Origin of the sequence: Planococcus kocurii, assembly GCF_001465835.2 — a bacterium.
Taxonomy (GTDB): domain Bacteria; phylum Bacillota; class Bacilli; order Bacillales_A; family Planococcaceae; genus Planococcus; species Planococcus kocurii.
In genome coordinates this window covers 230,686-288,356 of sequence record NZ_CP013661.2, presented here as the reverse complement: position 1 = coordinate 288,356, position 57,671 = coordinate 230,686, and the positions used below count along the sequence as shown (strand labels likewise).

Here is a 57,671-nt window from a genome sequence, read left to right as displayed (position 1 = left end):
CGCCAGCTGACTATCACCGTATCCACAGTCCGGCTGATGGCACAGTGAAGAGACAATATGTGCTTGGCAAAAAATCATATCCGGTTAACGCAGCTGGATTGCAATACGGCAAAGCGCCGATCAGTGGCAACTACCGGATGATTACGGAGTTAGAAACTGAGTTTGGCAAGATGTTGGTCGTCAAAGTCGGTGCCATGTTTGTAAATTCTATTAAACTCACAGAGACCGGTAGTGACTGGGAAAAAGGCAGCGAAGTGGGCTATTTCAGCTTTGGTTCAACGGTTGTGTTGTTTTTTGAGAACAATTCCGTTAGATTTGTCGAAGATATGTCTTCTGGACAACGGATCAAGGTGGGAGAAGCACTAGGAAATATGGTATAATCAATAGAATTAAGTTCGGAAAACAGGAGTGAGTTAGAGTGTATCAAAATTTTGTACCTAGTGAGTATGTAAAAGACGTTTTTGACATTAAGCCAGAAATATTAATTGAAAAGAATATTAAAGGGATAATTACGGATTTAGATAATACACTTGTAGAATGGGATCGTCCAGATGCTACCCCGAAATTGATTGAATGGCTGAAATCGATGAAAGATGCCGGTATTCAAGTAGTAATCGTTTCCAATAATAAGGAATTGCGCGTCAAGTCGTTTGCGGATCCTTTAGGAATTCCATTTATTTATCAAGCTCGTAAGCCGATGGGCCGCGCTTTTAGAAAAGCACTGCGCATTATGGAAGCAAAACGCGATCAAGTCGTGGTTATTGGAGATCAAATGTTAACGGATATCTTCGGAGGCAATTTGAACAAGATGCATACCATACTAGTATTGCCAGTAGCGCAGTCAGATGGCTTTTTTACTCGTTTTAACCGAAGAGTCGAGCGTAAAATCATGAAGAAGTTGAAAGAAAAAGGACAATTGATGTGGGAGGAAGAAAAGTGAGCGAAATGCCAACTTGCATCGGATGCGGTGTGCAGATTCAAACTGAACATAAAGAAGAGGTAGGCTATGCACCACCGTCTTCGTTAGAAAAAGAAGAAATTATTTGTCAACGCTGTTTTCGCCTGAAAAATTACAATGAACTTCAGCCTGTTTCATTAACGGATGATGACTTTCTGAAGATTTTAAACGGCTTGGGCGAACGCGATGGGTTGATCGTCAAAATCGTCGATATTTTTGATTTTAATGGCAGCTGGCTTCCTGGTCTTCACCGTTTTGTTGGGAATAATGATATTTTACTGATTGCCAATAAAGCGGATTTGTTACCGAAGTCAGTGAAACAGCCTAAATTAATCAACTGGATGAAACAAGAAGCTAAAAAATTAGGATTGAAACCGATTGACGTATTAACGGTAAGTGCTCACAGAGGAACCGGAGTTCCAGAAGCGATGGAAGCAATCGAAAAATACCGTAAAGGCAAAGACGTCTATGTGGTAGGGTGTACGAATGTTGGGAAATCGACATTCATCAACCGCGTGATTAAGCAAGCGACAGGGCAAGCAGATGTCATTACGACTTCACATTTCCCTGGAACGACATTGGATATGATTGAAATTCCTTTGGATGATAAACGTTCATTATTTGATACACCAGGAATTATCAATCATCATCAATTGGCTCATCATTTAAAAACAGCAGATCTCAAACAAATTATGCCAAAAAAAGAAATTAAGCCTCGTGTGTTCCAATTGAATGCAGGGCAAACATTATTTGTTGGCGGATTGGCACGATTTGACTTTATTCAAGGTGAGCGTTCATCATTCACTGTCCACATTGCTAATGACTTAGGGATTCACCGAACTAAACTAGAGAACGCGGATGCTTTGTACGCGCAACATCTAGGCGATATGCTAGCACCACCGTCAGCTGAGTACAAAGACGATTTTCCGGAGTTGGTGCGCCACGAATTTAGTGTCAAAGATGCAAAAATGGATATTGTGTTTTCTGGACTTGGTTGGATTACTATACAGCACGGCAACGCCGTTATTGCTGCTCACGCGCCTAAGGGTGTGGAAGTTCTCTTGCGCCCATCGTTGATTTAGGAGGTTTTTAGATGAAGAAATGGTACGCAGTAATTGGTGATCCAATTGCTCATTCCTTATCCCCATTTATGCATGAATCGTGGTTTGATGAACATGGCATAGAAGCTGCTTACCTGCCGATTCATGTGGAACCGTCGCAATTGAAAAAGTCATTGGAAGCTATGAAAACATTGGGCATCAGTGGTTTTAATATTACACTTCCGCACAAGCAATCCATTGTTCCGCTTTTAGGAAAACTAGAAGAAAGTGCTTCGCAAATGAATGCTGTCAATACGGTGAATTTTGATGGAACTCATTATGTTGGATCGAATACAGATGGTGACGGTTTTGTTCGCTCGCTATTTGTTCATGCCATCGATAAGACATCAAAAGTGTTACTGATTGGCGCAGGTGGTGCGGCAAGAGGAATTGCTTTTGCTTTGAAGCGCGCTGGCTTTACGAATGTGACCATTACCAACCGAACCTACCGGCGTGCAGAAGAGCTAGCGGCAGAAACAAATGCTTCTGCCATGACGCTCATTGAATCTGAACAACAATTGGCTGAATTTGCAATTGTGATTCAAACGACTTCTGTTGGATTAGCGACAGGTGAAGCGTTGCCGATTTCACTGGACCGAGTAAAATCAGGAACTTTAGTAGCGGATATTATTTATAATCCACTGGAAACACCTTTCTTGAAAAAAGCACGAGAAAAAAATTGCATTATCTCAAATGGCGTTGGTATGTTCGTTTATCAAGGAGCAATTGCTTTTGAAAAATGGACAGGGATACAGCCAAATACTGAAAAAATGATCCAAATGATCACAGAAAAACTAGGAGGCACTTATGTTAACAACTAAACAAAAAAGCTTTTTGAAAAGCGAAGCACATCATCTTGCACCCATTTTCCAGGTAGGTAAAGGCGGCGTCAGTGATGCCATGCTCGTTCAAATCAAAGAAGCATTAGAAAAGCGCGAATTGGTCAAAATTAGCATTCTTCAAAATAATGAAGATGGCAAAGATGAAGTAGCAGTAGCTCTTGCTAAAGGCACAAAATCACAGTTGGTTCAATTGATTGGTCATACTGTCGTACTTTACAAACAATCGGTTCATAATAAACGAATCGAGCTACCGGTTAAAAGATGAAAAAAGTTGGGATTCTAGGCGGAACATTTAATCCGCCTCATCTCGGTCATTTAATCATGGCGAGTGAAGCGCTTTTCGCGGCCGAATTGGCTGAAGTCCGTTTTATGCCCAATTATATTGCGCCTCATAAAGAAGTTGCAGGTGCTAGTGCCGAGCAGCGGCTCGCGATGACTAGGCTCGCGATTTCTGATCACGACCAATTTAAAGTAGAAGACTTCGAAATCAAACAGGGTGGAGTTTCTTATTCTTTTGATACCTTAACAAAACTGTCTGAACAAGAACCTGACGTCGAATTCCATTTTATTATTGGAGCCGACATGGTAGAAGGTTTGTCTTCTTGGCACCGAATTGATGAGTTGGTAAAGTTGATTCGCTTTATTGGTGTTAAGCGGCCGGGGTATACTACAGAGACACCTTATCCGGTGATGCTGATTGATTCTCCGGAATTGCGATTGTCATCCACATTATTGAGAGAACGGGTTGCTGCACGCGGGCCCCTCGCCTTTCTGGTGCCGGAGAAAGTGGAAGCTTTTATTCGAAAGGAGCGCTTGTATGGATCACAACCACATGCTTCAGACCGTTAAAGAACGACTTCCAGAAAACCGATTTACTCATGTGCTTGGTGTAGTGGATACCGCAACTGAACTCGCTAAAGCATTTAAAGTGTCCGAATCCAATGCGCAAACAGCAGCAATTTTGCATGATGTTGCAAAATTTTCAGATCGAGAATGGATGAAATCTGTCATCGTTTCTGAAAACATGGATCCTTTACTACTCGAATACCACGCAGAACTTTGGCATGCTCCTGTAGGCGCTCATTTAGCGAAAAGCGAATTTGGAGTTACCGATGAAGACGTACTTAACGCCATTCGTTACCATACGACGGGACGTGAAGCGATGTCTGATTTGGAAAAAATCGTCTATATTGCTGATTTAATCGAACCAAACCGCAAATTTTCAGGTGTTGAAGAATTGCGACAATTAAAAAATCAAGGATTGGATGTTATGATGGAAGCCGCGATCAAACATTCCATCGAATTTTTAGAATCAAAAAATCAACCGGTATTTCCGGATTCACTGAAGTGTTACAATTACTTCGTGCAACAGAAAGGGAAAGTGAAAGAATGACTAAAGAAACTTTACTACAAGTAGCGTATAACGCAGCAGAAGATAAAAAAGCAGAAGATATCGTTGTTTTAAATATGGAGGGAATTTCGTTGCTAGCTGACTATTTCGTCATCTGTACAGGGAATTCAGATCGTCAAGTTCAATCAATTGCAAGAGAAATTATGGATAAAGCCCACGAAGAAGGCCATGAAGTGAAAAGCATTGAAGGATTCGACTCTGCACGATGGATTCTTGTCGATCTTGGTGATGTAGTCGCACACGTTTTCCATAAAGACGAGCGCTCATACTACAACCTTGAACGTCTGTGGAGAGAAGCTCCGCAAATGGAAATATGAAATACGGAAAATTTGCCGCAGTCTATGATGGACTGATGGAAGATATTCCTTACGAAAAGTATGTGGAGTGGGTCGCTTCCCATGTTGCATCCGGCAAGTTGCTGGATGTAGCATGTGGAACTGGCACATTGTCACAGCTTTTTGCTGAAATGGGCTATAACGTAACAGCGAGTGATTTGTCTGAAGACATGTTGACGATTGCCAATCAACGCTTTCAAGATGCAAACCAGTCAATTCCGGTACTTCAATTGTCGATGGATAATTTAGAGGGATTGACCGATTTTGATATCGTGACGATCGCTATTGATTCGGTTAATTATTTGCAGGATGAGCAACAGGTTCAGCAAACATTTAAAGAAGTTTATGAAGCCTTAAATGTGGGTGGTCATTTTTTCTTTGACGTGCATTCCATTGTCAAAGTGGATAAAGTCTACATGGCCAGTCCATTTGTTTATGATGCAGAAGAAATTGCGTACATTTGGCATACTGAGCCTGGAGAAGCAGAACATAGCGTGATTCACGACATGACTTTTTTCGTTCGTCACAATGAGTTATTCGAACGTTTTGAAGAAACGCATGAACAGCGAACGTTTTCTGTCGATGCTTACACAAAATGGTTGGAAGCGGCTGGATTTTCTGTAGAGTCGGTGACAGCCGATTTTTCAGATCAGGTGCCGGATGAAGAAAGTGAACGTATTTTCTTCTATGCTAGAAAAGTTTGAGGCGAATTGATGGAGCCATCTGCAACGTGCAGGTGGCTTTTTGTCTATTCAAAAAAGCTAGACAGCAGCAACCGAATTATTATATAATTCAAACAGCTTCTATTTAATTGTCTTCTGAAGAAATGAGGAATGCGAACTGAAATTTTCCGAGCTTCAGAACAAATTTGCATGGCTGCTGATCCCCACAGCTGTCATTGTGCTGCTACTAATTTACTTCTTGTTTCCTCAAAGTAAGTCAGAAACAGCTCCTGCTACTTCTCTTGAACTAATCAACGCTGAATCCCCTCAGCAGACAGAACCCCCAGAAAATGAAGTTCCCGTAATAGAGACTACCTTAATGATTGATATGAAAGGGCAAGTGGTTAATCCAGGTGTATACGAGCTACCGGCAGGATCCCGTATGCAAGATGCTGTTCAAGCTGCAGGTGGTTTCACAACAAAAGCCGATAGTCGTGCTATTAATTTGGCGCTCGTAATTGTGGATGAAACCAGTGTTTACGTACCAGTAGTGGGCGAAGAAATCAGTTTGCCAGCGGCATCGTCTCAGACAGCTTCAGCTAGTGGTAGCGGTTTGATTGATATCAACTTGGCGAGTGAAACCGAATTGATGGAACTACCGGGAATCGGTCCTTCTAAGGCCGCTGCTATCCTTGCTTATCGGGAAGAGGTAGGGCGATTTAAAACACCGGAAGAATTAACTGAGGTTACTGGGATTGGCGACAAAACCTTTGAACAACTAAAAGATCTTATTACTGCCAAATAGAAAGCCGTACAAGAAAAGACGGTTGACGAAATAGATGCCTCTGCTACAATTATTTTAACTACATGAGCAGGAGGCAATTAAATGAAGCGAATAACTTGGGACCAATTTTTTATGGCGCAAAGCCATTTGCTCGCACTTAGAAGCACTTGTACACGACTGTCTGTCGGCGCAACCATTGTGCGTGACCGAAGAATTATGGCAGGTGGCTACAATGGATCAATTTCAGGAGGAGACCATTGCATCGATAAGGGCTGCTATGTGGTTGATGGACATTGCGTGCGGACAATCCATGCAGAAATGAATGCGCTACTGCAATGTGCGAAATACGGCATTAGCGTCAGTGGCGCGGATATGTATGTCAGCCATTTTCCTTGTTTGCCATGTACTAAGTCGATTATCCAGTCCGGAATTGCTCGACTTTATTACGCGACAGACTACAAAAATCATGAATATGCCATTGAATTATTAGAGCAGGCAGGTGTAGAAGTCGTGCAAGTAGTATTTGACGAGCGGAAGATTGATTTTTTGAGTGTCGAAAAATCTGCTCTTTATATGGAACTCCTGGAAAAGTTGCGTGAAAAAGGTGGAAGTGATGAAGAATTGGCCCATTATACTGAACGGGTGAATCAATTATTCGGAGAAATCGAAGTGTAACAACTACTCCTTTTCTATATTTAGCAGCAGCTACCATTCTTGCTACATATGCAGCGCATGAAACAGCGGTTCAACTCGTGTTCATGGCGCTGCTTTTTAGTTGGATGTGTTGGAAAAAAGAAGGGCGAGTTCTTATTGTCGCAGTTTTTTTATTTACTTGTGCGGTGTATTTGGTGCAGGATTTTAGAAGTCAGCAGCTAGTTAATAAGCTACATCCTTATTCAGGAACACTGATATTTCATACGGGTGCAGTCATCGATGGCGATAGTCTTAGAGGATTTGCAGTACTAGAAGATCGTACAGTCGTTTACGCACGACACCGCTTAAGTTCCGCTGAACAAAAACTTCAATTAGAAAGTCTAGTTGACGACTCAATATTTCAAGTTAGCGGTGTTTTTGAACAACCATCATCTCCCTCGCATCGCTATTCTTTTGATATGAGTAAATATTTGCGGCATAATGGAGCAAACACGTTATTGGTCATCCAGTCAATAGATGGGGTGACAGAGAACGATACGTGGACAAATCGGCTACTTAGCAGGAGAGAGGCTTTAAAGCATCATATACGCGAGCATTTCCCAGAAAGTCTAGTTGCAGAAGCGGAAGCTTTACTGATTGGTGAGCGAGAAAACATGGATCCTGAAGATCAACGTGTCTATCAAACCTTAGGCATTTCTCATTTGTTTGCTATTTCAGGATTGCATGTTGGAATTGCATCGGGCCTGCTTTATGGCATTCTTGTCCGTTTGCATGTTCGAAAAGAGATGGCGCTCGTCATTTTGTTAGTTGTATTGCCGCTTTACGCGGTTCTAGCTGGTGGTGCGCCTTCAGTTTGGCGAGCAGTTAGTATGGTATGCGCTGTACTAGCAGGCAAGCTTTTTGGCTTCCGGTTACCTATTGCGAGTATTATGTTAACTAGTATGATCTTTTTTATTCTATGGAATCCATACGTCCTGTACAAAATTGGTTTTCAGTTGTCCTATGGTGCAACCTTTGGCATTATATACTCTTTAAAGTTCCTAAGTGAAATCCGGTCTGCTATAAAAACAGGCTTTGTCTTAACATTCATTTCTCAGGTGACACTATATCCGTTACTTCTTTTTCATTTTTATGAATTGTCGTTGTCTGCATTTGTGGTCAATAGCCTTTTTGTTCCTTTGTTTACTTTGCTGGTCTTACCGGCCAATTTTCTGTTATTGTTTCTGACTGTTTTATCTCAGCCAGTAGCAGATGTTGTTTTTAATGGTTATGAACCTTTGCGCGGACTGATCGATCAATTCATGAACCGTCTGGTCAAATTGCCTTATCAGCTTTGGAATCCAGGAAAGCCCACTCTTTTTATCGTGTTTCTTTTAGCAGCCAGTGTTTATTTGTTTTACTGCGCCGCTGAGCGAAAATTTCAATTTAGTCAGTTGTTGATTTTAGTAGTTCCTGCACTCCTGTTTACGGCTGTGCCTTATGTCGATCCGCGTTTGAAAGTAACTTTTCTCGATATAGGTCAAGGCGATAGTGCTGTAATAGAATTGCCTTTTCGGCAAGCTGTGTATTTAGTCGATAGTGGTGGCTTGCTGCGCTTTGACACAGAAGCTTTTAAAGAGAAGAAACGGCCTTATGAAATTGGGCGGCAAGTTGTAGCACCTTATTTAAAAGGCAATGGCATTTCTTCAATTGATGTTTTTGTACTTTCGCATCCAGACGCTGACCATGCAGAAGGGGCAGATGAGATTTTCGAGTTGTTTCCAGTTAAAGAGCTCCATCTAACACCGGGATCTGCTACAAACGCATTGATGCTTCAATTAGCTCCTTATACAAAGCAAACCAATATCGTGTTTCCGGGAGCTGGATCAAATTGGGGCGTTGCGGACACGCAATTCAGCTATTTTTCTCCAACAGATGCTACTTACGAAGGCAACAACGATTCACTTGTGCTATTTATGAAAACGGGTGATTACCGTGTCTTATTTACAGGAGATTTAGAAGCTGCAGGGGAAAAGGCATTAATAGAAACTTACAGCAGCGAACTCGCTGGTCTGACGGTATTAAAAGTAGGACATCACGGCAGTAAAACGTCCAGCAGCGAGGAATTTTTAACGCTACTCAATCCGGCTGTATCAATTTTTTCGACCGGCGTTGATAATCGGTACGGTCACCCGAGTCCAGAAGTAGTTGACCGGTTCGATGAATTGGAACTTGATACGTTAAACACCGCAGAAAACGGCACCATCCGATTACTTTATAATAAAGGAGAGTTAAAGCTCGAAACAATGCGCTGATCTCAGAAAAGCGCAGGCGCCCGTGTAGCTCTGACCGGCATAAGGCAAGTCGGCGAAGTGGCGTTCTTTGCCACACAGCAGAGTGGCCTTATGACCCGAAGAGCTGGGCGCCGGAGTCTAGACAAAGAAAAGCGCAGGCGCCCGTATAGCTCTGACAGGCATAAAGCAAATCGGCGAAGTGGCTCATTTCTATGCAACAAAAAAAGGTTCCGGTTATGAAAACCGAAACCTTTTTTTGATTTAATTACCGTGCAGCGAATTCTACAACTCCGGCGATAATGAAGATAAGGGCAAAAAATCCAAAGGATACGACAAAGCCCATTCCCGCGTCGATTGCATCGTTACGTTTGGACTGTACATTCTGTTCAAATTCATTCATTGAAATCCCTCCTAATTCCTTCTAATTATAAGCGAAGACAAAGTAAAAATCTAGATTGAAGTAAAGTTTAAAGGATGAAATTCTTTACTGACACATAACTGTCAAATACCCAAAGTCGTATAAATCCGATATAGTAGAAGAAGGGGAGGCTGATAAGATGATTACTTCCGTGTGGAAATCCATACGCAGCGGACAAATAGACCCTGTTTATCTCATTGTGGGAACAGAAAGCTATTTTATTGAAAAAACCTTGGATTTGCTAAAAGATAAATTGACGGACGGCGGAGAATTAGAACTAACTTTTTTTGATTTGGACGAAGTACCGGTTGACCACGTTATTGATGAGGCAGACACCATTCCTTTTTTCAGTGACCGCAAGCTGATTATTGCACGCAATGCAACGTTTTTAAAAGCAGCAGAGCGTGGCAAAGAAAAAATCAATCATGATCTAAAGGCACTCGAAGCCTGGTTAGAACATCCACCAAGTAGTTCGGTGACAATTTTTGTAGCGCCTTATGAAAAAGTAGACGAGCGCAAAAAAGTAACCAAGCTGATGAAGCAACATACCGTACTAATAGAAGCCAAGTCACTCCAGACTAATGACTTAGAAAGTTTTCTAATGCACGAAGCGAAAAATTTTGGTAAAGGCATCGATTTGAAAGCGGCTCAGCGATTAATGGAGATGGCAGGTACCGACCTGACATTATTGTCTTCAGAAATTGAGAAGATGTCGCTGTATCTCGGGGCAGCAGAAGGAGACATTACGGTAGACCTTGTAGAACAAATGACAGCACGGACGCTTGAGCAAGATGCATTTAAAATGCTTCAGTCGTATCTTGACGGCGATGTTAGCGGCGCCCTAAGTGTTTACTACGACTTGTTGCGTCAAAAAGAAGAGCCGGTAGCATTAGCGGCTTTACTGGCTTCGCAAATACGCTTTATGATTCAAGTGTATTATTTGCAGAAAAAAGGGTATCATGCGCAACAAATTTCTAAACAACTAAAGGCGCATCCCTATCGCGTTAAGCTACTAGTGGAAAAACGCCAACAGATTTCTGAAAAGCGACTGTTGCAGGTACTTGGTGATTTAGCAGACATCGATCTTCAGCTAAAAACACTTAGTGGCAATCGTGAGCGCATTTTGGAATTTTTCTTGATGAAGCGCGCGATCAAACAACAACGTTAAAATGAATAAAAAAAGCCAGATCCTTTTAAAGGATCTGGCTTTTTTTATGTTTTACGCTTGTTTCATCAAGCGAGCTTTTTTACGAGCTGCAGTGTTTTTATGGATCAAGCCTTTAGAAGCCGCTTTTTCCACCTGTTTAATCGCCGCTTTTACAGTATCGCTAGCGTTATCGTCTTTGTTAGTCAAAGCTGTTTCAGCTTTCTTAATAGAAGAACGCATTGCTGATTTCGTATGCGAGTTTTGAACGTTTTTGCTTTCGTTCGTACGCACGCGTTTGATTGCAGATTTAATGTTTGGCATATCTTTCACCTCCTAGACAATATGAAAGAGAGGAAATCATCCCAACTCTTTAATGTCTCTATACAACATGAGTTATTTTATCAAATCAGCGGAAGGATTGCAATAGTTACGTGCAAAGAAGTTTTCCTTGACAGCAAAAATGAATTCACGAGCTTTTATTGCTCAATGCTTGTTGTACTGCTATAATTCATAGTAGTTTATATAGGAGTGAAGAGAATGAATAATGAGGAAAGATTATCTCGGCAAAGCAGAATTCGCAACTTCTCGATTATTGCGCACATCGATCACGGTAAATCTACGCTTGCAGACCGAATTTTAGAAAAGACGGAAGCACTGACTTCCCGAGAAATGAAAGCACAGTCCCTCGATTCTATGGATCTTGAACGGGAACGTGGCATTACCATTAAATTGAACGCTGTTCAGCTTAATTATAAAGCCAAAGATGGCGAAATTTATATTATGCATTTGATTGACACTCCAGGGCACGTCGACTTTACCTATGAAGTGTCACGCAGTTTAGCAGCTTGTGAAGGCGCTGTACTTGTTGTCGATGCGGCACAAGGAATTGAAGCCCAAACATTAGCAAACGTTTACTTGGCGCTAGATAATGAATTAGAAATTCTACCAGTTATCAATAAAATCGATTTGCCTGCCGCTGACCCAGAACGTGTTCGCCAGGAAATCGAAGAAGTAATCGGTTTGGATGCTTCTGAAGCGGTATTGGCATCAGCAAAAGCCGGAATTGGAATTGAAGAAATTCTCGAACAAATCGTTGAGAAAGTTCCAGCTCCAACTGGAGATCCAAGTGCGCCGTTACAAGCGTTGATTTTTGATTCTCTTTACGATCCTTATCGTGGTGTTGTAGCGTATATTCGGATTGTTCAAGGAACTGTAAAACCTGGAGATCGTATAAAAATGATGGCTTCTGGAAAAGAATTTGAAGTGATTGAAGCAGGTGTTTTCACTCCTCATGCAACTCTTCGCGAAGAATTAACAGTTGGCGATGTTGGCTTTTTAACAGCTGCTATTAAAAACGTGGGTGATTCGACAGTCGGTGATACAATTACACTTGCTAATAATCCAGCAAGCTCAGCGTTGCCTGGTTACCGTCGATTAAATCCAATGGTTTATTGTGGGTTGTACCCAATTGATACTTCTAAATACAATGATTTGCGTGACGCGCTAGAGAAATTGGAATTGAATGATGCAGCTTTGCAATTCGAGCCTGAATCTTCTCAAGCACTGGGCTTTGGGTACCGTTGTGGATTCCTTGGCTTGTTGCACATGGAAATCGTTCAAGAACGAATCGAACGCGAATTTAATATTGACTTGATCACAACTGCACCAAGTGTAATTTATGAAGTTCATATGACAGACGGGGAAGTTTTGAAAATCGACAACCCGGCTATGATGCCTGACGCACAAAAAATTCAACTAGTTGAAGAACCTTATGTGAAAGCAACAGTTATGGTACCCAATGATTACGTAGGCGCGGTTATGGAAATTTGCCAACGCAAACGCGGTAATTTCTTAACAATGGATTACGTTGATGATACACGTGTTAGCATTATTTATGAGTTGCCATTGGCTGAAATCGTTTATGATTTCTTCGACCAATTAAAATCAGGGACAAAAGGCTATGCCTCTTTTGATTACGAATTAATTGGCTACAAAGAATCTAAATTGGTCAAGATGGACATTTTGTTAAATGCTGAACAAGTAGACGCTTTGAGTTTTATCGTTCACCGTGACTTTGCCTATGAACGTGGAAAAGCCATTGTCGATAAGTTGAAGAATCTAATTCCACGCCAACAATTTGAAGTGCCAATTCAAGCGGCTATCGGTCAAAAAATTGTGGCACGTCAAACGATTAGTGCGATACGCAAAAACGTTCTTGCTAAATGTTATGGTGGCGATATTTCCCGTAAACGGAAACTTCTCGATAAGCAAAAAGAAGGTAAAAAGCGCATGAAGCAAGTTGGATCTGTAGAAGTTCCACAAGAAGCATTCATGGCTATTTTAAAAATGGACGACCAATCAAAATAAAACGAAAAAAAGGAGGCGGAATTTTAGCCTCCTTTTCTTATTAGAAAAGAGGAAATAAAATGGTAAAAGGATTGTATATCCATATTCCATTCTGCCACCAAATTTGTTTTTACTGCGATTTCAATAAAGTATATTTCAAAGACCAGCCGGTGGATGCTTACATTGATTCCGTAGGAAAAGAGTTGGCGTTATGGAAAGAACAAGGAGCACTCGATCATCCTTTGGAAACAATCTTCCTTGGTGGAGGGACTCCTACATCGTTAACACCTGTTCAATTAGAGAAATTGCTGGCACATATTCATCGCTATGTCCCAATGGCTGCTAATTTGGAATGGACATCAGAAGCCAACCCAGATGAATTGACACAAGATAAAATGCAAGTGCTATTTGACGGAGGTGTCAACCGTCTAAGCATGGGCGTTCAGTCATTCGATGAAGATCTTTTAAAACGACTTGGCCGAACTCACAGCAACTCAGATGTTACACGTGCAGTTAATGCTGCTCGCAAAGTAGGCTTTAAAAACTTGAGTTTCGACTTGATGTACGGATTACCTGGCCAAACGATGCAACAATGGGACGATACACTGGAGCGAGCTTTTGCATTTGATATGCCGCATTTCTCAGCCTATTCCTTGATCATTGAGCCGAAAACAGTATTTTATAACTTAATGACAAAAGGTAAGTTAAATACGGTAACAGAAGATTTAGAAGCCGATATGTACGATAAGTTGATGAATGAAATGGACAAACGTGGATTAAAACAATACGAAATTTCCAATTTTGCGCGTCCTGGTCATGAATCACGACACAACTTACTGTACTGGGACAATGTTGAATATATTGGCGTTGGTGCCGGTGCGCACGGTTATGTAGATGGTATTCGCTATTCCAATGCCGGACCTTTAAAAAAATACATGTCTCCATTAGATGCAGGTGAGCGTCCAATTTTGAGTACACACCAAGTGCCGCTCCATGAAAAAATGGAAGAAGAAATGTTTCTAGGGCTACGAAAAACAGGCGGGGTGTCGCTGTCTCATTTCCAAATTAAATTTCAAAAACCGATTCAAGATGTTTACGGAGATATCTTGAAAAAAGAAATGGCTAAAGGAAATTTAGAAGTTGCTAGCGATTTTGTTAGACTGACCCGCAAAGGACGATTTGTTGGCAATGAAGTTTTTGAGCAATTTTTATTAGCTTAAAGCTCTTCCGTTGACATTGATCATTTTATTTGTTAATTTTAATGTAGTATTAGCACTCGGGTACTTAGAGTGCTAACAGAGGTGATGATCATGTTAACAGAACGGCAACTGCTCATTTTAAAGGTGACAGTAGATGATTACATTCAATCAGCTCAGCCGGTAGGATCGAACCAACTCTCCAGAAGACCTGATATTCCGTTTAGTCCTGCCACTATACGCAACGAAATGGCGGATTTAGAGGGGATGGGGTTTTTAGAAAAAACACATACGTCTTCCGGACGCATTCCTTCGGAGAAAGGATACCGCTATTACGTCGATCACTTGCTGACACCAAGACCACTACCACAACAGGACATTTTACAGTTGCGTTCAATTTTTGAAGAAAAGCTGACAGAGACAGAAGAAATTATCAAACGCTCTGCCATGATTCTTTCGGAATTGACCAATTACACTTCTATTTTATTGGGTCCTGATGTACGTAGACACATCGTTAGGAAATTGTCGATTGTTCCTTTAACTTTAGACACAGCTGTGGCGATTATTGTGACCGATTCTGGTCATGTGGAAAATCGGATTTTTCCTATTCCGCCTGGACTCGATCCATCGGATATTGAAAAAATGACGAATATCCTAAATGAACGGCTCGTTGGTGTATCGCTAAACAATCTGCACCTGCGGTTAGAACAAGAGACATTGACGATTTTACAGCAGCATGTTGAACGCTATGGTGAATTGTTTCATACGTTTAGGCAAGCCGTTTTATTGCCACATACGGATGAAAATATTTATTACGGCGGTAAGCTGAACATCTTAAGACAACCAGATTTTCATGATCTTCAAAAAATCAGAAATTTAATGGATGTCATGGAAGAAGTAAAGCACATTCCGATGATCTTGCCAGTTGGAAGCCAAGGCCTCCATATTCGCATTGGCTCGGAAAATGTGCTTACAGCAATGGAAGATTGTAGTGTCATTACGGTATCTTATGATATCGGAGAAGAACAGACCGGTTCCATCGCTATAATAGGTCCAAAACGAATGGATTATAAACGCATCGTTTCTATATTGGATTTGCTGAGCGGTGATTTATCGAAAGAACTGAACCGGTTGTTTAATGGAACGTGAACAAAGGAGGAACAGATTTGTCGAAAAAAAATGATTCATTAAAAGCAGAAGAACATGTAGCACCAGAAGCTGTTGAAGTAAAAGACGCTGAAGCTGAACAGTCACCAGAATTAGTAGATGCAGAAGCGCCTGACGAATCTTCTAGTGAGGAAGAGTCTTCAATAACGGATGAAACTGAAGAGCTTCGTGCGCAACTTGAAGCTGAGCAAAACAAATATTTGCGGTTATTGGCTGACTTTGATAATTTCAAAAGACGTACTCAAAAAGACAAAGAAATCGCCAATAAATTCCGTTCACAATCACTATTAGCGGATATTCTGCCAGTACTAGACAATTTTGAACGTGCTTTGTCTCTTACGACAAGCAGTGAAGAGTCAGCGTCCTTGCTAAAGGGCGTGGAAATGGTACAGAAATCGTTAATTGAAGCTGTGAACCGTGAAGGCCTAGCAGAAATTAAAGCGGTCGGCGAACCATTTGATCCGAATTTCCATCAAGCAGTTATGCAAGAAAAAGACGAATCTGCAGAAGCGGGAATTGTGTTACAAGAATTGCAAAAAGGCTATATGTTAAAAGATCGGGTTATTCGCCCGGCAATGGTAAAAGTAAACGAATAAAAATATTGGAGGAATTTAACAATGAGCAAAATTATCGGTATTGACTTAGGAACAACAAACTCAGCAGTCGCAGTATTAGAAGGCGGCGAGCCAAAAATTATTCCAAACCCAGAAGGCAACCGTACAACTCCTTCTGTTGTCGCTTTTAAAAATGGCGAACGTCAAGTCGGCGAAGTAGCTAAACGCCAATCAATCACTAACCCGAATACCATTCAATCCGTTAAACGTTTAATGGGTACGCAGGAAAAAGTAACAGCTGAAGGCAAAGATTATACGCCTCAAGAAGTTTCTGCAATGATTTTACAATACCTTAAAGGGTACGCTGAAGAATATTTAGGCGAAAAAGTAACAAGAGCGGTTATTACAGTTCCAGCTTACTTCAATGACGCAGAGCGCCAAGCAACAAAAGATGCGGGACGTATTGCAGGTCTTGAAGTAGAACGTATTATTAACGAGCCAACTGCAGCAGCATTAGCATACGGTCTTGATAAAACGGAAACAGACGAAACTATCCTTGTTTATGACCTTGGTGGCGGTACATTCGACGTATCGATTCTTGAACTTGGCGATGGCGTTTTTGAAGTAAAATCAACTGCCGGCGATAACCGTCTAGGTGGAGATGATTTTGATAAATTGATTATCGATTATTTGGTACAAGAATTCAAAAAAGACAATGGTGTTGACTTGTCTAAAGACAAAATGGCTACTCAGCGCTTGAAAGATGCTGCTGAAAAAGCGAAAAAAGACTTGTCAGGCGTTTCTTCAACTCAAGTTTCATTGCCATTTATCACTGCTGGAGCAGAAGGACCGCTTCATTTGGAAGTTACAATGAGCCGTGCAAAATTTGACGAGTTAACTTCTTCATTAGTTGAACGCACAATGGGACCTACACGCCAAGCATTAAAAGATGCTGGTATTTCAGCTTCTGATCTTGATCGCGTTATTCTTGTTGGTGGATCTACTCGAATTCCAGCTGTACAAGAAGCTGTGAAAAAAGAAACAGGCAAAGAGCCATATAAAGGTGTTAACCCGGATGAAGTTGTAGCAATGGGTGCAGCTGTACAAGGTGGCGTATTAACTGGAGACGTAAAAGATGTGGTCTTACTAGACGTAACGCCATTATCACTTGGTATCGAAACAATGGGCGGCGTATTCACGAAATTGATCGAGCGTAACACAACGATCCCAACTTCGAAATCGCAAACATTCTCGACTGCTGCTGATAACCAGCCAGCCGTAGATATTCATGTATTACAAGGCGAACGTCCAATGGCAGCAGCTAACAAAACACTTGGCCGTTTCCAATTAACGGATATTCCGCCAGCACAACGCGGTGTACCACAAATCGAAGTAAGCTTTGATATCGATAAGAACGGTATCGTTAGCGTTAAAGCGAAAGATCTTGGAACGCAAAAAGAGCAAACAATTACAATTCAATCGAATTCGTCTTTAACTGACGAAGAAGTTGAACGCATGATCAAAGAAGCAGAAGAAAATGCTGAAGCAGATGCAAAAGTAAAAGAAGAAGTAGAAGTTCGCAATGAAGCGGACCAAGCAGTCTTCCAAACAGATAAGACAATTGCAGACCTAGGCGAAGTTGTTACAGAAGAAGAGAAAAAACAAGCGGAAGATGCACGCGATGAACTAAAAGCGGCATTGGAGTCGGATAACATCGACGACATTCGTGAGAAAAAAGACAAACTTCAGGAAATCTTGCAAGGATTGTCAATGAAAGCTTATGAGCAAGCAGCGGCAGCTCAACAAGCTGGAGAAGAAGAAAATGCTGCGTCGGGAAATGACGATGTCGTTGATGCAGAATTTGAAGAAGTAAACGACGATAATAAGTAAGACCTTGAAGAGTCAAAGCAAAGCAACATGCTTTGGCTCTTTCAATGTCTTTGCAACAGCGATTTAAACCGTGTACAATTACAGTTGATTGTTAGAGGGAGAGTGACTCATGAATAAACGAGATTATTATGAAGTACTGGGTGTATCTAAGACTGCTTCTAAAGAAGAGCTTAAAAAAGCATACCGGACTTTATCGAAAAAATTCCACCCAGATATTAATAAAGATGCCAATGCATCGGAGAAATTCCAAGAAGTAAAAGATGCCTATGAAGTACTGAGTGACCAACAAAAACGGGCACAATACGATCAATTTGGGCACCAAGATCCCAATCAAGGATTTGGTGGCGGCGGAGCTGATGGCTTTGGTTTCGACGATATTTTCAGCACGTTCTTTGGTGGCGGTTCAAGACGCCGCGATCCAAGTGCTCCGCGTAAGGGTGACGATCTACAGTATTCGATGACCATCGATTTCATGGATGCTGTGTTCGGGAAAGAAACAGAAATTGAAATTCCTAAAGATGAAACATGTGATACTTGTGACGGTTCCGGTGCAAAGCCTGGCACAAAGAAAAAAACGTGTCCATATTGTGATGGTTCTGGTCAAACAAATGTAACGCAAGACACACCTTTCGGCCGTATGGTCAATCGTCGTGCTTGCCAGCATTGTGAAGGCTCTGGTCAAATTATCGAAGAAAAATGTTCAACTTGCCGTGGTCAAGGCAAGGTTCGCAAAGTTAATAAAATCAAAGTGACTATTCCGGCAGGGGTCGATGATGGCCAGCAATTGCGTGTCACTGGACAAGGTGGACCAGGTGTTAACGGAGGACCTTCAGGAGATTTATATGTTGTTTTCCGTGTGAAATCACATAAACAATTCCAACGTGAAGGCGATGACATTTATTTAGATATTGCCATCACCTATCCGCAAGCAGCGTTGGGTGACGAAATTGAAGTGCCGACAACTTCAGGGAAAGTGAAATTAAAAATTCCGGCCGGCACACAAAGTGGTGCGCGTTTCCGTCTAAAAGGCAAAGGTGTTAAAAATGTCCATGGTTACGGAACGGGCGATCAACATGTTATTGTTCGAATAAAAACACAAACAAACCTCAGCGAAAAGCAAAAGCAGCTATTACGTGAATTTGCTGAAATTAGCGGCGATATTCCAGAAGAGCATAGCAGTTCTCTTTTTGAAAAAATCAAACGTACAATTAAAGGCGATTAATAAGAGCTACGGGGTTAAAATTTTCTTTTTATGAATAGTTAAAGCAACTGGATTTTTACAAACAGAAGACTCTGGCGAAAAGCGAGAGTCTTACTGACTGTGAAGTCGAAAAGGAGCTGAGTGGAAGTGAAATGGTCAGAACTGTCGTTTCATACGACAAATGAAGCAATTGAAGCGGTCTCTAACATCATGCATGAAGCAGGAGCCAGCGGGGTTGTCATTGAAGACTCGGAAGACTTAACGAAAGAAAGAGAATATCGCTTTGGAGAAATTTATTCACTAGATCCTGAAGATTTTCCAGTAGATGGAGTGATTTTGAAAGCTTATCTCCCCGTCAATAGTTTTTTGGGAGAAACGGTCGATGCAATTAAAGTGGCGATTAATAATCTAGCTGCTTTTGATATCAACCTTGGCAAAAACGAAGTGACAATTAGTGAAGTGGACGAAGAAGATTGGGCCACAGCTTGGAAGAAGTACTACCACCCTGTAAAGATTTCCGAACGTTTCACGATTGTTCCAACTTGGGAAGTTTACAATCCGGTATCAAGTGACGAATTAATTATTGAGTTAGATCCAGGAATGGCTTTTGGAACGGGTACCCATCCTACTACTGTTATGAGTCTTCAAGCGTTAGAAAAAGTAGTACGACCATCTGATCGTGTCATCGATATTGGTACAGGTTCTGGGGTATTGGCAATTGGTGCTGCATTATTGTCTGCCAAAGAAGTATATGCACTGGATTTGGATGAAATTGCTGTAAAAGCGGCGATTGATAATGTGGAACTAAACAAAGTTCAAGGCATTGTGACAGTTGAAAAAGGCAATCTAACTGATAAAGTAGATCAACCGGCTGATGTAGTTGTAGCTAATATTTTGGCGGAAGTTATCATGTCGTTTACAGATGATGCTTTCAATATCGTTAAACCAGGCGGTAGCTATATCACTTCAGGTATCATAGAAGCGAAAAAGAACGACGTTAAAGCCTCACTTGAAGCTTCTGGGTTTGTCATTGAAAATGTCATGATGATGGAAGATTGGGTTACGATTATTTCAAAAAAACCTGAGTAATGAGGTGCCACAATGCAACGATATTTTATAAAAGGCAAAATTCCTGAAAATCAAATAGTGGCGATAACTGGCGATGATGCAAAGCACATCGCCAAAGTTATGCGCCAAACTATTGGGGACGATTTGATTGTAGTTATGGAAGATCAAGCGTATCAGGCAAAAATAGTCAGTGCAGATTTTGACGTAGAGGTAAAAATCGGTAGCGATTTGGGAATGCAAGTCGAATTGCCGAAAAAAGTGACCATCGCTTGTGGATTGCCAAAAGGTGACAAGCTGGATTTGATCACGCAAAAAGCGACAGAGCTCGGAATGTATGCATTAGTACCATTTTCGGCAGAACGCTCTATTGTAAAATGGGACAGTGCTAAAAGTGAAAAGAAGATTGGACGTCTCCAAAAAATTGCCAAAGAAGCAGCTGAGCAATCACATAGAACGCATGTCCCAGAAATACATGGCATTCACAGTTTTAAACAATTGCTAGATAAAGCCAACTCGTATGACGCGGTCATTGTAGCTTACGAAGAAGAGGCGCGGCAAGAGGATAGGACTCGGTTTGCTGAAATTTTAAAAGCATTGTATGATAAAGATTCAGTGCTGATCATCTTTGGTCCAGAAGGTGGAATTTCACAAGCAGAAGTGGCGTCTCTAAAAAACGCTGGAGCGAGCTTTACTGCTCTCGGTCCACGGATTTTACGGACAGAAACGGCACCTTTGTATGCATTATCTGCGATTTCTTATGAATTTGAATAACACTGCATAATAATTTTAAAAAAAGAATGGGGATTTTTAGTCATGACAACAATTGCATCATACATTGATCATACTTTATTAAAACCTGAATCTACAGAAAGCCAAGTTGTTCAGCTTTGTCAAGAAGCGGCTGAATACAAATTTGCTTCTGTATGTGTTAATCCGGCTTGGGTTGAAACGGCAGCGGTTGAGTTGGCAGAGAGCGACGTGAAAGTTTGCACAGTTATCGGATTTCCATTAGGTGCGTCAACGTCTGAAACGAAGGCTTTTGAAACGACGGATGCTATTCTAAAAGGCGCTGGTGAAATCGATATGGTCGTGAATATTGGAGCACTTAAAAGTGGCAATACGGACCATGTGAAAAAAGATATCGAAGCGGTTGTCAATGCAGCAAAAGGCAAGGCGATTGTCAAAGTGATTTTAGAAACTTGTTTATTGACTGACGAAGAAAAAGTGACTGCTTCACGTTTATCCAAAGAAGCAGGAGCTGACTTTGTCAAAACTTCTACGGGCTTTTCAACTGCTGGAGCTACAGTTGAAGACGTCAAACTAATGCGTCAGACAGTAGGTCCAGATTTGGGCGTTAAAGCTTCTGGTGGCGTTCGTAGCCTTGAAGATGTAGAAGCCATGATCAAAGCAGGAGCTACGCGTATCGGTGCAAGTTCAGGCGTCAAAATCATGCAAGGGTTAACTTCTGATTCTGATTATTAACTATTGACCTTTCATCTAGAATACGATATAATTTTTGAGTATATAACACTTGTTGTTCTTCGCTTCAACGTGTGTTCGGAGGGAGGGAAAAAGAGATGTCAAAAACTACAGTTCGTAAAAACGAATCGATTGAAGATGCTCTTCGCCGCTTCAAACGCACTGTTTCTAAATCTGGAACAATGCAAGAGGTAAGAAAGCGCGAGTACTATGATAAGCCGAGCGTGAAACGTAAACTAAAATCAGAAGCTGCGCGTAAACGTAAATTTTAATTGACCTTAAGCAGTATAATGACTTTTAAAAAATATGAACGACCAGCCTAAACCACCATCACGAGTATCGTGATGGTGGTTTTTCTATTTATTCTATTTGTAAGCGCGTTCTTTCGTTATTACTGAAGATTTACTTTATAATAGGAGACGTACCTTGAAACTTATTTCCTGTTCATCCGTATAGATACAAACAGTAAATTTGAAATGCGAAAGGAGAGATCCTGTTGAGCAGAGTCAAAGTCTGTATTGGTTTTGGGCTTTTGCTACTATCGTTTTTGCTCATGCTCCCGGCCATACAGGCTGATACTTCGACTGTGTACGTGATACCTATTGAAGATGAGGTCGAAAGAGGACTGCAGGCTTTTATTGAACGGGGCATTGAAGAAGCAGAAGACGCTGGAGCCGAAGCAATCATATTCGAGATAGATACACCAGGTGGATTTGTCGCAGCAGCAGATGGCATTGCCCGTCTATTGGACAAAACGTCATTGGAAAAAATAGCTTTCATCAATCAAGATGCTTTGTCTGCAGGTGCTTTTTTAGCTTTGCACAATGATGAAATCTATATGCATCCGAATGGTCGTATGGGTGCAGCACAGGTAATTGATCAAGCCGGTAACGCAGCTGCTGACAAAGCCAATAGCGCTTGGTTAGCATCCATGAAGAACGCGGCTCAGACAGCAAGTCGTAATCCTCAGATTGCCTTAGCGATGGCTGATGCTTCCATAGATTTGCCTGAACTTGGTGCGGCTGAAGGGAAGTTGTTAACTTTGGGTGCGGCTGAAGCTGAACAGGTGAACTATTCGCAAGGGACGGTATCTACCTTAGACGAGCTACTTAGTTTGAAAGGACTTGAAGATGCCACAGTCGTGACAGTCGATGAAACGTTCTCAGAAAGCCTCGCTCGTTTTTTGACCAACCCGATTGTCGTGCCAATTCTTCTATCAATTGCAGGTCTTGGATTACTTCTGGAGCTATTTACACCTGGAGTTGGAGTTCCTGGATTTATTGGCTTGACGTTCCTTATGCTGTTTTTCTACGGACATTTGGTAGCAGGGTTAGCCGGTTATGAGTCCATTGTTTTATTAGTTATTGGTTTTGGTCTATTAATAGCTGAGTTTATTATTCCTGGAGGTGTTGCTGGATTCCTGGGAATTGCAGCGATCCTAGGAAGTGTTTTACTCGCGGGAGGAGATCTTAAAACCACCGCCATAGCAGTACTTATTGCAATGATAGTAGCAACAATAGGGATGGTGATTGTAGTGAAATTCTTTGGTAAGCGGCTTGATTTGTTCAAACGGATTATCTTGACGGATGCTACCGATACGGCAGGTGGTTATGTATCGACTACAAATCGCCCAGAACTTGTCGGTAAAATTGCCCAAACAGTGACAGCGCTCCGTCCTTCCGGTACCATTAAATTAGAAGATGAGCGCATTGACGCTGTATCAGAAGGCAGATTTATCGACAGTGGTAAAGATGTTAAGATAATCAAGGTAGAAGGTTCACGTATCGTCGTTCGTGAACTTGAAAAACAAGAGGAGGAATAGAGAAATGGGAATTGAAACAATTGGTTTAGGTGCTGCGATAATTGGTATTATCGTCGTTTTGGCAATTTTCTTCACATTCGTACCAATTACATTATGGATTTCAGCATTAGCTGCAGGGGTCAAAATCAGTATCTTTACGCTAATCGGAATGAGATTACGTCGCGTTATTCCGTCACGTATCGTCAATCCATTAATTAAAGCATCAAAAGCAGGATTAACAGTAACCATCAATCAATTAGAAAGTCACTATTTAGCTGGTGGTAACGTTGACCGTGTCGTTAATGCGTTGATTGCGGCGCATCGTGCTAATATCGAATTGCCGTTTGAACGTGCAGCAGCGATTGACCTTGCAGGTCGTGACGTATTAGAAGCAGTTCAAATGTCGGTTAACCCGAAAGTGATTGAAACACCATTTATTGCAGGTGTTGCAATGGACGGAATCGAAGTGAAAGCAAAAGCTCGTATTACAGTTCGTGCTAATATTGACCGTTTAGTCGGTGGTGCAGGAGAAGAAACAATTGTTGCTCGTGTAGGTGAAGGGATTGTCTCTACTTTAGGTTCGAGCACTAGTCATAAAAAAGTTCTAGAAAATCCGGACTTGATTTCTCAAACCGTTTTATCTAAAGGCCTGGATTCCGGAACAGCGTTTGAAATTCTGTCGATTGATATTGCAGACGTTGATATTGGTAAAAACATTGGCGCAGAGTTGCAGACAGAACAAGCAGAAGCAGATAAGAAAATTGCTCAAGCAAAAGCAGAAGAACGTCGTGCAATGGCTGTAGCAAGTGAACAAGAAATGAAAGCCAAAGTTGTTGAAATGAGAGCAAAAGTTGTAGAAGCTGAAGCTGAAGTACCACTTGCTATGTCGGAAGCGCTACGCAACGGCAATATTGGCATTATGGATTACGTCAATTACAAAAATGTCCAAGCAGATACAGGTATGAGAGAGTCTATCTCAAAAACGGGCATGGACAAATCCGACGATAAATAATCGGCAGCAGTCATAAGGGAGGTTTGTCGTATGGAAGCTCTCATATTTGGACTTGTTATCATGGCGGTAAGTGCTTTTTTTAATAAAAGCAAAAAAGATTCACCCGATGGAGATGTTCCTGCTAAGCCCGTCTCAACAAAAGCGTCAACTGATCGAGACGGTCGCTCTGACCAAGGGAGGTTCAAACGGGTGGAAGATTACGCTAAAGAAATTTATGGGGAACTACAAAATCAAAAAAATCAAGGTTCTGAGCGTGTAGGGCAGGCAAAGAAAAAAGCGGAAGAAATGGTAAACCGTGCACCTCTTCGTGAAGCACGACAAGAAGTGCAGCGTCGTGTTTCGTCTAGAGATGCACAACATGAAATCCAAGATCGCATTTCTACGCATAGATCAAAGCCGCTACGCGATCAGCCTGTTAGTCAAAGTCCTGAAGAAATATCGCATGAATTTTTGCCGTTGAGTAGTGAAGATGTAAGAAGAGGCATTATTATGGCAGAGATTTTACTACCGCCCAAATCCAAAAGATAAAAAACAGCAACTAGTTCCCGCTAGTTGCTGTTTTTTATTAATAATAATATTATGTAAAGTTATATGGCGTTTAAACTGCTTATTGATTTACATAGCAGATTTAAAAGTTGTAAGTTAAACTACTGTTTTTGAGTTACTGCTATTTCGTAAGCGAAACATCGTTTATTAGCTGCTCTTCTTGTTCGATTTTTGTTATTTAGTTTTTTCAATCAATTTATCCAGAACAAAAATTTTACAAGTGATTATCTTTAATGATAGAGTGAAATTAGCAGTAAATACTCGATTCTAAGGAGCGTCCACATGACAGAAAACAACTTACTAGAACTACATGTGAAAGACCCAAATGAAGCGGTTCAACTGCTCGGGATCTCAGATAGTCATTTAACATTAATCGAAGAAGCTTTTAACATTCAAATTATTACCCGCGGTGAGGTCATCAAGTTATCAGGTTCTGAAGAAGACAAGCAAACGGGGAAACTATTAATAGAACAATTATTGCGGGTTATACGCAAAAATATTAACATCAATCAGCGAGATATTATCTCTGCTATTGAAATGGCTAAAAGCGGCACAATCGAATATTTTGCCGAACTTTACGACGAAGAAGTGGCGCGCAACGCTAATGGCAAGTCTATTCGGGCAAAAACAATAGGTCAGCGTCATTATATTCAAGCTATGCGTAGCAAGGATTTAGTTTTTGGAATTGGTCCTGCTGGGACAGGTAAAACGTATTTAGCCGTCGTCATGGCAGTTCAGGCGCTTAAAAATGGTCAAGTAAAGAAAATTATTTTGACACGGCCTGCTGTGGAAGCAGGGGAAAGTCTTGGTTTTTTACCAGGAGATTTAAAAGAAAAAGTAGATCCTTATTTGAGACCGCTCTATGACTCTTTACACGATGTGTTGGGTCTTGAGCAAACAAATCGCTTTATCGAACGCGGGACGATTGAAATTGCTCCTCTTGCTTATATGAGAGGTCGTACACTTGACGCAGCGTTTGTTATTCTTGATGAAGCGCAAAATACCACAAAGGCACAAATGAAAATGTTTTTGACGCGGCTAGGTTTTGACTCGAAAATGATCATTACCGGTGACAAAACACAGATTGATTTGCCGCGTGGGGCTGAGTCGGGGTTGATTGCAGCAGAAACCATTTTAAAAGATGTTCCAACTATTCATTTTCAGTATCTTGAAAGCGGAGATGTGGTTCGTCATCCACTTGTAGCAAAGATCATAGATGCCTACGAAAAACAGCCGATATAATTAAATGTAAAAGATGCAGGGGCGAAAATCCCTGCATCTTTTTTAGCATTTTTTTAAAAAGGACTCACAACCTATTATTTCTCATAAATATGGGGATAATTTCAAATTTTTAGAAAAACACCGTGAAATCTATTTCTTTACTTGTTATGATGGAAATAGGAAATGTGGGGTGTACTGGCATGCGTCAAAGAGTACAAGAAATCTTTGAGAAATTGGGTTACCGGAAAATAATGATGGCTGGCATCTTGTTGACTGGCATAATCCTATATGCTTGTTTGATGGACTCTGTCCAAAGTGATACATACGATATCCAACTGTTTCAACTATCGACTGAAACCATTCGTTCGGAGAAAACAGTCGAGGACCCGGTTAAGACGGAAATTGAACGGCAACGACTTACTGAAGAAGTAGCGCCAAGCTATCAATTTATGGATGAGATCGTCGATAATCAAATAGCCTTAATCGATTCGCTGTTTGGTTATTTGTTAGACGTAAAAGCTGCGCCTAAAAAAGGACAAGAGAAACTTTCTCGTGACGCTATGATTGCGAAACTCACGGAAGATCTGCGCTTACTGGAAACTAGTGAAAATGGTCTGCGTTTAACAGATGACATGTTGGAGTCTTTGGTGTCTCTTTCAGACGATAGTGTTATTGGCATTCAAGAACAGTTAGATGAGGTGTTAACATCCTATTTAAACGAACCAATACGAATAGAAGAAGTGGCACGTAGTCGTACTGAAATTGAGCAGGAAATTCGCCGGAATCAGCAAATTCCAGATGAGGTTGTTCAAGCGGCAGTAACCATTGGACGATTTGGTATAATTGCCAATGAATTGGTTAATGAAGAGCTCACAGCGAGTCAAATAGAACAGGTGCGCAACAGCGTGGAGCCCACTCGTATTTTACAAGGACAAGTTCTTGTTCAAGAAGGTCAAATAGTAGATCGAGAAGTTTATCGACAATTAGAACTAGCGGGCATGACAGAAGAACAACAGAATTATAAACCGTTGCTTGGTTTGTTGGTTTTTGTCATCATTACTACGGGTCTCTTGCTGTCCGTTATCTTTCGGTCGCAAAGGGATGATAAAGGCAAGGTCACTGAGATGCTTGTCATACTAATAGCTGTTACCATCTCGTTGCTGTTGATGAAATTATTATCAGCAGTCAGTGAAAATTTCGATTTAGTGATTTCGTTTATTTTTCCTACGGCATTAGCTGGTATTCTTGTTCGTTTGCTCGTTAACGAACGGGCCGCTGTGTTTGTCACGATTTTGGTCAGTGCAGCAGCAGGAATTATGTTGCCAAGCGGCTATTCGTCTTCGTTGCAAGTGGACATTGCTTTTTATATTTTATTTGGAGGATTAACTGCGATTTATTTAATTGAACGAGATGGTGGCAGAGGGCGTCTGTTGCAAGTTAGTTTAGCGGTAGCTGGAGCTAATGTGCTTTTTGTCGCTTTTTACCTATTGATTGGCCAAACACAGTATAATTGGACAGAGATCGGCTTTTATTTTACCGCAGCGATTGTATCGGGGTTATTATCGGGTGCACTAGCCATTGGTTTCTTGCCCTTTTTTGAATCGGTATTTGGTATGTTATCAACGATGCGTTTGATCGAGTTGTCAAATCCGAATCATCCGTTACTAAAGAAAATTTTGACGGAAACACCGGGTACGTATCATCATAGCCTTATGGTTGCCAATTTGGCGGACGCTTCTTGTGAAGCGATTGGAGCTAATGGACTGCTTGCGAGAGTTGGTTGTTATTACCACGATATCGGTAAAACAAAATATCCGCAATTTTTTATCGAAAATCAAGTGAATATCGAAAATCCACACGATCGTTTGCCACCGGAAAAAAGTCGAGATATTATTCTAGCGCACGGTGTGCAAGGAGCTCAAATATTGAAGAAGTACAAAATGCCGAAAGAAATCGTTGATGTGGCAGTGCAACACCATGGCACGAGTCTTTTGAAATTTTTCTATTATAAGGCTAAAGACATCGATTCAGATGTTGAAGAAGAGTCGTACCGATACGTAGGGCCAAAACCCCAAACAAAAGAAATTGCCATTATTTGCATAGCAGATAGCTTAGAAGCAGCAGTTCGCTCAATGAAAGAGCCAACATCAGAAAAGATAAAAAAATTGGTAGATGCCATAGTAGAAGATAAACTAAAAGATGGGCAATTTGAAGAATGTGATTTATCGCTAAAAGAGCTGAAAACGGTAAAAAAAGTGATGTGTGAAACGCTGAATGGCATTTTCCATTCTCGTATTGAGTATCCGAAAGAACCTAATTGATAGGAGGACTATTATGATAGCGATTGATTTTATGGATGAAACAGAAACACTGAAACAACCAGAATTGGATTTTGTGCAAAACATACTGGAGCATGCAGCTAAAGAAGAAGCGGTAGGAGAGTCTGAGGTATCGGTAACATTTGTTACTGATGAAATGATTCGCGATATTAACCGTGAATACCGGGGGAAAGACCAACCGACGGATGTCATTTCTTTTGCTATGGAGGAATTAGGTGAAGGTGAAACGGCCATCATCGGTTCATCAGAGCCGCGTATGCTTGGAGATATTATTATTTCACTCGATCGTACTAAAAAACAAGCAACAGATTATGGCCATTCGTTTGAACGAGAGCTTGGCTTTTTGGCGGTTCATGGCTTCTTGCATTTGCTCGGCTATGATCATTTGACAGAAGAAGATGAAAAGAAAATGTTTTCTCGTCAAGATGCCATTTTGCTGTCACTTGGAATTACGCGTGATTCGAATGATGATGCGTAAGTTTTTACGCTCTTTTCGATTTGCAACAGCAGGCATAGTGACTGCTTTCAAGCGAGAACAAAACATCAGATTTCATTTGATCGCAGCGATCATCGTGGTACTTGCTGGCTGCTTGACAAGAATATCTCATGTGGAATGGTTCGTTGTTATTTTATTAATCGCAGGGATGCTGGCATTAGAAATGGTGAATTCAGCCATTGAACGCGTAGTTGACCTAGCGACAACCGATTTCCAGCCACTTGCTAAGCAGGCCAAGGATATGGCGGCAGGTGCAGTTTTGGTATTTGCCGTGGCAAGTGCTATAATTGGTTTACTAATATTTCTACCCAAATGGTTTTAAATTCGCAGAGGTGATTAAAATGGAAAAAGAACAATTGATGGAGCAAGCGATAAAAGCACGCGGCAATGCCTACGTACCTTATTCGAAGTTTCCTGTCGGCGCAGCATTACTGACAGCTGAAGGCAAAGTATATGTGGGTTGTAATATTGAAAATGCCGGTTATTCGTTAACGAACTGTGCAGAGCGCACAGCGGTTTTTAAAGCGGTGTCTGAAGGCGACAAGAGCTTTGTGGCATTAGCTGTTTCAGCCGATACTTCAGGTCCTGTATCGCCGTGTGGCGCGTGTAGACAAGTGTTAGCTGAGTTCTGTCCGCCAGATATGCCAGTTTACTTAACAAATTTAAAAGGTGACGTCCAGGAAACAACAATTAGCGAATTGCTTCCCGGCGCATTTTCAACGGAGGATTTAAAATATGCAGCCAGAGAATAACGGTTTCAAATCAGGATTTATTTCAATCATCGGTCGTCCGAACGTCGGCAAGTCGACATTCCTTAACCGCGTTGTAGGTCAAAAAATTGCCATTATGAGTGACAAGCCTCAAACGACCAGAAACAAAGTGCAAGGCGTTGTGACGACGAATGACAACCAAATGATTTTTATTGATACGCCAGGCATTAACGAACCGCGTCATAAATTAGGCGATTTTATGCTGAAAGTAGCAAAAAATACGTTCCGAGAAGTTGACGTTTTATTGTTTGTAGCAAGTGGTGTCGACCGCGTTGGTAAAGAAGATCGCTATGTACTGGATATGTTAAAAGGCATTGATGTACCGGTGTTTCTAGTTCTTAATAAAATCGACCAAGTACACCCTGATAATTTACCGAAAATTATCGAGTCGTACAGCAAAGAATTTGACTTCGCTGAAGCAATTCCGATTTCAGCGCTAGAAGGCAATAATGTGGAGACTTTGTTGGCAAAAATTAGCGAACGTCTTCCAGAAGGACCGCAATATTATCCAGCAGATCAAATTACAGATCATCCAGAACGCTTTATCATTTCTGAGCTTATCCGTGAAAAGGCTTTGCATTTAACGCGCGAAGAAATTCCGCATTCGATTGCTGTGGTCATTGAAAAAATCGCACCCGATTCCGAAAATAAAGACATGATTCGTATACAAGCAACAATTATGGTTGAGCGTGATTCTCAAAAAGGCATCGTTATCGGTAAAAAAGGTGTTTTGCTCAAACAAATTGGTACACGTGCCCGTCAAGATATCGAAAACTTGCTTGGGTCAAAAGTGTATTTAGAACTTTGGGTGAAAGTGCAAAAAGATTGGCGTAACAAAGCCATGCATTTACGTGATTTTGGCTTTAGAGAAGACGAATACTAAGGAGTCCTTCCCATGCAAAGCCAAGTAGAGGGAATTGTCATTCGTACGATGCCTTACGGCGAAACTAATAAAATCGTCACTTTGTTTACGAGAGAAGCAGGGAAAATTACTTGTATGGCAAGAGGTGCAAAAAAACCCGCTAGTCGCTTAGCGGCCATTACGCAGGTTTTTACTCATGGAACATTTTCTGTTTACAAAGGAAGAGGCATGGGTACCTTGCAAGCAGGGGATCCGCTAGAATCGTTGCGGCATATTCGAGAAGACATTATGTCGACTGCGTACGCTAGTTACGTCACTGAATTGATTGATCGACTAACTGAACAAGATGAGTCACAACCTGCAATTTTTGATATGCTGTTCCAGGCGCTTCATGCAATTGATGAAGGCTACGACCCTGAAGCTATTACTTTGTTTGTGGAATGGAAAATGCTCCAGACAGCAGGCTTAACGCCGACGCTTCATCAATGTGCTAATTGTGGAGCGACAGAAGGAGAATTTGCATTTTCATTTCAAGAACTCGGATTTCTTTGTCATCGTTGTTTTCATATCGATCGCTACATTATTCGTTTAAGTCCAGCGTTAGTGAAGTTGATTCGCACTTTTTACTTTGTGCCAATTGACCGTGTAGGCTCTTTAACGTTGAAAAAAGAATCCAAGAGCTTGCTGAAACAAATTGTTCGTACAATTTATGAGGAAAAAGCAGGGATTCGCTTAAAGTCACGAAAATTTCTCGAACAATTAGAGCGAACACCAGAATTTTTACCTAAAAAAGAAGAGCTGCCAAAAGACGAATAGTCTTTTGAGCAGCTCTTTTTTGAACGGAATAAGTCACGTCGGTTATTAGAAAAAATAGAGAAGTGGTGGAATAGACGCAGTCCACCACTTCTTTTGAAACTTCCGCTTTTCCATGTCTAGCTTCACCGGCCAGCTCTTCGGATCATAAGCCAATCAGCTTGTGCGGCTGAAAAGACGCCGCTTCACCAGATCGTCTTATGCCTGTCAGAGCTAAACGGCCGTTTCCGCTTTTCGGTGTCTAGCTTCACCGGCCAGCTCTTCGGATCATAAGCCAATCAGGTTGTGCGGCTGAAAAGACGCCGCTTCACCAGATCGTCTTATGCCTGTCAGAGCTAAACGGCCGTTTCCGCTTTTCGGTGTCTAGCTTCATCGGCCAGTTCTTCGGATCATAAGCCAATCAGGTTGTGCGGCTGAAAAGACGCCGCTTCACCAGATCGTCTTATGCCTGTCAGAGCTAAGCGGCCGTTTCCGCTTTTCTTACTTAAAACTGAATATGTTTTTCGATATATGCTTGTACTTCAGCAATTGGCATACGTGTTTGCTCCATTGAATCACGGTGACGTACTGTAACTTGACCGTCTTCTACGGAATCAAAGTCGTATGTGATACAGAAGGGTGTACCGATTTCGTCTTGGCGGCGGTAACGTTTACCGATCGATTGCGACTCGTCGTAGTCTACCATAAAGTGCTTAGCTAGGTCAGCAAACACGCCTGTTGCGCCTTCTGCTAATTTTTTAGATAACGGAAGAATTGCCGCTTTGTAAGGAGCTAAAGCTGGGTGGAACTTCAATACTGTGCGTTTGTCGTCGTTTTCAAGTGCTTCCTCTGTGTAAGCATCTACTAAGAAAGCGAGTGTAACGCGGTCAGCTCCAAGAGATGGCTCGATGCAATAAGGCACAAAACGTTCGTTAGTTACAGGATCGATGTAATTAAAATCTTCTCCTGAATGTTCCATATGGCGTTTCAAGTCAAAATCGGTACGATCTGCGATTCCCCAAAGCTCGCCCCAGCCAAATGGGAATTTGTATTCGATATCCACAGTTGCGTTTGAGTAATGTGAAAGTTCATCTTCGTCATGCTCACGCAGGCGCATATTGTCTTCAGTCATATCCAAGTTCAGCAACCAGTTTTTGCAGAAATCGCGCCAGTAAGCGTACCACTCCAAATCTTCACCAGGCTTGCAGAAAAATTCAAGTTCCATTTGTTCAAATTCACGTGTCCGGAACGTAAAGTTACCAGGTGTGATTTCGTTCCGGAAACTTTTACCGATTTGTGCAATACCAAACGGCATTTTTTTGCGCATTGAACGTTGAACGTTTTTGTAGTTAACGAAAATTCCTTGAGCTGTTTCTGGACGTAAAAAGATTTCATTTGTTGAAGCTTCAGTAACGCCTTGGAAAGTTTTGAACATCAAATTGAATTGGCGGATGTCCGTATAATCTTGTTTACCACATGTTGGGCATTTTACTTCATGTTCTTGAATTAATTCTGCCATGCGATCAAAAGATAATCCATCCACGATCAATTCAATGCCTTTAGCATCTAATGCATCTTCGATTAATTTGTCCGCACGGTGGCGAGTTTTACAGCTCTTACAGTCGATCATTGGGTCGTTAAAGTTACCGACATGCCCAGAAGCTACCCACGTTTTCGGGTTCATCAAAATAGCAGCGTCAAGTCCTACGTTATAAGGAGATTCTTGAACGAATTTTTTCCACCATGCTTTTTTAATATTGTTTTTCAGTTCAACGCCAAGTGGCCCATAATCCCACGTGTTCGCCAATCCTCCGTAAATTTCAGAGCCCGGGAATACAAAGCCTCTGTGTTTTGCTAATGCTACTACATCTTCCATTGACATAAAATTACCTCCATAAAATAAAAAATCGCACTCGTCCTCGGACATGTCTCCATGTCCGAGGACGAGTACGTTAAGACCCGCGGTTCCACCTCGATTGACTGCAAAAGACAGTCCACTTTAAAATAACATTGGCTCTGGATCACCGTTTCCTGTAGGTGCAGGCTTCCACTATCCCTGCTCGCTTTAAGTTACAGTACTTATCTATCCGTCATTGCCTCTATATGAGTTCGTTCATATTGTACCACGGCAATGTTTTCTTCGCAATATCACGTTCATTAGTATATAATAATTGATATTGAGTATAACATATATATATTTTGAGGCGGTGAGTCCAATCGAACTCAATAAACGACAAGAGGAAATATTGCAAATCGTTAAAGGCAACGGACCGATTACTGGCGAACAAATAGCGGATCGCTTGAGTTTAACTAGATCGACGCTACGACCTGATTTAGCCATCCTGACTATGGCAGGCTTTTTAGATGCCCGTCCGCGTGTTGGCTATTTTTATTCGGGTAAAAAACCAGGGCAAGACGTAACAGATACGATGAACAACATGAAGGTCAAGGATTTTCAGTCGATTCCGGTTGTTGTTCGAGAAGATGTTAGTGTTTACGATGCCATTAGCCAAATGTTCTTGGATGATGTTGGAACACTTTTTGTGGTAGATAAAAAATCGTATTTGTCTGGTGTGCTGTCGAGAAAAGATCTACTGCGTGCAAGTTTGGGTAGTCAAAATCTCACGAGTATTCCTGTACATATTATTATGACGCGTATGCCCAACATCACTTATTGTGCAAAAAATGAGTCTTTAATCCAAGCAGCACATCGGTTGATTAATCAGCAGATTGATGCCTTGCCAGTAGTAGAAGAACAGCCAGATGGCTTTAAAGTTGTCGGCAGATTAACAAAAACGAATATTACTCGTGCGTTTTTATCACTATCTGAAAACCACGATTTGTGAGGTGTCAATTATGAATTCACTCCGATTGTTCATTGTTTCCGATTCGGTCGGTGAAACAGGCGAACTCGTCGCAAAAGCGGCAATCAGCCAATACTTAAATGCAGATCAAAATGCGGTATTGAAACGATTTCCTTACATTGATTCGATCGAGCATTTGCAAGAGATTATTAAATTGGCTGTCGCCCAACAAGCTTTTATCGTTTATACGTTAGTTTCACAAGATTTGAGAGACTATATGCAGGTAGAAACTGCTAAATTTCGTGTAACAGCAGTCGATCTTATGGGTCCTCTCTTGGATGCGCTAGCACAAGAACTAAATGCAAGACCTCTACAAGAAGCCGGTTTGGTTCGGAAACTAGACGATGACTACTTCAAAAAAGTCGAAGCTATTGAGTTTGCAGTTAAATATGACGACGGACGAGATCCGCGAGGCATTTTAATGGCCGATATCGTTTTGGTCGGGATATCTAGAACTTCTAAGACGCCGTTATCCCAGTACTTGGCGCACAAGCGGCTGAAAGTTGCAAACGTACCATTGGTGCCAGAAGTTGACCCACCGGAAGAACTTTACCACGTAGATCCAAAAAAATGCTTTGGTTTGATTATCTCACCGGATAAGCTTAACCACATTCGTAAAGAACGATTGATTGCTCTTGGGTTAAATGATGACGCTAATTATGCGAAAATCGATCGAATTCACGAAGAAATCGATCATTTTCATAAAGTGGTCGATCGCATTGGCTGTGAAATAGTAGACGTAACAAATCGGGCTGTCGAAGAAACGGCTAATTTGATATTAAGCAAACGCCAAAAATGATTTTGGAAAAACTCCCTTCATGGGCGGTTTTTCTTTCTTTTTTTGTGGATTTTTTAATAAAAACGTTTTATAATGAAGAATTGTGGCTAAAGCTTACTAGTGGATAAAATAGTTTGCTTTATCTTTTTGTCGAAAAATGAAGGATTTTGTCTTTACATCACGAATTAAAGTAGTTAAGCAAACAAAGATGGTGAAAATAATGTCCAATCGAGTTCCTGAAGAAGTGATCGAAAAAATCCGATCTAGCACAGATATTGTGGATGTCGTCGGTGAGTATGTTCAGCTAACAAAAAGGGGCAGAAATTGGTTCGGCCTTTGCCCTTTCCATGGAGAAAGTACACCATCTTTTTCTGTTACTGCCGATAAGCAGATTTTTCATTGTTTTGGTTGTGGAGCTGGTGGCAATGTCATCACTTTTTTGATGGATATTGAAAATTTAACGTTTCAGGAAGCTTTATCGAGACTGGGAAGTCGCTCAGGTATAGATGTCGATATACAGTCGCCTGCTGAATCGGGTCCCGTGCAATCAAAAAGCGATCACCAATTGGTTCTGATGCACGAGTTTGCTGCAGACATGTACCACCACATTCTATTGAATACAGAAGAAGGTCAAGCAGCGCTGGACTATTTGGAAAATAGGGGCTTTACTCGAGAAATTATTGAGAAAAACAAAATTGGCTGGTCGCTTCCGGAATGGAATTACATGGCATCTGCCTTAAAGCGAAAAGGCTTTAGCGAAGAAGAGCTAGAAGCAAGTGGATTAGGCATTCCTCGTGAGCAGTCAAGCGGCTATTTCGATCGATTCCGTGGTAGAATTATGTTCCCTATCATGAACGAAACAGGTAAAGTGATTGCCTTTTCGGGAAGGGTTCTTGAGCACACCAAACAAGAAGCCAAATACATGAACAGCCCAGAATCTCCGATTTTCCAAAAAAGCCAAGTGCTCTATAATGTGCATCATGCAAGAAGTGCCATCCGTAAAAATCGGAAAATCATTTTGTTTGAAGGGTTTATGGATGTTATTGCAGCGGGTAAAGCAGGAGTCGATAATGCTTTAGCAACTATGGGTACTTCACTTACTGCCCAGCATATTCGGCAAATGAAACGCTTTGCACAAGAAGTGGTCATTTGTTTTGATGGCGATGACGCAGGCTGGGAAGCTGCCAAAAGAGCAGCAATTTCCTTGAATGAAGAAAACTTCAAAGTGGAAGTAGCTGTCCTGCCAGGTAAAATGGACCCTGATGATTTTGTTCGTGAAAATGGTGCAGAAGCCTTTAAAGAACAGATTATTGGAAAGCCTCATGCATTTATTGCATTTGCGATGATGCATGCCCGAAGACATAAGAATTTTCAATATGAAAATGACTTATTGCAATACATTCAGGAAGTGCTACAACTATTGGCTGGTAGATCTTCGCCTTTAGAGCGAGATTTATATATAAAGCAATTATCAGTAGAAACTGGATTATCTCAGGAAGCTATCCTGCAGCATTACCGAAAGTTAGAAAACAAAACAATTGAGCGTAACCGGCCTGAACCGCCGGTAGTAAAAACTGCTAAAAAAGCACCCAAACAGGTTACATCACTGCACAGAGCAGAACGGATGTTGTTGTCACATGCTCTAGCAGATCCATCAGTTATGGAGAAATTAGTAGTTGAAGACAATGACATTCCATTTATCAGTGAAGAATTCCGGGCGCTGTATGTTCAATTGCTCGGTTTTTATGAGGAATGGGATAAAGCAGATTTTCACAAGTTTTTAGAGACGCTTCAAGATACAGAACTCCGTAAACTAGTTATGGAAACGGCCTTATCTGAACGCGATCCGGAACACGCGGATGAAGAAATTTCCGATTGTTTAAAGCATTTGCACAAACATCGGGTCGAACAGCAAATTAATCTGAAAATCCAGCAATCAAAAGAAGCGGAAAAACAGCATGACTTAAAGCGCGCTTTACTTCTTGCTCAAGAAGTGATTGCTTTACGCAAATCACTATAAGTTAATTCCGGTTTTTTTAAAGGAGGAAGTCAAATGGCCGAGAAATCTGAACGCCAAACTGAAGTTGAAGCAAGCAATGTTCCATTGACTACTGAAGGTCCGGAAGCGACTGTGGAAGAAGCAAAAAAACAGCTAATCGAAACAGGTAAAAAAACCGGAGAACTCAATTACGAACAAATTGCTGATAAATTAGCGGTTTTCGAAATGGAATCCGATGCAGTAGAAGAGTTTATTGACCAACTAGAAGGTCACGGTATCGAATTAGAACGTAAATCTGATGATGAAGAACATTTGGATCGTTTGATGAAACCGACAGAAGATAAATTCGATTTAAATGATTTAAGCGTACCACCTGGTGTTAAAATCAATGACCCTGTCCGCATGTATTTGAAAGAAATCGGACGCGTTGATCTGCTAAAAGCAGAAGAAGAAGTTCGCTTAGCGAAATTGATTGAACAAGGTGACGAAGAAGCTAAAAAACGTCTTGCTGAAGCCAACTTGCGTCTAGTTGTGAGTATCGCAAAACGCTATGTTGGTCGCGGCATGTTGTTTTTGGACTTGATTCAAGAAGGTAACATGGGCTTGATCAAAGCAGTAGAAAAATTTGATTACTCTAAAGGATTTAAGTTCAGTACGTATGCAACATGGTGGATTCGTCAGGCTATTACCCGTGCCATCGCGGACCAAGCGCGGACCATTCGTATTCCGGTTCATATGGTTGAAACCATTAACAAATTGATTCGTGTTCAACGTCAATTGTTGCAAGATCTTGGTCGTGATCCTTCTCCAGAAGAAATCGGCGAAGAAATGGATTTATTACCAGAAAAAGTTCGGGAAATCTTGAAAATTGCTCAAGAACCGGTATCATTAGAAACACCAATCGGTGAAGAAGATGATTCGCATTTAGGTGACTTTATCGAGGATTCAGATGCCCAATCGCCTTCTGATCATGCAGCTTATGAATTATTAAAAGAGCAGTTAGAGGATGTTTTAGACACATTAACGGATCGAGAAGAAAACGTCTTACGTCTTCGCTTCGGCTTAGATGACGGTCGTACACGGACGTTAGAAGAGGTAGGCAAAGTATTTGGCGTAACGCGTGAGCGAATTCGTCAAATCGAAGCAAAAGCTTTGCGCAAACTGCGCCACCCATCGCGCAGCAAGCGGTTAAAAGATTTTCTTGAATAAATAAAACAGCTAGAGTCACATTCCAATTTTTTCGGAATGTGACTCTTTTGTTGATACTAAAAAAGGAATTAAGGTTAACGCTTGAACTTGTCTTAATTTCCCCTATATAATGAAAGATGTAAGCGTATTCAAAACAAAGGGGATGTACACAAATGAATTTCGATTTGACACAAGAACAACAGATGATCAAAAAGACAATCAAGGAATTTGCTGATAAGGTAGTAGCACCAGGCGCTATTGATCGTGACCGTTCAAAAGCGTTTCCGACTGAAATCTTTAAACAGCTGTCCGACATGGGGATGATGGGCTTACCGTTTGATGAGGAATACGGCGGATCTGGAGCGGATACTACTAGCTTTGCTATTGTGACAGAAGAATTAAGTCGTGCCTGTGCATCTACCGGAATTACTTATTCTGCGCACATTTCACTTGGTGGTGCACCACTGAATTTATTTGGAACAGAAGACCAGAAAGAAAAATACTTGACGCCCATTTGTACGGGTGAGTCATTTGGCGCTTTTGGATTGACTGAACCAAATGCGGGATCCGATGCTGGAGGAACAGAAACTCGTGCAGTAGAAGATGGCGACGACTGGGTAATTAGTGGTTCCAAAGTTTATATCACCAATGCCAGTCATGCGAAACATTTAGCCATAACAGCCATTACGGGGATGACTGATGGCAAAAAAGAAATCAGTGCCATTATCGTACCCACAGACGCAGAAGGATTTACCATTATCGATAATTACGAAAAAATGGGTCTGCATTCTTCTAATACAACAGAACTAGTGTTAGATAACGTCCGCGTACCGAAAGAGAATCTATTAGGCAAGCGTGGAGAGGGCTTTAAACAGTTTTTAGTAACATTAGATGGCGGACGTATCGGTATTGCAGCTATGGCTGTAGGCATTGCGCAAGCGGCCTTTAATAAAGCGCTGGCTTACTCAAAAGAACGCAAACAGTTTGGTAAAACCTTATCTGAGTTCCAAGTAACTCAGTTTAAACTCGCCGACATGGCAATGAAAATTGAATTGGCACGTAATATGGTCTATAAAGCGGCCTGGTTAAAAGATCAAGGACGTCCATTTACTAAAGAAGCTTCGATGGCAAAATTGTATGCTTCTGAAATTTCGATGGAAGTGGCTGATGAAGCCATTCAAATTCATGGGGGCTACGGCTACATGAAGGAATATGAAGTTGAACGCTATATGCGTGATGCGAAGTTATTAGAAATCGGCGAAGGGACTTCAGAAATTCAACGTATGGTCATTGCGCGTCAAATTGGGTGCTAAAGAACAATTTTTGAGTCCTGTTCCGTACGGGGCTTTTTTTCTTAATAAGAAACTGCTTTTAAAGATTTTGTGAAATAAGAATTTCTCGAAAATTCATGACAAATCTATCTCTAACAGCAACAAGCAAAAATTAAATTACCGTTTTTGTCACAAACGAGGAAAAGTTATCTGTTAAGACTTTTCGTTTCATTGATAATACAGTACAATAATGAATGATACGAATAATATCATCAAGCAGAACTTAGTAGAGGGAGGGGTAACGGATGCAAAAAAATGCAATTGTACCTTATATCTTAATCATGGCGTTCGGTATTGGTTTAATTTTCTTCTTGTCAGTACAAGGAGTAAGTGACGAAGCTGAAATCGCAGAAGAAAATGCAACAGAAGAAAGTGGCGGAGAAGCTGCTGAAGGCGAAGGCGGAGAAACAGCTGAAGGAGATTTCGATCCTGAAGCAACTGCACAAGCTAACTGTATCGCTTGTCACGGTTCAAGCTATGAAGGCGGAGTAGGTCCATCACTAGTGGCTACTGAACTTCCACAAGAAGACATCGAAAATATTTTAGTCAACGGTAAAGGCACTATGCCAGCGGGTCTCATTGAAGAGGCGAACGCAGCGGCAATGGCTGAGTGGGTATTGTCACTCGAATAGCATCTGAAAAACCCTTAGTTCTTTTAGAGCTAAGGGTTTTTCTGTTACATTAGGAGGATCTGGATGAATGCACAACAATTATCGCATCGGTTAACAAGAGTTGCCCATTATGTACCTCAAAATGCAGTCGTAGCCGATATTGGCAGCGATCATGCATACTTACCTTGTTATTTAGTACTAACTGGCGTAGTGAATAAAGCCGTTGCAGGAGAAGTCGTCAAAGGTCCCTTTGAATCGGCACAAAAACAAGTTCAGCAAGAACAATTAGCGGAACAAATTGACGTCCGGCTAGCAAGTGGTCTTGATGCAATCGATGTAGAAGATGGCATTACAACCGTCACCATTGCAGGTATGGGCGGCCCGTTAATTTGTTCGATATTAGAACAAGGCAAAGAAAAACTAGTAGGTATCGAAAGATTAATCTTACAACCAAATGTTCACGCGAAAGCAATACGTGATTGGGCTATAGTAAATGGATGGGACATTGTAGAAGAAGAAATACTAAAAGAAAATGAAAAAATTTACGAAATAGTGGTGCTTGAAAAAACGGAAGCCGTCATTTTTTGGACGCCACAGCAATTATTGATGGGTCCTGAGCTACTAAAAAATCAAACCGTGATTTTTGAAGAAAAATGGATGCGTGAAAGTGCACAATGGAAAAAAATTGTAGCATCAATGGAAGCCACTGCACAAACACTCGAAATTATTGAAAAGAAACAGGAATTAGTGAAAAAAATACAATTGGTAGAAGAGGTGTTGCAACGTGAAAATTCCTAACGGTCACCAAATTATTGAGGAGTTTGAGAAATGGTCTCCTAAATATTTGGCCATGGAAAACGATCCGATTGGTTTGCATGTAGGAACGTTAAACAAAAAAATCGACCGTGTGTTAGTAACGTTAGATGTGAACGAAGAGGTCGTAGACGAGGCAATAGCCAAAGGCGCAGGATTGATTATTGCACATCACCCTCCCATATTTCGACCAATGAAAAACTTGCAGACAGATTTTCCGCAAGGGCGTTTAATGGAAAAACTAATAAAATCGGATATTGCCGTATACGCAGCACATACAAATCTGGATGTGGCTATTGGCGGCGTTAATGATTTATTGGCGGCATCACTCGGTTTACAAAACACGAAAGTATTAGTGCCAACTTATGAAGAAGAATTGGTGAAAATTGCAGTGTTCGTCCCGGAAACTCACGAAGAAACTGTTCGTGAAGCCTTTATTAAAGCTGGAGCTGGAACGATTGGCGATTACGAAGGATGCAGTTATACCTTATCTGGGACAGGGCGCTTTCGTCCGACTGCTAAAGCGAAGCCATTTATTGGAGAAGCAGGTGAAATGGAAGTAACCGCGGAATCGAAAGTAGAAGTCGTGGTTCGCAAAAACGAAAAAGACCGTGTCATCAAAGCAATGCTTTCTGCACATCCGTATGAAGAAGTGGCATATGATGTCTTTGTTTTAGAAAACAAAAGAGCAGTAATGGGACTTGGACGTGTAGGAACGCTTGTAGCACCTATGACTTTAGTAGAATTCGCCAATTGGACAAAACAGCAATTGGATGTTTCGTCTCTACGCATCGTGGGAGACCCAGACGCTGTTATTAAAAAGGTGGCGGTACTCGGCGGAGATGGCAATAAATACTTCCAACAAGCTAAGCGTGCTGGAGCGGATGTCTATGTCACAGGTGATATGTATTTCCATACGGCTCAAGACGCACAAGCCATCGGACTAAATATTGTCGATCCTGGCCATCACGTAGAAAAAGTGATGATTCAAGGCGTTGTCGACCATATGTCTAAACAGCAACCTACTTGGCAATGTGAGTTTTTGTCGTCACAAATAAATACAGAACCTTTTCGATTCATCTAAAAAGCAGTGGCCGCGGCCACTGCTTTTTTTATATAGGTCTCTTTTTAAAATTTATACCTAAAGATAGAGTTGCCTTATAAGTTTAGTTGAATTGCGTTCATTCGTTAAATGTTTTTCTAATTTTACGAACGCCTTTTAATAATTACATTAGAAAACTGATTCTACTAAGACTAACTATGGGTAATCAAAAAACACTTGAATATCTCAAGCGCTCCACCTTTTCCGCTGCTTACTCTTTACCTATCCTTTAACTTCTGAAGTTTTACTACACAAAAAAGAATACTCCAAAACATAACATGTTTAGAGCACTCTGGTAATTACTTTTGATACACATAGTAATCTTGTGCATGCTTAACTACAAAGCCGATTGCTTCGTACAATCTTAAGGCATGAGCATTCTTTGTTTCCACGTCAAGATGAATCGAGTAGCCTGCTTCACTTTGTTGTTTAACGGTGTGTTGTAGTACTTTGCGTCCTATTCCTCTACCTTGATACTCGGGAAGAATTGAAAATCCATAAATCCATGCTTGGCTATCTCTTCTTTGTATCCGGATTTTTCCGATGGTCTCGTTGTTTACATCAATCATCAGCATTTCTGTATCTTGCTCTCCGCTGAGTCTGCTCTCCATTGCCGTAGCATCCTCTAGGGATATATCGAATGCCTCCACATCCAGTCGGATTCTCATTTTTAAATCTGTACTTTCAGCTTGACGTAATATGAAACCGGTTGAAGCAGTAAGAGGCTGTGGTTCCCATTGCATTTGATGTTCTGAAAATTTGTAGAGGGCTCCTTGATTCTTCAGGAAATCCTGAGCTGCTTTAGCACGGGCTGGTGTATTCAACAAAACTTTCTTATACCCAATTTGCTGTACTGAAGTCATCGCTTCTTCAAATAGCTTTGTGAAATGTCCTTTGCGACGCTCTGTCGGTTTTACCATTCCCGTTACTTCAACAGTCGAACCAAACGAATACAATCCGATAAAAGCGATTAGTTTATTACTTTCATAATGGAAAAAATCAAGTTGTTTAGAATCTCTTGATCGAAGCATTTCCCAATTTAATTTTAATTCGAGTACATCATATGCTTCGACTTCTTTTTGAAGTTGTTCTATCTCGTTCAGTTGTCTTGTTGTTAACATTTAAGTCTCCTCAATAAACTGTTTTTTGAATATTCACTATCAAAAATTTTCTCATATTCTCAAATGAGAAGCAAGCCGATATCTTCCATTTTGATTTTAATCATATAAGCCACAACACCCAACGCCGTCTACAACCAATTGTTTACGGCATTGATTGCTTATGTGCTCATGCGGTGGCCCTATCAAAAGACAAAATCGACAATTCAATTGCCAGCTTTGTCACTTCTGGCCTTTCAGCATACGCAATTGACCGGTGCGCTGCCGCTGATTTGGCGGGATGCCCTGACGACATTTCTGCACGAGCATTTTGCGCTCAGCAGGAATAGTCTGTCATTTGTTGATTAATCGACACACGTGATAAATTGAATTTAAAAGTGAAATATTCGTAATTATCGTATTTTTCATTTTACATATATTGTATGATTGGATGAGGGTATAAAGAAAAATCAGAAAGTAGGAGATGGAAAATGTGGAAAGAGCGCATCGTCGAAACAGATCGGAGAAGCTTTGAAATCTTTGAAAAAGGGGAGGGTGAGCCATTAGCCATTACTCACCTTTACAGCGAGTTCAATCAGAAGGGAAATTTGCTGGCTGATCCCTTTACCGACTATTATCATGTCTATTTGATTAACCTTCGTGGAGCTGGACATTCTGTAAAAGCAGCAACACCTGATGAATATGGCATGGAGGAAACAGTGAGCGATTTAGAGGCCATCAGAAAAGCCTTAGGCGATAAAAAGTGGGCGTTTGCCGGGCATTCAACAGGCGGGATGCTGGCATTAAAATACGCTATTATCCATCAAGCATCGCTGACAAAAATAATTGCAGGGGGAGCTGCAGCAAGTTACGAATACGGAAAAGATGAAAACAGCATCTATTGTAGAAAGAATCCAAATTTCAATCGAATTGTTGAAATTATGGACCTATTGAATGCACCATCAACTCCAGTTGAAGTACGCCAGGCAATCAGTTACGAATGGGCCTTGATGTCATACCAATCAGAAGAAAAATTGAAAGAATCGATGAAAAAACCAAATAGCGGTAAAATTGTCGGTTCACGTTTGGATTATTTCAGCAAGATGGAATATCCGACATTCGATATCAGAGAAGAACTGAAAGAAATACATATTCCAAGTTATATTTACTCAGGAAAATATGATGCACAATGTCCGTTAAAGTTCGGAGAGGAAATTGCCGAATTGATTCCAAATGCCAAGTTCACGATTTTTGAAGAAAGCAATCACAATCCCTTTTCGGAAGAAGAAATTAAATTCCAAGAATTTGTTAGAGGAACGCTTAAATAGAGGATAAAAGAAAGAGTTACCAAATAACGAGCTGACTTCATGGAACCTCAATCCGTGATGAAAATTACAAGGGGGAGAATTATGGAACGCCTATTTACTGAAATCGTCCATATTATGCAGCACGACTATGCGGGATGGAAAGATAAACAAGGTTGGGACAACCCCGATTATTACCTTGGGAACTTGAGAGATTTAGAAAATCAGGGAAGGCTGAATAAAGCTCAATTCACAGAACTGGTCAAAGAGTACTTGCTAGATTTTAAGGATCAGCATATTCATTTTGCTAGTAAGGGGATAAATGAGGAGATTAGAAAAGATAGGGGATTTCGGGTTAGGCGCTTTGAAGATCAGCTATACGTGACTACAGTATTCCAGGAGAATCGCGTTTCGAAAGGAATGGCTTTTACGTCAATTGGGGGCTATACAATCCCGGAACTAAAAGAAAAGCATTCGCGTCTGCTGAATGAAAATCATCCAGAACGTGAAAACTGGAATTTGATTTTTTCTCTTTATGATTTTGGTGAAATTGAAACTGAAATAGGCGAGAAGCAAAGGTTTTCATTCGAAACTTATGCTAAAGAGGGCTATGTGGCCACCTATTCGGTCCAGCAATTAGACAAGGCGATTTTACTGACGATGACAGATTTTATGAATCCCGACGCCATTGTTAAGATGATCAAAGAAAATCAAAGTCTTCTGGAAAATGCGGATGCTTGGATTATTGATGTGCGCGTCAATTACGGGGGGAGCGATGGGAGCTATTTCCCTTTCTTACCATTTATCATGCCAGAAGAAGGAGTGGATCTGGCAGCAGGTGACGAACAGATGCATTTCAATTGTACCCTTGCAAATACGGAACGGGAATTAGCGATGATTGTTAAACAACGTGCAGAAACAGAAGATGACAATGCCCAGCAATTTTTAAGCGTATTCGAACGAGAGTGGACGAAAAATAAAGGCAAGGGGTTTGTGGAATTCAATTTTGAGGATATTATGCCGGAAACTGTCATCAAAGGAACCACTCAACCCAAATCGATTGTCGTACTGACAGACAATAGTTGCGGAAGTGCGGGCGAATCGTTTGTAGAGACCTGCAAAAAATCTAGAAAGGTGCATGTGATGGGAAGACCCACCATGGGGTTGAATGATTATGCGAACCTTGTCTGTAAAGATTGGGAAGAAGGTTTTGAATTGCTGTACCCGACTTCCCGTCTCTCTAGAGTTGATGCCAATGAAGGCATGACCGGAGTCGGCATACCACCTCATACACATATTCCTTGGACATCGGAGCATGTAAGAATTGATGTAGACTTGGACAAAGCGTTGAAATACCTTTCATCAAAGACGTAAGGGTAATTGAGATTTTTGGTTATCAATTCTTGAGTTTTCTATCAACCTTTATTAATAAACTCATAATGATGGATAGTAAAATGACGATAATTAATCCTACGGCCATGATTAGACCATCCACATAGTCTGTAAAGCCAAGTCCTCCTAAGATAAAGAAAATAATGATGCTCAACCCTAAAGTTGCTAATGCAATAGCGAAATAATTCATCAATTCCTCTGCCTCCTGAATTATCTACTTGTTCTAACTGTAATGATTTGATTATATATCAAAGATAAAAATATGTATAACTGAATAAATAAGAATAAAGAAAGCTATTTGGACAGGAAAGTGAAACAAAGAACCGATTCAAATCGTTTTTTCGTCTGTAATAACCATAAATGATAAGTGGAGTAAAGTATTTGGCGCATGCCTTTAGAATTGAATACTGCAAGACATAAAGAAAAGCTGTCACAAAAGTTAGGTTTTAACTTTTGTGACAGCTTTTACTTATTCGCCCACTGGATAAGGCTCAATGCGATCCGATGGTTTTGGATGCTTAATTTTCGGTAAAATTTTATTGAGCGGTACAGAACGAGTTAGTTCATGCGTACTTGGGTCTGCTGGGTCATAGAGATCCAAGAACTTCATCACTTCTTTAACGATTGGTGTTGGCGTGGAAGCACCTGCTGTGATACCTACCGTTTCAACACCTTCTAGCCATTCCAATTTGAGTTCAGAGATATCGGAAATACGGTATGCAGGAGTTCCAGCAATGTCTTGTGATACTTGCGCTAAACGATTTGAGTTATTGCTCATTGGATCCCCAATGACGATTAACAAATCGGTATCGCCAGCTTGTTGTGCGACTGCTTCTTGGCGAACTTGCGTGGCCAAGCAAATTTCCTTGTGAACTTCAGAGTGCGGGAATTTTTCTTTTAAGCGTTCCATCATGTCCACAACATCCCATTGACTCATCGTTGTTTGGTTCGTGACAATAATTTTTTCGGAATCGAGTTCTAGACGATTAACGTCTTCGACACTTTCAACTAAGTGAACCATGTCAGGTGCAACACCAATGGCACCTTCTGGTTCAGGATGTCCACTTTTTCCGATATAAACGATTTGGTAGCCATCAGCCGTTTTCTCACGAATCAAGTCGTGTGTAACAGTCACGTCTGGGCAAGTCGCATCGATCGATACCAAGCCTTTCCGTCTTGCTAACTCACGTACTTGTGGAGAAACACCGTGTGCTGTAAAAATAACCGTACCGCTTTCTACTTTTTCTAAAATTTCAAGACGATTAGTACCATCTAAAGTAATGATGCCATCTTGTTCGAAAGCGTCTGTGACATGTTTATTGTGAACAATCATTCCTAGTATATAAATGGGACGTGGTAAACTTTCATCCATCGCAGCGTTCTTTGCGATAACCATGGCATCGACCACTCCGTAACAATATCCTCTTGGCGATATTTTCATAACTTTCATCAAGTACCGCGCTCCTTTCAAAATCATATATTCATTATAACGGAGACGGCACAGCTTTACAAAAGTTGCATCGCGTAAACAGACGGTTTTATGCTATAATGTCTAGAGCGTAAGGAGGGAATTTAATCCCATGACAAAATTCAACGAATATCCATTCAAACCGTTCCTATTAGAAGCGGTAGAAAAACTCGGGTTTACAGAACCGACAAAGATTCAACAGGAAATGATGCCCCATATATTGAAAGGCACAAGTGCAATTGGCCAATCCCATACAGGAACTGGAAAAACGCATAGTTTTATTATCCCAATTGTAGAACGTATCGACGTCAGCAAACAGGAAGTGCAGGCGGTAATCTCAGCACCGACGCGTGAACTTGCAATGCAGATCTTTAATGAGTTGCAAAAACTAGTTATTGGATCTGGCATAGAAGTAAAATCGTTTATCGGTGGGACAGACAAGCAGCGTTCAATTAACAAATTAAAAACACAGCCCCATATCGTAGTCGGAACTCCTGGTCGGTTAAGAGACTTGGTGAAAGAAAACGCATTGTTGGTACACACAGGTAAAATCCTTGTAATTGATGAAGCAGACTTAGCTTTTGATCTTGGCTTTATCGAAGAAATTGACCAAGTTGCTGGAAAGATGAAAGAAGACCTGGAAATGTATGTCTTTTCAGCAACAATTCCAGAAAAGTTAAAACCGTTCTTAAAAAAATACATGGAATCACCAGTTCATGTCAAAATTGGCGATAAACGTCCAACTGCAGAAGGGTTAGACTTTTACTTGGTCCCTGTTCGTAGTAAGAAGAAAATGGAGCGCTTGCAAGATGTGATGAAAGTCATCAACCCTTATTTAGCGATCATCTTTGTTAATACTCGTACAAACGCCGATTATGTTGCCGATCAATTAGCAAAAGAAGGCATTCGTGTTGGGCGTGTACACGGCGACTTGGCACCGCGTGAACGCGTCAAAATGATGCGTCAAATTCGCGACTTGGAGTATCAATACATCGTAGCGACAGATCTTGCTGCACGTGGAATTGATATTCAAGGCGTCAGCCACGTAATCAACTACGAATTGCCGGAAGACCTGGAGTTCTTTATTCACCGTGTGGGCCGTACAGCTCGCGCTGGGATGAAGGGGCTAGCAATTACGCTATTCAAGCCAGAGGAAGACGATGCGATTGTTCGTATTGAGAAAATGGGCATTCCGTTCCAACAAAAAGATATTGTGAAAGGCGAATTCGTTGATTTAAAAGAACGTCACAGCCGGACAACGCGCATTAAAAAGACAGACGCAGCCGATGCCAAAGCAAAAACAATGGTTCATAAGCCGAAAAAAGTAAGACCGATGTACAAGAAGAAGATGAAGTGGAAAATGGACGAAATCAAAAAAATGGAACGACGTAAAAATCGCAAAAAGTAAGGAGATAGTTTCATGTTACTAGGATCTCACGTCTCGATGAGCGGTAAGAAAATGCTACTTGGCGCAAGCGAAGAAGCGGCTTCTTACGGAGCTACAACTTTTATGATTTATACCGGTGCACCTCAAAACACACGTCGCAAGCCAATTGAAGAATTGAATATCGACGCAGGTTTTGCGCATATGGCTGCCAATAATTTAACGAATATTGTGGTTCATGCCCCGTATATTATCAATTTAGGCAATACCCAAAAGCCTGAAACCTTCGAACTGGGCGTGGAATTTCTTCAAAAAGAAATTGAACGCACTGCAGCACTGGGTGCAAAACAAATTGTCTTGCACCCAGGTGCTCACGTCGGAGCTGGAGCAGATGCCGGTATTGCTAAAATTATCGAAGGTTTGAATGAGGTATTAACGCAGGATTATCCAGTCAATATCGCACTTGAGACGATGGCTGGTAAAGGCACAGAATGTGGTCGCAGTTTTGAGGAAATTGCTGCAATCATTAATGGTGTGACACATAACGAACGCCTATCTGTATGCTTTGATACGTGTCATACACATGATGCCGGCTATAACATCAAAGAAGATTTTAACGGCGTATTAGAAGAGTTCGACCGTATTGTTGGGGTCGACCGCCTTCAAGTACTGCACATCAATGACAGTAAAAATGTTCGAGGCGCAAGTAAAGACCGCCACGAAAACATTGGCTTTGGTGAAATCGGATTTGATGCGTTAAATGGCATTGTTCATCATCCTGATTTGATGCACGTCCCTAAAATCCTTGAAACGCCTTACGTCGGATTAGATGCTAAAAATAAAAAAGCACCATATGCATTTGAAATTGAAATGTTTAGGGCGGGTATCTTTTCACCAGGCGTGATCGAGGAATTGAAATCTCCTTTATAAGGAAATCAGTTATAGTTGAAGGCAGTCCCTGCAATCGGGGACTGTCTTCATTTTTTATGATGAAAGTATGCGAAATGACGGTCAGCTAACTAAACGAGTCATGTGATTTTTGCAAAATCGATGACTCGTAAATTTAAAAATCATATTTACTACATAGGAGAAGCTTTATTTGTACGGTTGCACTCAAGTTATTTAAGTCTAATCCATTTACATTAGTAGTGAACTCTACTATACTTTTCTAATGTAAATCGTAATCATTATTAATTAGAAAAGAGGCGGCACAATGGCTGCGCCATTAATTGACATTAAAAATATCAGTTTTGAATATGAGCAAACAAAAGCACTTCATAATATTTCTATGACAGTAGAAGAAGGCGATTTTTTGGCGATTTTGGGTCCTAACGGCTCAGGTAAGTCGACATTATTGAAAATCATGCTAGGGCTAATCAAGCCGACTGCAGGGAAAATTGAACTTTTCGGTGAAGATGCAAAAAAATTTAAGAAACGTGAATGGATCGGATATGTATCTCAGAAGTCCAATTCGTTTAATTCAGGATTTCCGGCAATTGTAAAAGAAGTTGTGGCAGGTGGACTTGCAAAGAAGACCGGTTTGTTTCACCGGTTACCAAAATCCACTCATGAACAAGTCGCAGAAGCATTAGAGGCGGTTGGTATGGCTGATTTTATTGATAGAAGCATCAGTGAATTATCGGGTGGCCAGCAGCAGCGGATTTTTATCGCACGAGCGCTAGTAGCAAAGCCAAAAATTCTAATCCTCGATGAACCAACTGTTGGTGTAGATCACCAGAATGTCCAATCATTTTATGACATGTTGGCTAAACTCAACCGTGACAAACATATTACAATGGTTTTGGTTACCCATGATGTAGATACGGTAACAGATCGCATTACCCATGTCGCTTGTTTGAATCAAACCATCCATTTCCATGGCTTTAAAGAACAGCTACACACGATGAGTGATGAACAGCGTGAAGCATGGTACGGTCATTCTGTTCGCAAAATTCACCATATCGGAGGAAGTCACGCATGATTGAAGCCATATTGTCCTACGAATTCTTACAAAATGCCTTTGCGGCTGGATTAATTATCGGAGTAATCGCACCTCTTCTTGGTGTCTTTATTGTTGTCCGTAGATTATCGCTCATTGCAGACGCTTTAAGCCATGTAACACTAGCTGGCATCGCAGGAAGCTTATATTTGAGTCAAAGTGTCGCTTCACTCGCCTTGTTAAATCCTTTATTTCTCGGTATTGCAGCTTCAGTCGCCGGTTCGGTACTGATTGAACGCTTGAGAAGTCTCTATAAGCATTATGAAGAATTAGCAATTCCCATTATTTTATCGGCTGGTATTGGCTTTGGTGCCATCTTCATCTCGTTAGCACAAGGTTTCTCAAATGATTTGTTTGGTTATTTATTTGGCTCAGTTTCAGCAGTTAGCAGAGAAGATTTGTTGATTGTAGCAGGAGTTGCACTAGTTGTATTAGCCTTTATTTATCTTTTCTTTAAGGAATTATTTGTTTTGTCTTTCGATGACGAATATGCTAGAGCTTCCGGGTTACCTGCAAAATGGATTCATTTTATGTTTATGATTGTTACGGCATTGGTCATTGCGGGATCTATGCGTATTGTCGGGATTTTACTTGTCTCATCTCTAATGACGATTCCGGTGGCTACGGCAATGCGTGTAACGAAAAGCTTTAAACAGACAATCATTCTATCTATCGTTTTTGGGGAGATTTCAGTCATCACAGGTCTAGTAACAGCCTTTTATTTTGATTTGGCACCAGGCGGCACGATTGTCGTAACTTCTATTTTCCTGTTGCTACTAGTTCTTGCTTATAAAAAAATCATGGTTTTATATAAAAAAGGAGCGATTGCATGAACTTAACGACTGCATGGCAGGTTCTTAAAGAAAAAGGCTTTAAAGAAACTTCTAAGCGTAACCAGATTCTGGAATTGTTTGCTAATGATGAACGTTATTTGACGGCACGAGATTTGCTAGACGTCATGCAAAAAGACTATCCGAGCATGAGTTACGATACGGTATATCGCAATTTAGCGACATTTGTGTCACTTGGCATATTAGAAGAAACAGAACTATCGGGTGAACGCCATTTTCGCATGCAATGTGAAAGCGATCACCACCACCATCATTTTATCTGCATGGATTGCGGAAAAATAAAAGAAATTCCAGTCTGCCCAATGGATTTGGTTGGAGCGGCTTTACCGGCATATGAGATTGCCAATCATAAGTTTGAAATATACGGAAAATGTCCGGAATGTAAATAAAAGCGAGAGTGGATTTTCCACTCTCGCTTTTATTCGTTTCAACAAATTATTTGCCACTCAAGACTTTTTGAGTGCTGAATTCATTTTTGACCCATTCATTTGCCTCGAGCCAGTTAGTAACCCGTATAACATTGCTCGGAATCGCTTGACGATTATAAGGTGTATCAAACAGCAAAACAGGAATGCTTAGCTCTTCAGCGATTTCGACAGCATTATCATGTTTGTCTTCGAAGAACAAGTGAACATTATGGCGTCTTGCAGTTTCGATTTTCTTATGTGAACCAATCAATTCAATGTGATCGTAAGCAATCGCGTGCTCTGCAAACCAATCAACAGTAACGTCGCGAACATTATCGCCCCTAGCAGAAATATAATACAGTTCGTATTGGTCTTTCCAGTCATTTAAAATCTGCTTGGCATTTTCAGAAACAGGAGAAGCTGCATAGATTTTTGGCTCAGAACTACGGAACCAGGAATAGAATTCACCCTGTGTCAAATGGGGGAGAGCCGCAGTCAAATCGTACTCTTTAATATCGTCCAACGTCAGCGCACTGTTAAATTGTTCGTTTATATGAGGAAGTAATGACGTTGGAGAAGTCACGGTTCCATCAATATCTATTCCAAAACGGTATCTCATCTATTCACAACCTTATACTTGTTGTTGTTCTAATTCTTTTTGCGCTTTTTCAGCTGCTTGTTTTTCGAAATAAGCTTCCGCTAATTTATCGATTTCGATTTTCAGTTCTTCAACCATCGTGGCTTCAGGAACTTTACGGACAGTTTTACCATGCATAAATAGTAAGCCTTCTCCGCGAGCGCCAGCAATCCCAATGTCGGCTTCACGAGCTTCACCAGGACCGTTAACTGCACAGCCCAACACAGCTACTTTTAAGGGTGCTTTAATATGAGAGATGTATTCTTCCACTTCGTTTGCAATGGAGATCAAGTCAATTTCAATGCGTCCGCATGTCGGACAAGAAATAAGTGTCGCAGCATTTGAAGAAAGACCGAAGATTTTCAGCATTTCACGTGCTACTTTAACTTCCTCGACAGGATCGGCACTAAGCGACACGCGAAGGGTGTTACCGATGCCTTTTGCAAATAATGCCCCAAGACCCGCCGCACTTTTCACTGTGCCTGAGAATAATGTGCCTGATTCTGTAATTCCTAAGTGCAATGGATAGTCAAACGCTTTTGAAGCAAGTTCATATGCTTCAACAGCTAAGCTAACATCTGAAGCTTTTAAAGAAACAATAATATCGTGGAAATCCAAGTCTTCTAAAATTTTAATGTGGTGAAGTGCACTTTCGACCATACCTTCAGCCGTTGGGTAGCCGTATTTCTCTAGAATTTTACGTTCTAGTGATCCTGCGTTAACACCGATCCGAATTGGAATGCCTTTTGCTTTTGCGGCATTCACAACAGCTTCTACTTTTTCGCGACGTCCGATGTTCCCTGGGTTGATGCGGATTTTGTCTGCACCTTGTTCAATGGCAATCAAAGCCAATTTATAATCAAAATGAATATCTACTACTAAAGGAATGTTAATGCGCTCTTTAATGGCACCGATTGCGTAAGCCGCACGTTCGTCAGGACATGCCACGCGGACGATTTGGCATCCTGCTTCTTCAAGTCGCAGAATTTCTGCAACTGTTGCTTCCACATCATGCGTTTTAGTCGTTGCCATACTTTGTATGAATAATTCATTACTACCGCCGATCGTTAAATCTCCGACTTTTACGGGGCGTGTTTTTGAACGGTGTGTCATTTCGCTCATGAAAAAATCTCTCCTTTTTAATGGTGGCCTATTCTTGCGGCTCACATGTCTTTGTCCTATAAATGATGGATTAACCGAAATTTGCAGGCTCTCTTCTATTACCTATAGCCATTTTAGCAGTGTAGCGCTCTAAAAGACAAGAAAGACGGTTAGTTATTAAGGTCTTTACAAAAACTCAAGCCTTAGATTGCGCTTTTTGGATAGGCGGTTTTTTGGGGTAGTAACCGATAGCCAAATACAAATAGAGGACGGTTAATAAGCTGGTCAACAGGGAAACGCTAAATCCTAAGTCTAAAAAACTTAAGGCAAATGCTAGTAATGTCGGAACTGTGACACTAAGAGCTGTAGTGCGCCATAAATGGCGATATTCACCGCGCCGTTTTCTGGCATTTAAAATTACTAAAGCAATCAATGCGAACAAACTAATTTTAACGAAATGATAAATGGTCGTAGAGACAAACAAAGAGATGACAGCAAATGGATAAAGCAGCCATTCAATTTCCTCAACAAACTCTACAAGTCCGTCTAAGTTACTAGTAGCAACGTCTAAACTGGAAATCAATTCGATAAAAGCAATGACTGTTAAAAAAGCAATAAAGATGAAAATAAACTGCATAATTTTCCCGATAGTCATAATACGGACGGCAGCTTGCCTTTTTGGTTCCATTAAGCTCGCTTTGAATAATTGGTATAGGTTCAAAATCATCTTCCTTTCATTTATATAATAATCGTACCATGTAGAAAGGAAGAAAAAAGGTCGCTTTGTTACGGGAATGTAAATTTTACATAAAGGTGTTTACAAATTATTAGTAAACTACGCATAATAGGTTAGGTGTGAATATGAAATTTAGGAGTTGAATAAGTATCGTGGAAATGAACTGGCAAGAAATCTTCTTTTCCTTTTTCGGTGGACTAGGAATTTTCTTATTTTCAATTAAGTTTATGGGGGATGCTTTGCAAAAAGCAGCTGGCGATAAACTTCGTGACATTTTGGATCGTTTTACAACCAATCCATTCATGGGTGTTCTAGTCGGAATTATCGTTACGATCCTGATTCAATCGAGTTCTGGTACAACTGTAATTGTAGTTGGATTAGTAAGTGCTGGATTTATGACGTTGAGACAGGCGATTGGTGTCATTATGGGAGCAAATATTGGTACCACTGTCACAGCCTTCATTATTGGCCTAGATGTTGGAGAGTACGCTTTACCGATTATGGCAATCGGAGCGGCGATGATTTTCTTCATCAAGAAAAATAAAATTCAGAACATTGGACAGGTCATTTTCGGTTTTGGTGGTCTTTTCTACGGTATGGAATTAATGAGTGGCGGCATGAAGCCACTACGAGAATTACCAGCTTTTATCGATTTAACAGTCAGTTTGAGCGAATTCCCGATTCTTGGAGTTGTGGTTGGAACAGTCTTCACGTTGATTGTTCAGAGTTCAAGTGGGACAGTAGCGATTCTTCAAGGACTTTATGATGAGAACATTTTATCGTTAGCTGCATCACTACCAGTTCTATTCGGTGATAACATTGGAACGACGATTACGGCTGTTCTTGCAGCACTGGGTACGTCAATAGCAGCTCGTCGTGCAGCAGCAGTCCATGTTTTGTTCAATATTGTTGGATCGGTCATTTTCTTGATTTTGTTAATACCGTTTACTGCTTATGTAGAATGGATCTCTGGCATCCTAGCATTAGAGCCGAAGATGCAGATTGCTTTTGCACACGGTTCATTTAACGTAGCAAACACGATTATTCAATTTCCATTAATAGGTGCCTGGGCTTATCTCGTTACAAAAGCGATTCCAGGAGAAGAAGTATTGATTGAATTTAAACCAAAACACTTGGATATCCATTTTATCGAGCAATCTCCTTCTATTGCATTAGGACAAGCAAAAGAAGAAATTTTACGTATGGGTGAATATTCGGTTCAAGGTTTACAGGAGACATATAAATACTTAATGACGAAAAGTAAGAAAAACGCAGAAATGGGTTATCAGTTGGAAGACGCCATTAATAATCTGGATGCTAAAATCACAGATTACTTAGTGTTGATTTCAGCAGAATCTATTTCAGCTGCTGATTCTACACGGCACACGATGCTGATGGAAACGGTTCGAGATATTGAACGAATCGGGGATCATTTCGAAAACATCATCGAATTGGTTGACTATCAGGAAAACAACAAAGTAAAAATCACAGAAAGCGCGATGGAAGATTTAACCGAAATGTTTACGTTAACCATTGCCACTGTTCAAAAAGCGCTTGAGGCGTTAAATACAACAAGCCATGAATTAGCTCGCGAAGTAGCTGAACAAGAAGACTTGATCGATAAAATGGAACGCAAATTCCGGAAGAAGCATATCTTGCGTTTGAATGCAGGAACATGTACAGCACAAGCCGGAATTGTCTTTGTCGATATTGTCAGCAACCTTGAACGAATCGGAGACCATGCAGTTAATATTGCAGAAGCCATTTTAGGCAACCGCGCTTAACGAAGAAAAGCGGAAGTGCCCACATAGTGCTGACTAATAGAAGCTCTTTTCCTCTTGCTTTACATTTTAAAAAATGTAGGGCACGATGGAAGAGAGCTTTTATTATAGGGAGGAATACGGATGGAAATCATCGGCTGGATTGTGATCCTATTAAGTTTTGTAATTGGTTTTATTGGGTTAGTTTATCCAATTATTCCCGCAGTCCTGTTTATCTTTGGGGGCTTTGTTATGTACGGCTTGTTTTTTAGTTTCAGCGATTTACCTTGGTGGTTTTGGGCGATTCAGAGTTTGTTTGTGATTTTATTATTTGGGGCGGACGCCATTGCCAATGCCTTTGGTGTGAAAAAATTCGGTGGCTCAAGAGCGGGACTTTGGGGCAGTACGATTGGTTTAATTGTTGGTCCGTTCATTATTCCGATTGTGGGTATTTTAATTGGGCCTTTTCTTGGAGCAATTATTGCGGAAATCTTATTCAATAAATCAACTTTGAAAAAGTCGTTCATGTCTGGAGTTGGCTCAGTAGTCGGATTTATTACGTCGGTCTTTACTAAAGGCATTATCCAAATTGTCATGATTGTCATCTTCTTTTTTACAATTTAACTGAGCAAATCAATATGATTCAGTCAAAGGTCTGAATAAATGGATTAAATATGCATTATGTTTGTAACGCTCTAGAAATTTTGATACGCTAAGAAGGTAGACCAATAGACTCAAGGAGGAATTTAATCATGGCATATGAATTACCAGAATTACCTTACGCGTATGACGCACTTGAACCACACATCGACAAAGAAACGATGAATATTCACCATACGAAACACCACAATACTTATATCACAAACGTAAATGCGGCTCTTGAAGGCCACGAAGATCTTGCTTCAAAAACGGTGGAAGAACTAATCGCTGATTTAGATGCAGTTCCTGAATCCATCCGTACAGCTGTCCGCAACAACGGCGGTGGACACGCGAACCACTCATTATTTTGGAAGTTGTTATCTCCAAACGGTGGTGGCAACCCTACAGGTTCGCTAGGCGAAGCGATCAATAGCAAATTTGGTAGCTTTGACGAATTTAAAGAAAAATTCGCAGCAGCTGGTAAAACTCGTTTTGGTTCTGGCTGGGCTTGGCTTGTTCTTTCAAACGGAGAACTAGAAGTGGTTTCTACACCAAACCAAGACTCTCCAATAATGGACGGTCAAACGCCATTGCTTGGACTTGATGTTTGGGAGCATGCTTATTACTTGAAATACCAGAACAAACGCCCAGATTATATCAACGCATTCTGGAATGTAGTAAACTGGGAAGAAGTTTCAACTCGTTACGAAACAGCAAAATAAAAATTATAATTGAAACCTTACACACACTTTTTCGTCTGAAAAAGTGTGTGTTTTTTTGATGTAATGATATACTGGTAAATGGATATTTTTGCGAAAGGAGCATATAGCTCATGAAACCGCCTCAAAAAAGACGGATTTCACTTGCAAGAGTGAAATTGCAGTCC

The 57,671-nt window shown here is 40.9% G+C and carries 61 protein-coding genes (2 of these 61 only partly in view); 52 read left to right on the top strand and 9 right to left on the bottom strand.

What is annotated here, in order from left to right:
* The 12 genes from AUO94_RS01475 to AUO94_RS01420 form a co-directional block, all read left to right on the top strand.
* Positions 1 to 380, top strand: the 3' end of a protein-coding gene (locus AUO94_RS01475; protein WP_058385589.1) for a phosphatidylserine decarboxylase. It extends 394 nt beyond the left edge of the window; 380 of the gene's 774 nt are visible here — the last part of the coding sequence; the start codon falls outside the window, past its left edge; its stop codon occupies positions 378 to 380.
* Positions 381 to 418: 38 nt separating this feature from the next.
* The gene (locus AUO94_RS01470; protein WP_058385588.1) at positions 419 to 940 is read left to right on the top strand and encodes a YqeG family HAD IIIA-type phosphatase; all 522 of its coding nucleotides are present in this window, start codon (positions 419 to 421) and stop codon (positions 938 to 940) included.
* Positions 937 to 2,040 (top strand): ribosome biogenesis GTPase YqeH, encoded by a 1,104-nt coding sequence (yqeH, locus tag AUO94_RS01465; RefSeq protein ID WP_058385587.1) that lies wholly within the window; start codon positions 937 to 939, stop codon positions 2,038 to 2,040. The genes AUO94_RS01470 and yqeH overlap by 4 nt, the downstream gene beginning before the upstream one ends.
* 11 nt (positions 2,041 to 2,051) lie before the next feature.
* Entirely contained in the window at positions 2,052 to 2,879 is an 828-nt protein-coding gene (gene aroE, locus AUO94_RS01460; RefSeq protein ID WP_058385586.1) for a shikimate dehydrogenase, read from the top strand.
* Positions 2,866 to 3,165 carry a ribosome assembly RNA-binding protein YhbY gene (yhbY, locus tag AUO94_RS01455; protein WP_058385585.1) on the top strand — a complete coding sequence of 100 codons (300 nt, stop codon included), beginning with the start codon at positions 2,866 to 2,868 and terminating at the stop codon, positions 3,163 to 3,165. Before aroE ends, yhbY begins: the two co-directional genes overlap by 14 nt.
* On the top strand, positions 3,162 to 3,749 hold the full coding sequence (locus AUO94_RS01450) for a nicotinate-nucleotide adenylyltransferase (protein WP_058385584.1): 588 nt from the start codon (positions 3,162 to 3,164) through the stop codon (positions 3,747 to 3,749). The genes yhbY and AUO94_RS01450 overlap by 4 nt, the downstream gene beginning before the upstream one ends.
* Positions 3,718 to 4,293, top strand: coding sequence for a bis(5'-nucleosyl)-tetraphosphatase (symmetrical) YqeK (gene yqeK, locus AUO94_RS01445; protein ID WP_058385583.1), 576 nt, complete (start codon positions 3,718 to 3,720; stop codon positions 4,291 to 4,293). Before AUO94_RS01450 ends, yqeK begins: the two co-directional genes overlap by 32 nt.
* Positions 4,290 to 4,628 (top strand): ribosome silencing factor, encoded by a 339-nt coding sequence (gene rsfS / locus AUO94_RS01440; protein WP_058385582.1) that lies wholly within the window; start codon positions 4,290 to 4,292, stop codon positions 4,626 to 4,628. The genes yqeK and rsfS overlap by 4 nt, the downstream gene beginning before the upstream one ends.
* Positions 4,625 to 5,350: a class I SAM-dependent DNA methyltransferase gene (locus AUO94_RS01435; RefSeq protein ID WP_058385581.1), complete on the top strand. Its 726-nt coding sequence runs from the start codon at positions 4,625 to 4,627 to the stop codon at positions 5,348 to 5,350. The genes rsfS and AUO94_RS01435 overlap by 4 nt, the downstream gene beginning before the upstream one ends.
* A 196-nt stretch (positions 5,351 to 5,546) precedes the next feature.
* Positions 5,547 to 6,113, top strand: coding sequence for a helix-hairpin-helix domain-containing protein (locus AUO94_RS01430; protein ID WP_237150164.1), 567 nt, complete (start codon positions 5,547 to 5,549; stop codon positions 6,111 to 6,113).
* Between the two features lie 81 nt (positions 6,114 to 6,194).
* On the top strand, positions 6,195 to 6,767 hold the full coding sequence (locus tag AUO94_RS01425) for a ComE operon protein 2 (protein ID WP_058385579.1): 573 nt from the start codon (positions 6,195 to 6,197) through the stop codon (positions 6,765 to 6,767).
* Positions 6,768 to 6,871: 104 nt separating this feature from the next.
* On the top strand, positions 6,872 to 9,040 hold the full coding sequence (locus AUO94_RS01420) for a DNA internalization-related competence protein ComEC/Rec2 (RefSeq protein ID WP_237150163.1): 2,169 nt from the start codon (positions 6,872 to 6,874) through the stop codon (positions 9,038 to 9,040).
* Between the two features lie 244 nt (positions 9,041 to 9,284).
* Here AUO94_RS01420 and AUO94_RS16960 read toward each other — a convergent pair whose 3' ends face one another.
* The gene (locus tag AUO94_RS16960; RefSeq protein WP_078080335.1) at positions 9,285 to 9,419 is read right to left on the bottom strand and encodes a YqzM family protein; all 135 of its coding nucleotides are present in this window, start codon (positions 9,417 to 9,419) and stop codon (positions 9,285 to 9,287) included.
* Positions 9,420 to 9,576: 157 nt separating this feature from the next.
* Here AUO94_RS16960 and holA point away from each other — a divergent pair, with 157 nt between their 5' ends.
* Positions 9,577 to 10,605 (top strand): DNA polymerase III subunit delta, encoded by a 1,029-nt coding sequence (gene holA, locus AUO94_RS01415; protein WP_058385577.1) that lies wholly within the window; start codon positions 9,577 to 9,579, stop codon positions 10,603 to 10,605.
* 51 nt (positions 10,606 to 10,656) lie between these two features.
* On the opposite strand, the gene rpsT is transcribed toward holA, so the two are convergent.
* A complete protein-coding gene (gene rpsT / locus AUO94_RS01410) occupies positions 10,657 to 10,905 on the bottom strand; it encodes a 30S ribosomal protein S20 (RefSeq protein WP_058385576.1) in 249 nt (82 codons plus the stop codon).
* A gap of 216 nt (positions 10,906 to 11,121) precedes the next feature.
* Here rpsT and lepA point away from each other — a divergent pair, with 216 nt between their 5' ends.
* From lepA to recO, 20 genes are all read left to right on the top strand, one after another.
* Complete coding sequence (gene lepA / locus AUO94_RS01405; protein WP_058385575.1) at positions 11,122 to 12,951, top strand: translation elongation factor 4; 1,830 nt, start codon at positions 11,122 to 11,124, stop codon at positions 12,949 to 12,951.
* Between the two features lie 59 nt (positions 12,952 to 13,010).
* Positions 13,011 to 14,150: a radical SAM family heme chaperone HemW gene (hemW, locus tag AUO94_RS01400; protein WP_058385574.1), complete on the top strand. Its 1,140-nt coding sequence runs from the start codon at positions 13,011 to 13,013 to the stop codon at positions 14,148 to 14,150.
* A 90-nt stretch (positions 14,151 to 14,240) separates the two neighbouring features.
* A complete protein-coding gene (gene hrcA / locus AUO94_RS01395; protein WP_058385573.1) occupies positions 14,241 to 15,275 on the top strand; it encodes a heat-inducible transcriptional repressor HrcA in 1,035 nt (344 codons plus the stop codon).
* Positions 15,276 to 15,292: 17 nt separating this feature from the next.
* The gene (grpE, locus tag AUO94_RS01390) at positions 15,293 to 15,889 is read left to right on the top strand and encodes a nucleotide exchange factor GrpE (RefSeq protein ID WP_058385572.1); all 597 of its coding nucleotides are present in this window, start codon (positions 15,293 to 15,295) and stop codon (positions 15,887 to 15,889) included.
* Positions 15,890 to 15,910: 21 nt separating this feature from the next.
* On the top strand, positions 15,911 to 17,737 hold the full coding sequence (dnaK, locus tag AUO94_RS01385; protein ID WP_058385571.1) for a molecular chaperone DnaK: 1,827 nt from the start codon (positions 15,911 to 15,913) through the stop codon (positions 17,735 to 17,737).
* Positions 17,738 to 17,846: 109 nt separating this feature from the next.
* Complete coding sequence (gene dnaJ / locus AUO94_RS01380) at positions 17,847 to 18,959, top strand: molecular chaperone DnaJ (RefSeq protein WP_058385570.1); 1,113 nt, start codon at positions 17,847 to 17,849, stop codon at positions 18,957 to 18,959.
* Between the two features lie 126 nt (positions 18,960 to 19,085).
* Positions 19,086 to 20,027, top strand: coding sequence for a 50S ribosomal protein L11 methyltransferase (prmA, locus tag AUO94_RS01375; RefSeq protein ID WP_058385569.1), 942 nt, complete (start codon positions 19,086 to 19,088; stop codon positions 20,025 to 20,027).
* A gap of 12 nt (positions 20,028 to 20,039) precedes the next feature.
* Complete coding sequence (locus AUO94_RS01370; RefSeq protein ID WP_058385568.1) at positions 20,040 to 20,777, top strand: 16S rRNA (uracil(1498)-N(3))-methyltransferase; 738 nt, start codon at positions 20,040 to 20,042, stop codon at positions 20,775 to 20,777.
* Positions 20,778 to 20,819: 42 nt separating this feature from the next.
* Positions 20,820 to 21,488, top strand: coding sequence for a deoxyribose-phosphate aldolase (deoC, locus tag AUO94_RS01365; RefSeq protein WP_058385567.1), 669 nt, complete (start codon positions 20,820 to 20,822; stop codon positions 21,486 to 21,488).
* Between the two features lie 95 nt (positions 21,489 to 21,583).
* Positions 21,584 to 21,757 carry a 30S ribosomal protein S21 gene (gene rpsU, locus AUO94_RS01360; RefSeq protein ID WP_006828698.1) on the top strand — a complete coding sequence of 58 codons (174 nt, stop codon included), beginning with the start codon at positions 21,584 to 21,586 and terminating at the stop codon, positions 21,755 to 21,757.
* A gap of 224 nt (positions 21,758 to 21,981) precedes the next feature.
* The gene (locus AUO94_RS01355; protein ID WP_082707484.1) at positions 21,982 to 23,307 is read left to right on the top strand and encodes an NfeD family protein; all 1,326 of its coding nucleotides are present in this window, start codon (positions 21,982 to 21,984) and stop codon (positions 23,305 to 23,307) included.
* Between the two features lie 4 nt (positions 23,308 to 23,311).
* Positions 23,312 to 24,298 carry a flotillin-like protein FloA gene (gene floA / locus AUO94_RS01350; RefSeq protein WP_058385566.1) on the top strand — a complete coding sequence of 329 codons (987 nt, stop codon included), beginning with the start codon at positions 23,312 to 23,314 and terminating at the stop codon, positions 24,296 to 24,298.
* Positions 24,299 to 24,328: 30 nt separating this feature from the next.
* Positions 24,329 to 24,826 (top strand): hypothetical protein, encoded by a 498-nt coding sequence (locus AUO94_RS01345; RefSeq protein ID WP_058385565.1) that lies wholly within the window; start codon positions 24,329 to 24,331, stop codon positions 24,824 to 24,826.
* 300 nt (positions 24,827 to 25,126) lie between these two features.
* Positions 25,127 to 26,086: a PhoH family protein gene (locus AUO94_RS01340; RefSeq protein ID WP_058385564.1), complete on the top strand. Its 960-nt coding sequence runs from the start codon at positions 25,127 to 25,129 to the stop codon at positions 26,084 to 26,086.
* Positions 26,087 to 26,265: 179 nt separating this feature from the next.
* Positions 26,266 to 28,386, top strand: a complete 2,121-nt coding sequence (locus AUO94_RS01335; RefSeq protein WP_058385563.1) for an HD family phosphohydrolase — start codon at positions 26,266 to 26,268, stop codon at positions 28,384 to 28,386.
* Positions 28,387 to 28,396: 10 nt separating this feature from the next.
* Positions 28,397 to 28,882: an rRNA maturation RNase YbeY gene (gene ybeY / locus AUO94_RS01330; RefSeq protein ID WP_281251064.1), complete on the top strand. Its 486-nt coding sequence runs from the start codon at positions 28,397 to 28,399 to the stop codon at positions 28,880 to 28,882.
* Positions 28,869 to 29,222 (top strand): diacylglycerol kinase family protein, encoded by a 354-nt coding sequence (locus AUO94_RS01325; RefSeq protein WP_058385561.1) that lies wholly within the window; start codon positions 28,869 to 28,871, stop codon positions 29,220 to 29,222. The genes ybeY and AUO94_RS01325 overlap by 14 nt, the downstream gene beginning before the upstream one ends.
* Positions 29,223 to 29,241: 19 nt before the next feature.
* A complete protein-coding gene (locus AUO94_RS01320; RefSeq protein WP_058385560.1) occupies positions 29,242 to 29,652 on the top strand; it encodes a cytidine deaminase in 411 nt (136 codons plus the stop codon).
* Positions 29,636 to 30,553: a GTPase Era gene (era, locus tag AUO94_RS01315; RefSeq protein WP_058385559.1), complete on the top strand. Its 918-nt coding sequence runs from the start codon at positions 29,636 to 29,638 to the stop codon at positions 30,551 to 30,553. Before AUO94_RS01320 ends, era begins: the two co-directional genes overlap by 17 nt.
* 12 nt (positions 30,554 to 30,565) lie before the next feature.
* A complete protein-coding gene (gene recO, locus AUO94_RS01310) occupies positions 30,566 to 31,348 on the top strand; it encodes a DNA repair protein RecO (protein WP_058385558.1) in 783 nt (260 codons plus the stop codon).
* 481 nt (positions 31,349 to 31,829) lie between these two features.
* Here the strand turns inward: recO and AUO94_RS01305 are convergent, their stop codons facing one another.
* A complete protein-coding gene (locus AUO94_RS01305; RefSeq protein ID WP_058385557.1) occupies positions 31,830 to 33,206 on the bottom strand; it encodes a glycine--tRNA ligase in 1,377 nt (458 codons plus the stop codon).
* 325 nt (positions 33,207 to 33,531) lie between these two features.
* Between AUO94_RS01305 and AUO94_RS01300 the strand changes: the two genes are divergently transcribed.
* The 8 genes from AUO94_RS01300 to AUO94_RS01265 all read left to right on the top strand — a co-directional run bounded on the left by AUO94_RS01300 (position 33,532) and on the right by AUO94_RS01265 (position 41,992).
* Positions 33,532 to 34,170, top strand: coding sequence for a transcriptional regulator CcpN (locus tag AUO94_RS01300; RefSeq protein WP_058385556.1), 639 nt, complete (start codon positions 33,532 to 33,534; stop codon positions 34,168 to 34,170).
* Positions 34,171 to 34,180: 10 nt separating this feature from the next.
* A complete protein-coding gene (locus AUO94_RS01295; RefSeq protein ID WP_058385555.1) occupies positions 34,181 to 34,987 on the top strand; it encodes a pyruvate, water dikinase regulatory protein in 807 nt (268 codons plus the stop codon).
* Between the two features lie 199 nt (positions 34,988 to 35,186).
* The gene (gene dnaG / locus AUO94_RS01290; protein ID WP_058385554.1) at positions 35,187 to 36,986 is read left to right on the top strand and encodes a DNA primase; all 1,800 of its coding nucleotides are present in this window, start codon (positions 35,187 to 35,189) and stop codon (positions 36,984 to 36,986) included.
* Between the two features lie 33 nt (positions 36,987 to 37,019).
* Positions 37,020 to 38,174 carry an RNA polymerase sigma factor RpoD gene (gene rpoD / locus AUO94_RS01285; protein ID WP_058385553.1) on the top strand — a complete coding sequence of 385 codons (1,155 nt, stop codon included), beginning with the start codon at positions 37,020 to 37,022 and terminating at the stop codon, positions 38,172 to 38,174.
* 152 nt (positions 38,175 to 38,326) lie between these two features.
* Positions 38,327 to 39,466: an acyl-CoA dehydrogenase gene (locus AUO94_RS01280; RefSeq protein ID WP_058385552.1), complete on the top strand. Its 1,140-nt coding sequence runs from the start codon at positions 38,327 to 38,329 to the stop codon at positions 39,464 to 39,466.
* A gap of 263 nt (positions 39,467 to 39,729) precedes the next feature.
* Positions 39,730 to 40,116 (top strand): cytochrome c550, encoded by a 387-nt coding sequence (gene cccA, locus AUO94_RS01275; RefSeq protein ID WP_058385551.1) that lies wholly within the window; start codon positions 39,730 to 39,732, stop codon positions 40,114 to 40,116.
* Positions 40,117 to 40,179: 63 nt separating this feature from the next.
* Positions 40,180 to 40,893: a tRNA (adenine(22)-N(1))-methyltransferase gene (locus AUO94_RS01270; protein ID WP_058385550.1), complete on the top strand. Its 714-nt coding sequence runs from the start codon at positions 40,180 to 40,182 to the stop codon at positions 40,891 to 40,893.
* Positions 40,880 to 41,992 (top strand): Nif3-like dinuclear metal center hexameric protein, encoded by a 1,113-nt coding sequence (locus AUO94_RS01265; protein WP_058385549.1) that lies wholly within the window; start codon positions 40,880 to 40,882, stop codon positions 41,990 to 41,992. Before AUO94_RS01270 ends, AUO94_RS01265 begins: the two co-directional genes overlap by 14 nt.
* Positions 41,993 to 42,309: 317 nt before the next feature.
* On the opposite strand, the gene AUO94_RS01260 is transcribed toward AUO94_RS01265, so the two are convergent.
* Positions 42,310 to 43,131 (bottom strand): GNAT family N-acetyltransferase, encoded by an 822-nt coding sequence (locus AUO94_RS01260; protein ID WP_058385548.1) that lies wholly within the window; start codon positions 43,129 to 43,131, stop codon positions 42,310 to 42,312.
* 467 nt (positions 43,132 to 43,598) lie between these two features.
* On the opposite strand from AUO94_RS01260, the gene AUO94_RS01255 reads away from it, so the two are divergent.
* On the top strand, positions 43,599 to 44,435 hold the full coding sequence (locus AUO94_RS01255; RefSeq protein WP_058385547.1) for an alpha/beta fold hydrolase: 837 nt from the start codon (positions 43,599 to 43,601) through the stop codon (positions 44,433 to 44,435).
* A gap of 81 nt (positions 44,436 to 44,516) precedes the next feature.
* Positions 44,517 to 45,785, top strand: coding sequence for a S41 family peptidase (locus AUO94_RS01250; RefSeq protein WP_058385546.1), 1,269 nt, complete (start codon positions 44,517 to 44,519; stop codon positions 45,783 to 45,785).
* 22 nt (positions 45,786 to 45,807) lie between these two features.
* Here the strand turns inward: AUO94_RS01250 and AUO94_RS01245 are convergent, their stop codons facing one another.
* Positions 45,808 to 45,996, bottom strand: coding sequence for a hypothetical protein (locus AUO94_RS01245; RefSeq protein ID WP_156423922.1), 189 nt, complete (start codon positions 45,994 to 45,996; stop codon positions 45,808 to 45,810).
* A gap of 276 nt (positions 45,997 to 46,272) precedes the next feature.
* Entirely contained in the window at positions 46,273 to 47,253 is a 981-nt protein-coding gene (locus AUO94_RS01240) for a 4-hydroxy-3-methylbut-2-enyl diphosphate reductase (protein ID WP_058385544.1), read from the bottom strand.
* 130 nt (positions 47,254 to 47,383) lie between these two features.
* Here AUO94_RS01240 and AUO94_RS01235 point away from each other — a divergent pair, with 130 nt between their 5' ends.
* From AUO94_RS01235 to AUO94_RS01215, 5 genes are all read left to right on the top strand, one after another.
* Positions 47,384 to 48,679: a DEAD/DEAH box helicase gene (locus AUO94_RS01235; protein ID WP_058385543.1), complete on the top strand. Its 1,296-nt coding sequence runs from the start codon at positions 47,384 to 47,386 to the stop codon at positions 48,677 to 48,679.
* 12 nt (positions 48,680 to 48,691) lie between these two features.
* Positions 48,692 to 49,585, top strand: a complete 894-nt coding sequence (locus AUO94_RS01230; protein WP_058385542.1) for a deoxyribonuclease IV — start codon at positions 48,692 to 48,694, stop codon at positions 49,583 to 49,585.
* 283 nt (positions 49,586 to 49,868) lie between these two features.
* Positions 49,869 to 50,636, top strand: a complete 768-nt coding sequence (locus tag AUO94_RS01225) for a metal ABC transporter ATP-binding protein (RefSeq protein WP_058385541.1) — start codon at positions 49,869 to 49,871, stop codon at positions 50,634 to 50,636.
* Positions 50,633 to 51,487 carry a metal ABC transporter permease gene (locus tag AUO94_RS01220; protein WP_058385540.1) on the top strand — a complete coding sequence of 285 codons (855 nt, stop codon included), beginning with the start codon at positions 50,633 to 50,635 and terminating at the stop codon, positions 51,485 to 51,487. Before AUO94_RS01225 ends, AUO94_RS01220 begins: the two co-directional genes overlap by 4 nt.
* Entirely contained in the window at positions 51,484 to 51,894 is a 411-nt protein-coding gene (locus AUO94_RS01215) for a Fur family transcriptional regulator (RefSeq protein WP_058385539.1), read from the top strand. The genes AUO94_RS01220 and AUO94_RS01215 overlap by 4 nt, the downstream gene beginning before the upstream one ends.
* A gap of 46 nt (positions 51,895 to 51,940) precedes the next feature.
* Here AUO94_RS01215 and AUO94_RS01210 read toward each other — a convergent pair whose 3' ends face one another.
* The 3 genes from AUO94_RS01210 to AUO94_RS01200 all read right to left on the bottom strand — a co-directional run bounded on the left by AUO94_RS01210 (position 51,941) and on the right by AUO94_RS01200 (position 54,377).
* Entirely contained in the window at positions 51,941 to 52,531 is a 591-nt protein-coding gene (locus AUO94_RS01210) for a hypothetical protein (RefSeq protein ID WP_058385538.1), read from the bottom strand.
* Between the two features lie 12 nt (positions 52,532 to 52,543).
* On the bottom strand, positions 52,544 to 53,671 hold the full coding sequence (gene ispG / locus AUO94_RS01205) for a flavodoxin-dependent (E)-4-hydroxy-3-methylbut-2-enyl-diphosphate synthase (protein WP_058385537.1): 1,128 nt from the start codon (positions 53,669 to 53,671) through the stop codon (positions 52,544 to 52,546).
* A 175-nt stretch (positions 53,672 to 53,846) separates the two neighbouring features.
* Complete coding sequence (locus AUO94_RS01200; protein ID WP_237150162.1) at positions 53,847 to 54,377, bottom strand: DUF1189 family protein; 531 nt, start codon at positions 54,375 to 54,377, stop codon at positions 53,847 to 53,849.
* Between the two features lie 161 nt (positions 54,378 to 54,538).
* Between AUO94_RS01200 and AUO94_RS01195 the strand changes: the two genes are divergently transcribed.
* From AUO94_RS01195 to AUO94_RS01180, 4 genes are all read left to right on the top strand, one after another.
* Positions 54,539 to 56,170: a Na/Pi cotransporter family protein gene (locus AUO94_RS01195; protein WP_058385535.1), complete on the top strand. Its 1,632-nt coding sequence runs from the start codon at positions 54,539 to 54,541 to the stop codon at positions 56,168 to 56,170.
* A 120-nt stretch (positions 56,171 to 56,290) separates the two neighbouring features.
* On the top strand, positions 56,291 to 56,770 hold the full coding sequence (locus AUO94_RS01190) for a DUF456 domain-containing protein (RefSeq protein ID WP_058385534.1): 480 nt from the start codon (positions 56,291 to 56,293) through the stop codon (positions 56,768 to 56,770).
* 128 nt (positions 56,771 to 56,898) lie between these two features.
* The gene (locus AUO94_RS01185; protein ID WP_058385533.1) at positions 56,899 to 57,507 is read left to right on the top strand and encodes a superoxide dismutase; all 609 of its coding nucleotides are present in this window, start codon (positions 56,899 to 56,901) and stop codon (positions 57,505 to 57,507) included.
* 110 nt (positions 57,508 to 57,617) lie between these two features.
* Positions 57,618 to 57,671, top strand: the beginning of a protein-coding gene (locus AUO94_RS01180; protein ID WP_058385532.1) for a peptidoglycan D,D-transpeptidase FtsI family protein. 2,124 nt of this gene lie beyond the right edge of the window; 54 of the gene's 2,178 nt are visible here — the first part of the coding sequence; its start codon is at positions 57,618 to 57,620; the stop codon falls past the right edge of the window.

Bases quoted from the DNA above. Each gene is read 5' to 3' on its own strand.
- ispG (WP_058385537.1), bottom strand. From the start codon at position 53,671: ATGAGCGAAATGACACACCGTTCAAAAACACGCCCCGTAAAAGTCGGA.
- AUO94_RS01280 (WP_058385552.1), top strand. From the start codon at position 38,327: ATGAATTTCGATTTGACACAAGAACAACAGATGATCAAAAAGACAATC.
- AUO94_RS01450 (WP_058385584.1), top strand. From the start codon at position 3,162: ATGAAAAAAGTTGGGATTCTAGGCGGAACATTTAATCCGCCTCATCTC.
- AUO94_RS01340 (WP_058385564.1), top strand. From the start codon at position 25,127: ATGACAGAAAACAACTTACTAGAACTACATGTGAAAGACCCAAATGAA.
- AUO94_RS01200 (WP_237150162.1), bottom strand. From the start codon at position 54,377: ATGATTTTGAACCTATACCAATTATTCAAAGCGAGCTTAATGGAACCA.
- dnaG (WP_058385554.1), top strand. From the start codon at position 35,187: ATGTCCAATCGAGTTCCTGAAGAAGTGATCGAAAAAATCCGATCTAGC.
- AUO94_RS01235 (WP_058385543.1), top strand. From the start codon at position 47,384: ATGACAAAATTCAACGAATATCCATTCAAACCGTTCCTATTAGAAGCG.
- yqeK (WP_058385583.1), top strand. From the start codon at position 3,718: ATGGATCACAACCACATGCTTCAGACCGTTAAAGAACGACTTCCAGAA.
- era (WP_058385559.1), top strand. From the start codon at position 29,636: ATGCAGCCAGAGAATAACGGTTTCAAATCAGGATTTATTTCAATCATC.
- AUO94_RS01230 (WP_058385542.1), top strand. From the start codon at position 48,692: ATGTTACTAGGATCTCACGTCTCGATGAGCGGTAAGAAAATGCTACTT.
- deoC (WP_058385567.1), top strand. From the start codon at position 20,820: ATGACAACAATTGCATCATACATTGATCATACTTTATTAAAACCTGAA.
- AUO94_RS01225 (WP_058385541.1), top strand. From the start codon at position 49,869: ATGGCTGCGCCATTAATTGACATTAAAAATATCAGTTTTGAATATGAG.
- rpoD (WP_058385553.1), top strand. From the start codon at position 37,020: ATGGCCGAGAAATCTGAACGCCAAACTGAAGTTGAAGCAAGCAATGTT.
- lepA (WP_058385575.1), top strand. From the start codon at position 11,122: ATGAATAATGAGGAAAGATTATCTCGGCAAAGCAGAATTCGCAACTTC.
- AUO94_RS01435 (WP_058385581.1), top strand. From the start codon at position 4,625: ATGAAATACGGAAAATTTGCCGCAGTCTATGATGGACTGATGGAAGAT.
- aroE (WP_058385586.1), top strand. From the start codon at position 2,052: ATGAAGAAATGGTACGCAGTAATTGGTGATCCAATTGCTCATTCCTTA.
- floA (WP_058385566.1), top strand. From the start codon at position 23,312: ATGGGAATTGAAACAATTGGTTTAGGTGCTGCGATAATTGGTATTATC.
- AUO94_RS01420 (WP_237150163.1), top strand. From the start codon at position 6,872: ATGTGTTGGAAAAAAGAAGGGCGAGTTCTTATTGTCGCAGTTTTTTTA.
- cccA (WP_058385551.1), top strand. From the start codon at position 39,730: ATGCAAAAAAATGCAATTGTACCTTATATCTTAATCATGGCGTTCGGT.
- dnaJ (WP_058385570.1), top strand. From the start codon at position 17,847: ATGAATAAACGAGATTATTATGAAGTACTGGGTGTATCTAAGACTGCT.
- AUO94_RS01370 (WP_058385568.1), top strand. From the start codon at position 20,040: ATGCAACGATATTTTATAAAAGGCAAAATTCCTGAAAATCAAATAGTG.
- AUO94_RS01220 (WP_058385540.1), top strand. From the start codon at position 50,633: ATGATTGAAGCCATATTGTCCTACGAATTCTTACAAAATGCCTTTGCG.
- AUO94_RS01185 (WP_058385533.1), top strand. From the start codon at position 56,899: ATGGCATATGAATTACCAGAATTACCTTACGCGTATGACGCACTTGAA.
- AUO94_RS01335 (WP_058385563.1), top strand. From the start codon at position 26,266: ATGCGTCAAAGAGTACAAGAAATCTTTGAGAAATTGGGTTACCGGAAA.
- AUO94_RS01215 (WP_058385539.1), top strand. From the start codon at position 51,484: ATGAACTTAACGACTGCATGGCAGGTTCTTAAAGAAAAAGGCTTTAAA.
- holA (WP_058385577.1), top strand. From the start codon at position 9,577: ATGATTACTTCCGTGTGGAAATCCATACGCAGCGGACAAATAGACCCT.
- AUO94_RS01295 (WP_058385555.1), top strand. From the start codon at position 34,181: ATGAATTCACTCCGATTGTTCATTGTTTCCGATTCGGTCGGTGAAACA.
- yhbY (WP_058385585.1), top strand. From the start codon at position 2,866: ATGTTAACAACTAAACAAAAAAGCTTTTTGAAAAGCGAAGCACATCAT.
- AUO94_RS01240 (WP_058385544.1), bottom strand. From the start codon at position 47,253: ATGAAAGTTATGAAAATATCGCCAAGAGGATATTGTTACGGAGTGGTC.
- AUO94_RS01425 (WP_058385579.1), top strand. From the start codon at position 6,195: ATGAAGCGAATAACTTGGGACCAATTTTTTATGGCGCAAAGCCATTTG.
- AUO94_RS01325 (WP_058385561.1), top strand. From the start codon at position 28,869: ATGATGATGCGTAAGTTTTTACGCTCTTTTCGATTTGCAACAGCAGGC.
- AUO94_RS01305 (WP_058385557.1), bottom strand. From the start codon at position 33,206: ATGTCAATGGAAGATGTAGTAGCATTAGCAAAACACAGAGGCTTTGTA.
- recO (WP_058385558.1), top strand. From the start codon at position 30,566: ATGCAAAGCCAAGTAGAGGGAATTGTCATTCGTACGATGCCTTACGGC.
- AUO94_RS01270 (WP_058385550.1), top strand. From the start codon at position 40,180: ATGAATGCACAACAATTATCGCATCGGTTAACAAGAGTTGCCCATTAT.
- hemW (WP_058385574.1), top strand. From the start codon at position 13,011: ATGGTAAAAGGATTGTATATCCATATTCCATTCTGCCACCAAATTTGT.
- dnaK (WP_058385571.1), top strand. From the start codon at position 15,911: ATGAGCAAAATTATCGGTATTGACTTAGGAACAACAAACTCAGCAGTC.
- AUO94_RS01210 (WP_058385538.1), bottom strand. From the start codon at position 52,531: ATGAGATACCGTTTTGGAATAGATATTGATGGAACCGTGACTTCTCCA.
- AUO94_RS16960 (WP_078080335.1), bottom strand. From the start codon at position 9,419: ATGAATGAATTTGAACAGAATGTACAGTCCAAACGTAACGATGCAATC.
- AUO94_RS01250 (WP_058385546.1), top strand. From the start codon at position 44,517: ATGGAACGCCTATTTACTGAAATCGTCCATATTATGCAGCACGACTAT.
- rpsT (WP_058385576.1), bottom strand. From the start codon at position 10,905: ATGCCAAACATTAAATCTGCAATCAAACGCGTGCGTACGAACGAAAGC.
- rsfS (WP_058385582.1), top strand. From the start codon at position 4,290: ATGACTAAAGAAACTTTACTACAAGTAGCGTATAACGCAGCAGAAGAT.
- AUO94_RS01190 (WP_058385534.1), top strand. From the start codon at position 56,291: ATGGAAATCATCGGCTGGATTGTGATCCTATTAAGTTTTGTAATTGGT.
- AUO94_RS01345 (WP_058385565.1), top strand. From the start codon at position 24,329: ATGGAAGCTCTCATATTTGGACTTGTTATCATGGCGGTAAGTGCTTTT.
- rpsU (WP_006828698.1), top strand. From the start codon at position 21,584: ATGTCAAAAACTACAGTTCGTAAAAACGAATCGATTGAAGATGCTCTT.
- AUO94_RS01320 (WP_058385560.1), top strand. From the start codon at position 29,242: ATGGAAAAAGAACAATTGATGGAGCAAGCGATAAAAGCACGCGGCAAT.
- hrcA (WP_058385573.1), top strand. From the start codon at position 14,241: ATGTTAACAGAACGGCAACTGCTCATTTTAAAGGTGACAGTAGATGAT.
- AUO94_RS01255 (WP_058385547.1), top strand. From the start codon at position 43,599: ATGTGGAAAGAGCGCATCGTCGAAACAGATCGGAGAAGCTTTGAAATC.
- AUO94_RS01260 (WP_058385548.1), bottom strand. From the start codon at position 43,131: ATGTTAACAACAAGACAACTGAACGAGATAGAACAACTTCAAAAAGAA.